At 50.2% G+C, this 56347-nt stretch carries 57 protein-coding genes and 1 pseudogene (1 of these 58 cut by a window edge); 37 read left to right on the plus strand and 21 right to left on the minus strand.

Annotation, left to right across the window (positions count from 1 at the left end; all coding sequences use genetic code 11):
* Window positions 1-1215 (plus strand): autotransporter outer membrane beta-barrel domain-containing protein (locus OGV77_RS13880; RefSeq protein ID WP_286502807.1); only part of this gene is annotated, 1215 nt, incomplete at its 5' end.
* A gap of 75 nt (window positions 1216-1290) precedes the next feature.
* Here the strand turns inward: OGV77_RS13880 and OGV77_RS13885 are convergent.
* Window positions 1291-1563: a hypothetical protein gene (locus tag OGV77_RS13885; protein ID WP_043016674.1), complete on the minus strand. Its 273-nt coding sequence runs from the start codon at window positions 1561-1563 to the stop codon at window positions 1291-1293.
* A gap of 240 nt (window positions 1564-1803) precedes the next feature.
* Between OGV77_RS13885 and pdeG the strand changes: the two genes are divergently transcribed.
* The gene (gene pdeG / locus OGV77_RS13890) at window positions 1804-3327 is read left to right on the plus strand and encodes a cyclic di-3',5'-guanosine monophosphate phosphodiesterase PdeG (protein WP_087050674.1); all 1524 of its coding nucleotides are present in this window, start codon (window positions 1804-1806) and stop codon (window positions 3325-3327) included.
* Window positions 3328-3431: 104 nt separating this feature from the next.
* Here pdeG and OGV77_RS13895 read toward each other — a convergent pair whose 3' ends face one another.
* Window positions 3432-5519: a TonB-dependent receptor gene (locus OGV77_RS13895; RefSeq protein ID WP_047411831.1), complete on the minus strand. Its 2088-nt coding sequence runs from the start codon at window positions 5517-5519 to the stop codon at window positions 3432-3434.
* 430 nt (window positions 5520-5949) lie between these two features.
* Between OGV77_RS13895 and OGV77_RS13900 the strand changes: the two genes are divergently transcribed.
* The 11 genes from OGV77_RS13900 (at window position 5950) to OGV77_RS13950 (ending at window position 14311) form a co-directional block, all read left to right on the plus strand.
* Complete coding sequence (locus tag OGV77_RS13900) at window positions 5950-7536, plus strand: ABC transporter substrate-binding protein (protein ID WP_087050673.1); 1587 nt, start codon at window positions 5950-5952, stop codon at window positions 7534-7536.
* A complete protein-coding gene (locus tag OGV77_RS13905) occupies window positions 7536-8510 on the plus strand; it encodes an ABC transporter permease (protein WP_087050690.1) in 975 nt (324 codons plus the stop codon). The genes OGV77_RS13900 and OGV77_RS13905 overlap by 1 nt, the downstream gene beginning before the upstream one ends.
* Window positions 8500-9312, plus strand: a complete 813-nt coding sequence (locus OGV77_RS13910) for an ABC transporter permease (RefSeq protein ID WP_043016670.1) — start codon at window positions 8500-8502, stop codon at window positions 9310-9312. Before OGV77_RS13905 ends, OGV77_RS13910 begins: the two co-directional genes overlap by 11 nt.
* Window positions 9306-10100 carry an ATP-binding cassette domain-containing protein gene (locus OGV77_RS13915; protein WP_043016669.1) on the plus strand — a complete coding sequence of 265 codons (795 nt, stop codon included), beginning with the start codon at window positions 9306-9308 and terminating at the stop codon, window positions 10098-10100. Before OGV77_RS13910 ends, OGV77_RS13915 begins: the two co-directional genes overlap by 7 nt.
* Window positions 10084-10701, plus strand: coding sequence for an ATP-binding cassette domain-containing protein (locus OGV77_RS13920; protein ID WP_043016668.1), 618 nt, complete (start codon window positions 10084-10086; stop codon window positions 10699-10701). The genes OGV77_RS13915 and OGV77_RS13920 overlap by 17 nt, the downstream gene beginning before the upstream one ends.
* A gap of 1 nt (window position 10702) precedes the next feature.
* Window positions 10703-11221, plus strand: coding sequence for a phospholipase D family nuclease (locus OGV77_RS13925; RefSeq protein ID WP_075146029.1), 519 nt, complete (start codon window positions 10703-10705; stop codon window positions 11219-11221).
* 96 nt (window positions 11222-11317) lie between these two features.
* Window positions 11318-11947, plus strand: a complete 630-nt coding sequence (zinT, locus tag OGV77_RS13930; protein WP_170928010.1) for a metal-binding protein ZinT — start codon at window positions 11318-11320, stop codon at window positions 11945-11947.
* A 140-nt stretch (window positions 11948-12087) separates the two neighbouring features.
* Complete coding sequence (gene leuE / locus OGV77_RS13935) at window positions 12088-12726, plus strand: leucine efflux protein LeuE (protein ID WP_003840862.1); 639 nt, start codon at window positions 12088-12090, stop codon at window positions 12724-12726.
* Window positions 12727-12899: 173 nt separating this feature from the next.
* Window positions 12900-13262 carry a DUF1971 domain-containing protein YeaR gene (yeaR, locus tag OGV77_RS13940; RefSeq protein WP_003030735.1) on the plus strand — a complete coding sequence of 121 codons (363 nt, stop codon included), beginning with the start codon at window positions 12900-12902 and terminating at the stop codon, window positions 13260-13262.
* A gap of 3 nt (window positions 13263-13265) precedes the next feature.
* Window positions 13266-13448: a DUF1869 domain-containing protein gene (locus tag OGV77_RS13945; protein WP_003832433.1), complete on the plus strand. Its 183-nt coding sequence runs from the start codon at window positions 13266-13268 to the stop codon at window positions 13446-13448.
* 218 nt (window positions 13449-13666) lie between these two features.
* Complete coding sequence (locus OGV77_RS13950; RefSeq protein WP_087050671.1) at window positions 13667-14311, plus strand: hypothetical protein; 645 nt, start codon at window positions 13667-13669, stop codon at window positions 14309-14311.
* A 52-nt stretch (window positions 14312-14363) separates the two neighbouring features.
* Here the strand turns inward: OGV77_RS13950 and fdhF are convergent, their stop codons facing one another.
* Entirely contained in the window at window positions 14364-16511 is a 2148-nt protein-coding gene (fdhF, locus tag OGV77_RS13955) for a formate dehydrogenase subunit alpha (RefSeq protein WP_087050670.1), read from the minus strand.
* A 361-nt stretch (window positions 16512-16872) separates the two neighbouring features.
* Between fdhF and OGV77_RS13960 the strand changes: the two genes are divergently transcribed.
* Window positions 16873-17121, plus strand: coding sequence for a GlsB/YeaQ/YmgE family stress response membrane protein (locus tag OGV77_RS13960; RefSeq protein ID WP_043016663.1), 249 nt, complete (start codon window positions 16873-16875; stop codon window positions 17119-17121).
* 49 nt (window positions 17122-17170) lie between these two features.
* On the opposite strand, the gene yoaJ is transcribed toward OGV77_RS13960, so the two are convergent.
* The 3 genes from yoaJ to OGV77_RS13975 are packed head-to-tail and all read right to left on the minus strand — an operon-like array spanning window position 17171 to window position 18419.
* On the minus strand, window positions 17171-17245 hold the full coding sequence (yoaJ, locus tag OGV77_RS13965; RefSeq protein WP_099530266.1) for a protein YoaJ: 75 nt from the start codon (window positions 17243-17245) through the stop codon (window positions 17171-17173).
* A gap of 2 nt (window positions 17246-17247) precedes the next feature.
* Window positions 17248-17346, minus strand: coding sequence for a YoaK family small membrane protein (locus tag OGV77_RS13970; RefSeq protein ID WP_032941789.1), 99 nt, complete (start codon window positions 17344-17346; stop codon window positions 17248-17250).
* Window positions 17347-17393: 47 nt separating this feature from the next.
* Complete coding sequence (locus OGV77_RS13975) at window positions 17394-18419, minus strand: sensor domain-containing diguanylate cyclase (protein WP_087050669.1); 1026 nt, start codon at window positions 18417-18419, stop codon at window positions 17394-17396.
* Between the two features lie 186 nt (window positions 18420-18605).
* On the opposite strand from OGV77_RS13975, the gene OGV77_RS13980 reads away from it, so the two are divergent.
* Complete coding sequence (locus tag OGV77_RS13980) at window positions 18606-18854, plus strand: putative hemolysin (protein ID WP_047411803.1); 249 nt, start codon at window positions 18606-18608, stop codon at window positions 18852-18854.
* A 7-nt stretch (window positions 18855-18861) separates the two neighbouring features.
* On the opposite strand, the gene OGV77_RS13985 is transcribed toward OGV77_RS13980, so the two are convergent.
* Window positions 18862-19209 (minus strand): DUF488 domain-containing protein, encoded by a 348-nt coding sequence (locus OGV77_RS13985; protein ID WP_043016660.1) that lies wholly within the window; start codon window positions 19207-19209, stop codon window positions 18862-18864.
* A 198-nt stretch (window positions 19210-19407) separates the two neighbouring features.
* Here OGV77_RS13985 and OGV77_RS13990 point away from each other — a divergent pair, with 198 nt between their 5' ends.
* On the plus strand, window positions 19408-20115 hold the full coding sequence (locus OGV77_RS13990; protein WP_087050668.1) for a CTP synthase C-terminal region-related (seleno)protein: 708 nt from the start codon (window positions 19408-19410) through the stop codon (window positions 20113-20115).
* A gap of 37 nt (window positions 20116-20152) precedes the next feature.
* On the opposite strand, the gene OGV77_RS13995 is transcribed toward OGV77_RS13990, so the two are convergent.
* Window positions 20153-21340 carry a CynX/NimT family MFS transporter gene (locus tag OGV77_RS13995; RefSeq protein WP_087050667.1) on the minus strand — a complete coding sequence of 396 codons (1188 nt, stop codon included), beginning with the start codon at window positions 21338-21340 and terminating at the stop codon, window positions 20153-20155.
* Window positions 21341-21438: 98 nt separating this feature from the next.
* Between OGV77_RS13995 and OGV77_RS14000 the strand changes: the two are divergent.
* Window positions 21439-22237: pseudogene (locus tag OGV77_RS14000) on the plus strand (AraC family transcriptional regulator).
* Here OGV77_RS14000 and OGV77_RS14005 read toward each other — a convergent pair.
* The 3 genes from OGV77_RS14005 to dgcJ all read right to left on the minus strand — a co-directional run bounded on the left by OGV77_RS14005 (window position 22214) and on the right by dgcJ (window position 24837).
* Entirely contained in the window at window positions 22214-22660 is a 447-nt protein-coding gene (locus OGV77_RS14005) for a DUF441 domain-containing protein (protein WP_043016656.1), read from the minus strand. The pseudogene OGV77_RS14000 and the gene OGV77_RS14005 overlap by 24 nt on opposite strands.
* 138 nt (window positions 22661-22798) lie before the next feature.
* The gene (locus OGV77_RS14010; protein ID WP_043016655.1) at window positions 22799-23302 is read right to left on the minus strand and encodes a YbaK/prolyl-tRNA synthetase associated domain-containing protein; all 504 of its coding nucleotides are present in this window, start codon (window positions 23300-23302) and stop codon (window positions 22799-22801) included.
* Between the two features lie 44 nt (window positions 23303-23346).
* A complete protein-coding gene (dgcJ, locus tag OGV77_RS14015; RefSeq protein ID WP_043016654.1) occupies window positions 23347-24837 on the minus strand; it encodes a diguanylate cyclase DgcJ in 1491 nt (496 codons plus the stop codon).
* A 165-nt stretch (window positions 24838-25002) separates the two neighbouring features.
* Here dgcJ and OGV77_RS14020 point away from each other — a divergent pair, with 165 nt between their 5' ends.
* Genes OGV77_RS14020 through OGV77_RS14030 form a run of 3 tightly spaced genes read left to right on the plus strand, consistent with a single transcriptional unit; the run spans window position 25003 to window position 26871 of the window.
* Window positions 25003-25773, plus strand: coding sequence for a class I SAM-dependent methyltransferase (locus tag OGV77_RS14020; protein ID WP_043016653.1), 771 nt, complete (start codon window positions 25003-25005; stop codon window positions 25771-25773).
* Window positions 25774-25786: 13 nt separating this feature from the next.
* On the plus strand, window positions 25787-26197 hold the full coding sequence (locus OGV77_RS14025) for a hemerythrin domain-containing protein (protein ID WP_043016652.1): 411 nt from the start codon (window positions 25787-25789) through the stop codon (window positions 26195-26197).
* Window positions 26198-26232: 35 nt separating this feature from the next.
* Window positions 26233-26871 (plus strand): CatB-related O-acetyltransferase, encoded by a 639-nt coding sequence (locus tag OGV77_RS14030; protein WP_170928005.1) that lies wholly within the window; start codon window positions 26233-26235, stop codon window positions 26869-26871.
* 75 nt (window positions 26872-26946) lie between these two features.
* On the opposite strand, the gene OGV77_RS14035 is transcribed toward OGV77_RS14030, so the two are convergent.
* Together OGV77_RS14035 and yeaG are read right to left on the minus strand one after the other, a co-directional pair.
* A complete protein-coding gene (locus OGV77_RS14035) occupies window positions 26947-28230 on the minus strand; it encodes a YeaH/YhbH family protein (RefSeq protein WP_043016650.1) in 1284 nt (427 codons plus the stop codon).
* Window positions 28231-28354: 124 nt separating this feature from the next.
* The gene (gene yeaG, locus OGV77_RS14040; protein WP_043016649.1) at window positions 28355-30289 is read right to left on the minus strand and encodes a protein kinase YeaG; all 1935 of its coding nucleotides are present in this window, start codon (window positions 30287-30289) and stop codon (window positions 28355-28357) included.
* A 433-nt stretch (window positions 30290-30722) separates the two neighbouring features.
* On the opposite strand from yeaG, the gene OGV77_RS14045 reads away from it, so the two are divergent.
* The 4 genes from OGV77_RS14045 (at window position 30723) to OGV77_RS14060 (ending at window position 33683) form a co-directional block, all read left to right on the plus strand.
* Window positions 30723-31469 (plus strand): MipA/OmpV family protein, encoded by a 747-nt coding sequence (locus tag OGV77_RS14045; protein ID WP_043016648.1) that lies wholly within the window; start codon window positions 30723-30725, stop codon window positions 31467-31469.
* A 578-nt stretch (window positions 31470-32047) separates the two neighbouring features.
* Entirely contained in the window at window positions 32048-32290 is a 243-nt protein-coding gene (locus OGV77_RS14050) for a hypothetical protein (RefSeq protein WP_043016647.1), read from the plus strand.
* A gap of 10 nt (window positions 32291-32300) precedes the next feature.
* Window positions 32301-32654 (plus strand): hypothetical protein, encoded by a 354-nt coding sequence (locus tag OGV77_RS14055; protein ID WP_043016646.1) that lies wholly within the window; start codon window positions 32301-32303, stop codon window positions 32652-32654.
* A 174-nt stretch (window positions 32655-32828) separates the two neighbouring features.
* Window positions 32829-33683, plus strand: a complete 855-nt coding sequence (locus OGV77_RS14060; RefSeq protein WP_087050665.1) for an aldo/keto reductase — start codon at window positions 32829-32831, stop codon at window positions 33681-33683.
* An 82-nt stretch (window positions 33684-33765) separates the two neighbouring features.
* Here OGV77_RS14060 and OGV77_RS14065 read toward each other — a convergent pair whose 3' ends face one another.
* Window positions 33766-34650, minus strand: coding sequence for a D-hexose-6-phosphate mutarotase (locus OGV77_RS14065; protein WP_043016644.1), 885 nt, complete (start codon window positions 34648-34650; stop codon window positions 33766-33768).
* A gap of 199 nt (window positions 34651-34849) precedes the next feature.
* Window positions 34850-35845 carry a glyceraldehyde-3-phosphate dehydrogenase gene (gene gapA / locus OGV77_RS14070; protein ID WP_003030697.1) on the minus strand — a complete coding sequence of 332 codons (996 nt, stop codon included), beginning with the start codon at window positions 35843-35845 and terminating at the stop codon, window positions 34850-34852.
* A 341-nt stretch (window positions 35846-36186) separates the two neighbouring features.
* Here gapA and msrB point away from each other — a divergent pair, with 341 nt between their 5' ends.
* Together msrB and OGV77_RS14080 are read left to right on the plus strand one after the other, a co-directional pair.
* Window positions 36187-36600, plus strand: a complete 414-nt coding sequence (msrB, locus tag OGV77_RS14075; protein WP_043016643.1) for a peptide-methionine (R)-S-oxide reductase MsrB — start codon at window positions 36187-36189, stop codon at window positions 36598-36600.
* 42 nt (window positions 36601-36642) lie between these two features.
* The gene (locus tag OGV77_RS14080; protein WP_043016642.1) at window positions 36643-36918 is read left to right on the plus strand and encodes a YeaC family protein; all 276 of its coding nucleotides are present in this window, start codon (window positions 36643-36645) and stop codon (window positions 36916-36918) included.
* 44 nt (window positions 36919-36962) lie between these two features.
* On the opposite strand, the gene yajD is transcribed toward OGV77_RS14080, so the two are convergent.
* Window positions 36963-37307 carry an HNH nuclease YajD gene (yajD, locus tag OGV77_RS14085; RefSeq protein ID WP_043017929.1) on the minus strand — a complete coding sequence of 115 codons (345 nt, stop codon included), beginning with the start codon at window positions 37305-37307 and terminating at the stop codon, window positions 36963-36965.
* Between the two features lie 93 nt (window positions 37308-37400).
* Window positions 37401-38654: a chitinase ChiD gene (gene chiD / locus OGV77_RS14090; RefSeq protein ID WP_286502815.1), complete on the minus strand. Its 1254-nt coding sequence runs from the start codon at window positions 38652-38654 to the stop codon at window positions 37401-37403.
* Window positions 38655-38950: 296 nt separating this feature from the next.
* Here chiD and OGV77_RS14095 point away from each other — a divergent pair, with 296 nt between their 5' ends.
* The 8 genes from OGV77_RS14095 to OGV77_RS14130 all read left to right on the plus strand — a co-directional run bounded on the left by OGV77_RS14095 (window position 38951) and on the right by OGV77_RS14130 (window position 47694).
* Window positions 38951-40027: a zinc-binding dehydrogenase gene (locus OGV77_RS14095; protein WP_043016640.1), complete on the plus strand. Its 1077-nt coding sequence runs from the start codon at window positions 38951-38953 to the stop codon at window positions 40025-40027.
* A gap of 26 nt (window positions 40028-40053) precedes the next feature.
* Window positions 40054-41433 carry an MFS transporter gene (locus tag OGV77_RS14100; protein ID WP_043016639.1) on the plus strand — a complete coding sequence of 460 codons (1380 nt, stop codon included), beginning with the start codon at window positions 40054-40056 and terminating at the stop codon, window positions 41431-41433.
* 17 nt (window positions 41434-41450) lie between these two features.
* Complete coding sequence (locus OGV77_RS14105; RefSeq protein WP_043016638.1) at window positions 41451-42494, plus strand: NAD(P)-dependent alcohol dehydrogenase; 1044 nt, start codon at window positions 41451-41453, stop codon at window positions 42492-42494.
* 24 nt (window positions 42495-42518) lie between these two features.
* Window positions 42519-43355, plus strand: a complete 837-nt coding sequence (locus OGV77_RS14110) for a ketose-bisphosphate aldolase (protein WP_043016637.1) — start codon at window positions 42519-42521, stop codon at window positions 43353-43355.
* A gap of 4 nt (window positions 43356-43359) precedes the next feature.
* Complete coding sequence (locus OGV77_RS14115) at window positions 43360-44307, plus strand: sugar kinase (protein WP_043016636.1); 948 nt, start codon at window positions 43360-43362, stop codon at window positions 44305-44307.
* A gap of 9 nt (window positions 44308-44316) precedes the next feature.
* Window positions 44317-45300 (plus strand): NADH-dependent methylglyoxal reductase, encoded by a 984-nt coding sequence (ydjG, locus tag OGV77_RS14120; protein WP_043016635.1) that lies wholly within the window; start codon window positions 44317-44319, stop codon window positions 45298-45300.
* A gap of 136 nt (window positions 45301-45436) precedes the next feature.
* Complete coding sequence (locus OGV77_RS14125; RefSeq protein ID WP_043016634.1) at window positions 45437-46195, plus strand: DeoR/GlpR family DNA-binding transcription regulator; 759 nt, start codon at window positions 45437-45439, stop codon at window positions 46193-46195.
* Window positions 46196-46335: 140 nt separating this feature from the next.
* A complete protein-coding gene (locus tag OGV77_RS14130) occupies window positions 46336-47694 on the plus strand; it encodes an MFS transporter (RefSeq protein ID WP_075146044.1) in 1359 nt (452 codons plus the stop codon).
* A 37-nt stretch (window positions 47695-47731) separates the two neighbouring features.
* Here OGV77_RS14130 and pncA read toward each other — a convergent pair whose 3' ends face one another.
* Genes pncA through sppA form a run of 3 tightly spaced genes read right to left on the minus strand, consistent with a single transcriptional unit; the run spans window position 47732 to window position 51312 of the window.
* Entirely contained in the window at window positions 47732-48370 is a 639-nt protein-coding gene (pncA, locus tag OGV77_RS14135; protein WP_075146045.1) for a bifunctional nicotinamidase/pyrazinamidase, read from the minus strand.
* Between the two features lie 13 nt (window positions 48371-48383).
* Window positions 48384-49400, minus strand: a complete 1017-nt coding sequence (gene ansA, locus OGV77_RS14140) for an asparaginase (RefSeq protein ID WP_043016631.1) — start codon at window positions 49398-49400, stop codon at window positions 48384-48386.
* A 55-nt stretch (window positions 49401-49455) separates the two neighbouring features.
* On the minus strand, window positions 49456-51312 hold the full coding sequence (gene sppA, locus OGV77_RS14145; RefSeq protein ID WP_043016630.1) for a signal peptide peptidase SppA: 1857 nt from the start codon (window positions 51310-51312) through the stop codon (window positions 49456-49458).
* A 175-nt stretch (window positions 51313-51487) separates the two neighbouring features.
* Here sppA and OGV77_RS14150 point away from each other — a divergent pair, with 175 nt between their 5' ends.
* From OGV77_RS14150 to OGV77_RS14160, 3 genes are all read left to right on the plus strand, one after another.
* Window positions 51488-52039, plus strand: coding sequence for an NAD(P)H nitroreductase (locus OGV77_RS14150; RefSeq protein ID WP_047411778.1), 552 nt, complete (start codon window positions 51488-51490; stop codon window positions 52037-52039).
* A gap of 116 nt (window positions 52040-52155) precedes the next feature.
* Window positions 52156-53199, plus strand: coding sequence for a selenide, water dikinase SelD (gene selD / locus OGV77_RS14155; protein WP_087050663.1), 1044 nt, complete (start codon window positions 52156-52158; stop codon window positions 53197-53199).
* A 4-nt stretch (window positions 53200-53203) separates the two neighbouring features.
* On the plus strand, window positions 53204-55150 hold the full coding sequence (locus tag OGV77_RS14160) for a DNA topoisomerase III (protein ID WP_087050662.1): 1947 nt from the start codon (window positions 53204-53206) through the stop codon (window positions 55148-55150).
* Between the two features lie 49 nt (window positions 55151-55199).
* Here the strand turns inward: OGV77_RS14160 and gdhA are convergent, their stop codons facing one another.
* A protein-coding gene (gene gdhA / locus OGV77_RS14165) for an NADP-specific glutamate dehydrogenase (protein WP_003832501.1) crosses the window boundary here: on the minus strand, window positions 55200-56347 show its 3' portion. It continues 196 nt past the right edge of the window; the window shows 1148 of its 1344 coding nt (coding positions 197-1344); its start codon lies beyond the right edge, outside the window — the gene reads right to left on this strand; the stop codon is at window positions 55200-55202.

Here is a 56347-nt window from a genome sequence, read left to right on the forward strand (position 1 = left end):
ACCTCCGTCAGCGTCACCAACGCCGGTGGGAAAGGGGCCGCCACGATTGATGGGATCGAAGTTATTCATGTTGATGGCGCATCGGACGGTGAGTTCACCCAGGCTGGCCGTATTGTGGCAGGGGCATATGACTACAGCCTTGGGCGCGGTCAGGATGAGAACAGTGGCAACTGGTATCTGACCAGCGGCAAAACCAATCCGGATCCCGAACCAAATCCGGATCCCGATAAAGATCTGCGCCCGGAAGGCGGCAGCTACACGGCTAACCTGGCGGCAGCCAACAACATGTTCGTCACCCGTTTGTACGATCGCCTGGGCGAAACGCAGTATACCGATGCCCTGACCGGCGAGCAGAAAGTCACCAGTATGTGGATGCGCCACGTTGGCGGGCACAACAACTGGCGTGACGGCAGCGGCCAGCTGAAAACCCAGAGCAACCGTTATGTATTGCAGCTGGGAGGTGACATTGCGCAATGGAGCCAGAACGGACTTGACCGCTGGCACCTGGGCATGATGGCGGGCTACGGGAACGACCACAGTAACACCCGGTCATCACGCACGGGTTATCGTTCCCGGGGTTCAGTCAATGGCTACAGTACCGGCGTGTATGCCACATGGTATGCCAATGATGCGTCGCATAACGGCGCCTGGCTGGACAGCTGGGCTCAGTACAGCTGGTTTGATAACAATGTTAAAGGCGATGACCTGCAGGGCGAGTCATATAAATCGAAAGGGGTGACCGCCTCGCTGGAAATGGGATATGCCCAGAAAATGGGCGAATTTGCCGGCAGTCATGGCACGCTGAATGAATGGTACATCCAGCCTCAGGCGCAGGCGGTCTGGATGGGCGTGAAGGCGGACGATCATCAGGAAAGCAACGGCACCCGTATCACCAGCAACGGTAACGGCAATGTACAGACCCGGCTGGGCCTGAAAACCTGGATTAAGAGCCATCATCAGATGGATAACGGTAAAGAGCGTGAATTCCAGCCGTTTGCCGAACTGAACTGGCTGCACAATTCACGTGATTTCAGTACGACCATGGACGGCGTGAATGTTCGTCAGGACGGGGCGAAAAATATCGCCGAGGTAAAAGTGGGTGTGGAAGGACAGGTGAGTCCGCGTCTTAATCTGTGGGGCAACATCGGGGTCCAGGCTGGCGACAAAGGCTATAACGACAGCGCTGCGATGGTCGGTGTGAAATGGAACTTCTAAGCTGATTCTGCCGGGCAAGTTCAGCCAGACTGGCGTATGTCAGTCTGGTTATTTTAAACCCAATAATGAGTGCAATTATTCTTTTGATGAAAGTTTGTACGGGAATACATGCAGAGCGTTGGCTGCGATGGGATAAACGCCAAGGCCTTCAGTTCTGGCTTTGATTTCCTCGAATGAGAGTGAAGGGGAGGGTTCTCGTCCGCCCCACAAATTAATACCTTCAGGAACATCGTCCCGGCTGTACTCCTCGGCGATCTCGATAGTGCCGCCGCTATTCAATTCGATGACAACGCTTTTTCCGTCAACAGGAATCAGGTTCCCGTCACTGTCAGTGATAAAGATTTTCATTGGCTCACCTCTTATTCGTATATTTCTATGATAGCAAAATTAGATGATGTACTACGCCGGTTTTGCCATGCTATTTTTAGTGATTTTTTATATACAAATTATACGGTTACGTTTTTATTGGGGAAGAGTGACTGGGCTTATGGCGGTTTCTGTTTCTGTCTACCATGCTCTGTAGAGATAAATTTGAACACGTAAATGTTCATCATCATGAGTTTTCAATTTTCGCCACAGGACACGAGAATGCGCAAAGCATTGTTACCGGTAATTGCTGCAGTGTGCCTTTTATTCATCGGTGTTTTTATTCTCAATATGCAGCTCTGGTATTCCTCCTCGTTGGAAACTCTTGGAGGAGCCAGATATGCCGCGAAAAATATGGATAACATACTCGATGAGGCTTTCCAGGCAACCGGTACAGCCATGCGTATCGCTGAAAAAAAATGCGACCAGGATGCTCAGTACCAACTTGGAACCGAGGCAGCGCTTCGGCCTCATTTGCGAACGCTGATCATTATCCGGCAGGGGAAAGTTTGGTGTACGTCTTTGCCGGGGAATAGGATCTTACTTAAGCGAATTCCTGTAATAACTGATTCAAATTTGCTGCTGACTCCCGCAGGCAATACGGAAAACGAGATACCCGTTCTGCTGTATCAAACTCGTTTTCAAACCAGTCGTATTATTGTCACGATCAGTGGGGTGCATATTCGTGGCGCTCTAAAAGTTCCATTAAAGGGTGCGGCATACTCACTGCTCGTGGGCGATAACGTACTCGGTTTAGTGGGCGATGTGAAAACCGTCACAGCAAGTACTCGTACGTCTGGACAGGTGAATTCCGCAAAGTATCCGTTCAGTATTATTTATAATAAACCACCATTATTTAGTGCAAAAAGGCTGGTTACACAAGGCTCAGGAATTTTGGTTTTTGTCCTGTTAATTTCTGTTGCAGCTGCTTATGCCATTGATAAGTATCTGAACAAGAATGATACCCCCGAAGAAACGTTGCGTAGGGCGATAGCAAAAGGAGAGATCGTGCCTTTTTATCAACCTATCGTAAATGGTCGAGAGGGGACGTTACGTGGCGTTGAAGTGCTGGCCCGATGGAAACATCCGAAGGTCGGGTATATCTCTCCCGCTTCCTTTATTCCCATCGCCGAAAAGTCAGGTCTGATCGTGCCGCTAACACAAAGCCTGATGAGGCAGGTCGCTGCGAATATGAACTCTATTTCCAGCAAATTGCCACCCGGCTTCCATGTCGGTATTAACTACAGCGCATCCCATATCATATCCCCTACATTCGTGCATGAGTGCCTGCAATACAGGGACAGTTTTAACCACGATGATCTCAATCTGGTCATCGAAGTCACTGAGCGCGAACCGCTGGATGTGGACGAGGATCTTGTGCAGAGACTCAATACGCTCCATGAAAATGGCTTTGTGATCGCCTTGGATGATTTTGGTACCGGTTATTCTGGCCTTTCTTATTTGCATGATTTGCATATTGATTACATCAAGATCGATCAGAGCTTTGTGGGAAGGGTAAATGAGCATCCCGATTCAACCCGGATTTTAGATTGTGTACTTGAACTGGCACGTAAACTGTCTTTAAGCATCGTTGCAGAAGGGGTTGAAACAAAGGCGCAGCTTGATTACCTGAATAAAAACAATATCGTTTTCCTGCAAGGATACTATTTCTATAAGCCCGTAACTTTCACTGAGTTCGTCATTATTCTGCTGTCAAAACCTAAAGTGAATGTTTTTGTCGAATAAAACTGGATTAACTCGGTACCAGAAGAATATCTGTTGCCTTATAGATCTTGAGCTCCTGCTGACTGAGATACATGTGATAGCTCGGCCAGCAGGATTTGTAAAAATTAGAACTGATAGTTTAGAGAAACCCAGTAGTTACGACCTGGGTTTACGTATCCGGTTGTAGATTGCGCAGTTTGATAATAATCACCTGCGTAGGTGCTATTACGGCCCACCTGGTACAGTTTGACTTCACTAAAGTCTTTATCCAGCACGTTATTAATCGCTGTATTAAGCGTCAGGTCTTTGGTCAGCTTATAAGACATCCCCATGTCGAGAACGGTCCAGGCTTTTAAATCAGCGCCTTTGTCGTCATATACGGCCTTTTGTACCGCGCTGAGGTTGTCGTAATTTTCGGTAAAGCGTGGAGCTTTACCGCGATAACGTGCGCTCAGCCAGGCGTTCATATCTTCCGTTGCCTGCCAGTTCAGGCGGGCGTTAGCCATATGTTTTGGCGTGTAACTTAATGGCGCGCCTTTATTGTCACCATCTTTTTGCTTGCTCTGGGTGTAGGTATAGTTGAGGGATAAGGTCAGCACATCTGACCACAGCGGGAAGGTGCTGGCAAATTCAACGCCATCGGTCCTTGCCTTGCCGCTGTTGGTATAGCTGTTGGTATTATCATCGATAGAATATGAGACAATTTTGTTTTTATATTCGGTATAGAAGCCAGTAACGTTGGCGTTAAGCCCTGCATCGTTCTCGTAATACAGCCCGGTTTCGTAGCTGAGACTTTCCTCCGGTTTGAGGTCCGGGTTACCGACCGTATTCACCGTTCCTTGCGCAGTTACGCCGCTGATCCCGTTATGCAACTGGCTCAGCGAGGGGGCTTTATAACCTGTCGTTACGCCACCTTTGAGCGTCCATTCGTCGGAAACATCCCAGACCATATACGCTCGTGGGCTGAGATGACCGCCAAAGACATCGTTATGCTCATAGCGTGTTCCTGCGGTTAAGGCCAGCGAATCGAGAATATGCCATTCATCTTCCGCATAGGCTGCCCACGTTTTTTGGTGGAACGTCTCACCGGTATTGGCCAGCACCACACCATCTTTCATTCGTGCATCCCAATATTCCCCACCGAGGGTTAAGAGGTGCGAATCACCCAATGGCGTCAGCAGCACTGAGTCCAGGATGACGTTGGTGTTCTTCAGTTCACGCGCATCACCGGCCCGGCCTGCGTTCTCTGGCGTGAGTGCCGAGGAGACCAGTTGTCGGCCTTTGTTCTCGGTTTCATTCCAGCCGAGGGAGGATTTCCAGGTGCCGAAGGTTAAGGCGGTATCGTGACCGAGGGTAACTTTGTTACGCTCGTAGCGCAGCGTTTTGTCGTAACCCCCCGTCAGGTTTCCTAATTGACCGTCGTCGTTGTCATAGCGCTGTCTGGCAGAATCGAGATCTAACCACAGCGTATTGTTTTCATTCGTTTTCCAGTCGAGGCGCGTACCGATGTTATAGTTTTCCGATTCGGTCGGATAAGGTACGCGGGTGGAGGCGGTATCGCTCAGGGAGGTGACGCTAGAACCCTGACGCTGGGTTGTGCTCCCCCGAACCTGCATATCCAGTACGCCCGCGATTAACGGGCCGCTTGACCAGAAATTGGCGACCGTACTGTTACCCCATTTATTACTCTCTTGCAGGTTAACGCCAGTATTGATGGAGGTGCTCCATTTATCGGTGCTTTTTTTGGTGATGATATTCACTACGCCACCGATTGCGTCGGAGCCATAAAGCGTCGACATCGGGCCGCGGATCACTTCAATATGGTCGATTGCCGCCAGCGGAGGCATAAAGCTGGTATTCATGGCAGAGAAGCCGTTTGGCGTCACGTCGCTGCTGCCGTTTTGACGAATACCGTCAATCAGGATCAAGGTATAGCTGGCGGGCATACCGCGGATGCTGACCTCCAGCCCACCGGTTTTACCGGTACTGCTTTCAACATCGACCCCTTCAACAGAACGCAGAGCTTCGCCTAAGTCATTATATTTATTGGTTTGTAACTCTTGCTGCGAAATAACGGAGACGCTGGCAGCGGCGTTGGTGATTTTCTTTTCGTAACCGGAAGCGGTTACCACCATGACATCTTCAGCGAAGACCAGAGGACTAGAAAATCCTAAACAGGACAGAACAACAGAAGCAACAGGTTTTAAGCGCATAGTCAAACTTCCTTTGTTAAAATTCAAAGGCAGTAAGATAATTGATGGGAATGATAATACAAATAATTATCATTATGTATTTACATAACTTATCACTTCTGGTCTTTTTCTTGAATAAATATACATAAATTGTCATTAATTTGAGCTAAGGGAATAGCGGAAAAGACCAATAATTAGTATTTGCAATCATTAGGTTGTTATTAATTTGCCATTAATTAAATGGCTAACTTTTGCTCTGTTTCTGTAATTCAGTGCGTACTCATAACGGAGTATCAGAAAAAAGTATGATAATTTTAGAGAATCGTCATACTTTTCTGCGCCGCATCATTTTTTTCGTCATTTCTGTCCGCCATAATCCCTTCCCCAGGAGACCGTTAAACGACAAGACATCGTTGAGCGGCATAAAAATAACGTAAATCTGGATAACATAATGATCAAAGGCAAGCTGGCACTGCTTACGTGCGCATTGACTCTCGCATTAACCTCACCACTTCTCGCCGCGCAAAATGCGAGCGAAGGGCAGACGTTAAAACTGGCAATTGGACCGGAGCCAACGGAAGGGTTTGACCCGATGTTGGGCTGGAGTCATGGCAGCTATTTGCTTTTGCACGCACCATTATTAAAACAAAATGCAGATATGAGCTGGGGAAACCTGCTGACGGAAAAAGTAGAGACCAGCGCAGATGGCAAAACCTGGACATTGACGTTAAAACCCGACCTTAAATTCTCTGATGGATCCCCGCTAACCGCGGAAGATGTGGTGTTCACCTATAACAAAGCCGCAAAAAGCGGCGGCAAAATCGACATGGGGAACTTCAACCATGCCAGCCTGAAAGATAACCGCACGGTAGAAATTACGCTGCGCAGCCCGCAGAGCACCTTTGTAAACGTGCTGGGTTCTTTGGGTATTGTCCCGGAAAAACGGTATGACGAAAAAACCTTCGCCAAAAATCCAATAGGCGCGGGTCCTTATCGGCTGGTGAGTTTTCAGCCGGGGCAGCAGTTGATCGTGGAGGCTAACCCCTGGTATGCCGGTAAGAAAAATGATTTCAGTAAGCTGGTGTTTGTCTTCCTTGATGAAGATAACGCTTATGCCGCAGCGCGCAGTGGCCAACTGGGACTCGTGCGTATTGCGCCGTCGATGGCAGTCGCCCCTCAGCAGCAGAATTTGAAGCTTTGGGTTCGCGACAGCGTGGAAAACCGTGGCATTGTGTTCCCGATGGTTCCTGCGGGTAAAAAAGACGCCAATGGTTACCCAATTGGTAACGATATCACTGCCGATGTCGCTATCAGACGCGCCATCAATTACGCCATTGACCGTAAGCAGATTGCCGAACAGGTCATGGAAGGCCATGCGATTCCGGCGTATAGCGCGGTTCAGGGCCTGCCATGGCAGGGGCAGTCCGTCGCGTTCAACGATGGCGACAGCGAAAAAGCACGGACGATTCTGGAAGAGGCCGGCTGGAAGGTGGGGAAAGACGGCGTACGAGTGAAAGACGGCAAAGAAGCTCGCCTGACGCTGTGGTACGCCAGCGGTGACAGCACGCGCCGGGATTTAGCCGAAGCCGTACGTGCAATGCTGGAGCCCGTGGGTATTCAGATCTCGCTGCAATCCGGAAGCTGGGAAACCGTTGAGCGCCATATGCATGCGAATCCGACGCTGTTTGGCTGGGGAAGCCTGGATCCGATGGAGCTTTTCCATCACTACAGTAATCAGGCCGCGGGCGTGGAATACTACAATCCGGGCTATTACAGTAATCCCGTTGTTGAACAGCATCTTAAACAGGCTATTGACGCTCCGGACTGGCAAAAAGCATTGCCTTTCTGGCAACAGGTGGAGTGGGATGGCAAGCAAGGGGCCGGCGTGCAGGGCGATGCCGCCTGGGCCTGGCTGCTGAACATTCAGCACACTTACCTGGCTAATCCGTGTATTGACCTGGGCAAAGGCGCACCGGAAATTCACGGCAGCTGGTCACTGCTCAATAATCTGGACGAATGGACCTGGACCTGCCGTTGATGAAGTCTGTTGTGGGCCATTTTCTACGGCTGATAGTGCTATTAGTGCTGGTTGCGGCTGGCACTTTTTTGCTGCTCAGTTTTTCTCCTGTCGATCCGATTCGCGCCTATATCGGCAACGATCTCCTGCACGTGCCGCCGGAACAATATGCGCGGATCGCTGCTCGCTGGGGATTGGACCAGCCGCTATGGGAGCGTTTTGTTCACTGGTTTATACGCGTATTGCAGGGCGATCTCGGCTATTCAATGTTATTTAATGCGCCGGTTGCCAGCGTGATTAAAGAGCGCTTTGCTACCTCGTTTGCGCTACTTGGCGGCGCGTGGTTACTTTCCGGTGTACTGGGAACGGTGATGGGATTTGTCGCGGGTCGCTACCTGAATCGCTGGCCGGATAAAGCAATTTGTCGCCTCAGCTATTTGCTTTCTTCGCTGCCGACCTTCTGGATTGGCATGCTGTTACTGGCGTTATTTGCTGTGCGCTGGCCGGTATTTCCGGTCTGCTGCGCGTGGGAGCCGGGCAACAGCGGCGATATGGCCACGCTGACTGAGCGTCTGCGCCATCTGGTGCTTCCCGTTTGCGCGCTAAGTTTGCTGGGACTGGGACAAATTACGCTTCACACGCGGGAAAGTATCGCCAGCGTGATGAAAAGTGATTTTGTTCGTTTTGCGCGTTCTCAGGGAGATAAAGGCTGGTCGCTGTTGCGTCATCAGGTTCTGCGCCACGCTATCACGCCAGCGCTGTGCCTGCAGTTTGCTTCGCTGGGAGAACTACTGGGCGGCGCGCTGCTGGCGGAAAAAGTGTTTGCTTACCCGGGACTGGGACAGGCCACTATTGATGCCGGGTTACGCGGCGATCTGCCGTTACTGATGGGGATAGTGTTGTTCAGTACCGTATTGGTGTTCATTGGCAACTCGCTGTCAACCTGGCTTATCCATGCGTTGAATCGCGCTCTGGAGCGACCTGATGCTCTATAACCCAACGCCGACGCTAATTCGTCTTTTGTTCTCTTTTAGCTGCCTGCTTTTTATTGCGGTGTATGGCGCAGCGACGCTGGATAATCCGTTGAGCGTTAATCTGCTTGCCCGTCATCTGCCACCCGATGCGCTTTACTGGTTTGGCACCGATAACCTGGGTCGCGATTTGTGGACACGATGCTTTCAGGGCGCGTTAACCAGTCTGCAAATTGGTATTGGCGCGGCGTTGTGCAGCGGCTTCATCGCATTAATGATGGCGGCGGTTTCGCGCATACATCCGCGTCTGGATGTGCTTATGCGTCTGATTACCGATGCCATGCTGTCGATGCCGCATCTGCTGTTGCTCATTTTGATCTGCTTCACGCTGGGTGGCGGGAAAAACGGGGTGATCATGGCGGTTGCGCTGACCCACTGGCCGCGACTGGCGCTGATCCTGCGTGCCGAAGCGCAGCGCGTGGCTCATAGTGACTATCTGACGCTGACCTGGCGTCTGGGACACGGACATTTTTACTGCTGGCGGCACCACTATCTACCCGCATTATTACCCCAGTGGTTAACGGGAACATTGCTGATGTTTCCCCACGCGGTGTTGCACAGCGCGGCGTTAAGCTTCCTCGGTTTTGGGCTGGCGCCGCATGAACCGTCACTGGGCCTGCTGCTGGCGGATGCGCTGAGATTTATCAGTCATGGCGACTGGTGGTTGGTGCTGTTTCCAGGACTGATGCTGTTCAGTCTGGTGATGTTATTTGATCAGCTCGCAAGGGCGGTGCATCGTTTATGGTTACGAGGTGACGCATGTTGAGTTTAAGACAGGTTTCGCTGGATGTAGCGCGTTATCGCTGGTACGGCGCGAAACAATGGTCTTCGCTGTTGCAGGATATCTCTTTTGACGTAGCGCCTGGTCAGATGGTGGCGCTAGTTGGGGGAAGTGGGGAAGGGAAGAGTCTGCTGCTGCAATGCCTGCTCGATCTCTTACCGGATAATTTGCGCTTCCAGGGGGCTATCACCCTTGAGGGCAAAACGCTGGACAACGATGATATTCGTAAATGTCGCGGCAATACCTTCACTTATGTCCCGCAAGGCGTTCAGGCGCTTAACCCGCTGCTCTCGATTGAAAAGCATCTGCGCAGGGCAAGCCAGCTTTCTGGCCAGCAATGGAATGCCGGAAAAATTGACCGATTGCTCCAGCGTAGCCGACTGGAAAGTCAGGTATTAGATGCTTTCCCGCGCCAGCTTTCAGGGGGGATGGCGAAACGTGTTCTGGCCTGTCACGCATCTCTGAGTCAGGCTCGCTATATTCTGGCGGATGAAATTACCGCCTGGCTTGATGCGCCGCTGGCGAATCAACTGCTTGAACAACTGCGCGAGCTTTGTGAGCACGGGGCAGGCGTTTTGTGGGTAACGCATGACCTCACGCTGGCGGCCCGTCATGCGGATCGTATTGTCGCGCTGCATCAGGGTAGGGTGTCGGATAACGTCAGCCGGGAGCAGCTGTTACGCGGAGAGATTAGCGAGCATCTGCAACGACAATGGCGGGCGCTGCCTGAAAGAAATCAACTTTTTGGAGAGCGCGATGCTGTGCTGTCGTGATGTTACGATTTGTCAGGGGGGAAAAGTGTTATGGCAAAATCTGACCTTCTCTCTGCCCCCTGGAGAACGCATTGGGATTTGCGCGCCCAGCGGAACCGGAAAAACGACGCTGGGACGCGTGCTGGCGGGTTGGCAAAAGCCGACCTCGGGTGACATTGTTGTTGATGAGCAACCGCTGCCAATGCACCAGTATTGCCCGGTGCAACTGGTGCCCCAGCATCCGGAATTAACCTTTAACCCCCGGCGCAGCACCGGCGATGCGGTTCATGATGCCTGGCGACCTGATGCTGAAATGCTTACCCGTCTTCACATCAACTCAGAGTGGTTGGATCGCCGTCCCGGACAGCTTTCCGGCGGTGAACTGGCGCGAATTGCCTTACTTCGCGCGCTGGATCCGCGGACACGTTTTCTTATTGCCGATGAAATTACCGCCCAGCTCGATCCTTCCATCCAACGGGATATCTGGGCGCTGCTGCTTGAAGAATGTCAGCGTCGGCCATTAGGTATGCTAATTATCAGCCATCAGCAGGCGTTGCTTGATCAGATCTGCACGCGAGCGCTACTCTCTTCGGACGATTCATCCTTTCAGGCTAATATCTAACGTGAGCGTAAAATCAATTGGTTTGGCTGCGCTATTATGCGGTGCAGTTGTTGTTGCCGCGCATGCTTCGATTCAGGTGGGCTTTTCGCCGGAAGGTTCGGCCCGGGTTTTAGTGCTGGATTCGATTAACCATGCGCAGCGCAGCATCGATATGATGGCTTATTCATTTCAGTCGGCAGATATTGTTCAGGCCCTGGTAGATGCCGAAAAGAGGGGCGTTGTTGTTCGGGCGGTTATCGATAAAAAACGAAATCAGGGCAAGGTCAGCCAGAAGGCCATCGCTTTCGCTGCCGCGAATGGGGTCGATGTGCAACTGGATGGCCACTACCACATCCAACATGACAAAGTAATGATAATAGATGGCGACACACTGGAAACCGGCTCGTTCAACTTTGCCAAATCTGCAGAATTTGCCAACTCCGAAAATGTGCTGATCGTTCGTGGCGAACCTGCCGTTATAGCGCAGTATCAGGCCCATTTTGACAGTCGTTGGAAAATCGCACACCGGAGCGTTGAATAGTTTTCACAACGGCGTTGATTTAAATGTAACGTTATATTATAACAATTCACTCGCAAATGATTTGAGGGTGAAATTTTGGTTATTCGTTTTAAAAAAATGACAATCGCTCTGGGGATGCTTTTAGTCAGTGGTTCGGTTTTGGCGCATGGTCATCATTCCCATGGTGCGCCAATGAGTGAGGCAGAACAAAAGGCGTCGGAGGGGGTATTTGATGATAACCAGGTGCAGGACAGGGCGCTGACCGACTGGGATGGCATGTGGCAATCCGTCTATCCGTATCTGGTCAGCGGCGAGCTTGATCCGGTATTCAAAAAGAAAGCGGAGAAAGATAAAAGCAAAACGGCAGAACAAATTAAAGCTTATTATCGTACAGGCTATGCAACCAACGTAGACTCCATTGGCATAGAAAATGGCGTGATGGAATTTCACACCGGTAATCAGGTTGCATCGTGCAAATACGACTATGCCGGGTTTAAAATCTTGCACTATAAATCAGGCAAGAAAGGTGTACGGTATTTGTTTGAGTGTAAAGCCGCTGACAGCAAAGCACCTAAATACGTGCAATTCAGCGATCATATTATCGCACCGCGTAAATCCAGCCACTTCCATATCTTTATGGGAAATACCTCGCAGGCAGCCTTGCTTGAAGAGATGGAAAACTGGCCTACCTACTACCCTTATCAGTTAAAGGGCGAAGAGGTTGTGGATGAGATGCTGCACCACTGATCCAGATTAACCTTATCTGTACACACCCGCCACCAGTGGCGGGTTTTTTTAATTAATAACCTTCTCTTTCCATCACCTGTCGCATTCGTTAGCATATTGTATTGCAGCAAGTGCATGTGTTTTTTCAGGAAGAGGTTAACGTGTTCGCAGAGTATGGAGTTCTGAATTACTGGACGTATCTGGTGGGGGCTATTTTTATCGTGCTGGTACCGGGGCCAAATACGATATTTGTGCTGAAGAACAGCGTCGGTCGGGGAGTGAAGGGCGGTTATCTCGCAGCCAGCGGTGTGTTTATCGGTGATGCCGTGTTGATGTTTTTGGCCTATGCCGGCGTTGCCGCATTGATCAAAACAACGCCCGTTTTGTTTAACATCGTTCGTTACCTCGGCGCGTTCTATTTACTGTATCTTGGCGCGAAGATCCTGTATGCAACACTGAAATCGAAAGCAGGCGACGCCGCGCCAGAGGAAGTCCCGTTTGGTGCCATTTTTAAACGCGCACTCATTCTGAGTCTGACCAATCCCAAAGCTATTCTGTTTTATGTTTCGTTCTTCGTGCAGTTTATTGATGTCAATGCGCCGCACTCAGGACTGTCGTTCTTTATTTTGGCTATTACGCTTGAGATAGTGAGCTTTTTCTACCTGAGCTTCCTTATTTTCTCCGGCGCGTTCGTGACGCAGTATATCCGTACGAAGAAAAAATTGGCCAAAGTGGGTAATTCCCTTATCGGTCTGATTTTCGTTGGTTTTGCCGCTCGTCTGGCCACGCTTCAGTCGTGATGCTATCGGCCCGCTGATTGCGGCGGGCCTTCGATATGATGCTCTGCTTTTCATTGATAATCGTATGGTTATAACCAATAAATGGTATTTTAAATGTATATTTTGAGGCGTACCCTGTGTACAGCAGCGGTTCAATAAGACTCGCTGGTTGTCGACTGGAAAAGGGAAGAAAAATGCTTCAAATTCCACAGAATCATATCCATACACGCTCTACTCCATTCTGGAACAAAGAAACGGCGCCTGCCGGAATTTTCGAACGCCACCTTGATAAAGGAACCCGGGCCGGGGTTTATCCTCGACTTTCGGTTATGCAGGGGGCGGTCAAATATCTCGGATATGCAGATGAACACAGTCCGGAGCCAGTAGAGGTGATGGTTATTGAAGCCGGTCAGTTTGGCGTTTTTCCACCGGAAAAATGGCATAACATCGAAGTGATGACCGACGACACTTACTTTAATATCGATTTTTTCGTTGCCCCGGAAGTTCTGATGGAGAGCGCAAATCAACGAAAAGTCGTGCGCACCGGCAAGGAGTAAATCATGGGTAAAGCAACCTATACCGTAACAGTGACCAATAACAGCAACGGTGTTTCTGTTGATTATGAAACAGAGGCGCCTATGACATTACTGGTGCCGGATGTGGCAGCAGAAGTGGTCAAAGATCTGGTCAACACCGTGCGTTCGTACGATACCGAGAATGAGCACGAAGTCTGCGGGTGGTAAGCGTTAGCTACTGCTACTGATTGAATTCATTAGTTTTTAATCTAAAAGCCGCATTGCGTTTCGATGGCGCAGTGCGGCTTTTTTATCCGCGCGAAACACGAATGTGTCCGGAAAAGGATTCCTTAAGAATACCTTAAGAAATTCGCATTGATTGCTAATAGTTGATCATTCACAGGGGTTATGATCGCGAAACAGTAACAATACAGAACATCGCGCTTATGAAACTCAATACCCGACTTACATTATCCACAATCATTCTTGGACTGGTCATTGTCGCAATCCCGTTCGTCGCGAACTGGCATCTACCGCTGCTCAACGGGACTGTCGTCAAATGGATTGAAAATGGCCAGGCGCTTTGGCTGCTGTTTGGCGCGGTATTTACTCTTATCTACATCCGACCTTTATCACGTCCTGTAGGCGAGAAGCAATTTTGGCTTTGGGCGGCAGCGTGGTGGGTGGTCTTGCTGGGCCGAAGTACCAGTTGGGGACGCGATTACTTCCCTGAGCATCCTAAACTTCTGTTCAGAGCTATCTCAGTTGTATTAATTGCCATGCTTATTCTGCCGGTGCTGCTGTCGAAGCACTTACGCCAGGATATTGCCCGCCGTGTGCGTAATGAACCGTTACCGCTCTGGCTGTTGGCGATCACCACCTGTGCATTTTTAATCTCTGATACGGTGGAGCATCATCGTCTGCTGGCCCCCATCTTTCTGCACAATGCACAGTATGGCGATCTGATTGAAGAATTGTATGAGCTACCGTTTATGGCGGGATTGTTCCTGATGAACCTGGGCTTTATGCGACGTGATAAGCAGGAGGAAACTGCTTCCATCCGTTTTAGTGAAGCCCAGCTGGCGAAGTAATGAGATAAGGCCTGAGTCTGGAAAGTTAGACTCAGGCGATGATGGCGCTGACTTACGCAATAGCCTCACACAGGCGTGATTTCATGTCATTATACGTTTGCGCGGCATATTTCTCTGCCCATCCCTGATCGGTAATGTGCTCAATATTCACGGCGCAATATTTAGTTTCCGGCGTTTTCGAAATAGGATCAAGGTTATCCTGGGTTAACTCGTTACACGCGCCAATCCACCATTGATAAGTCATATAGACTGTTCCGGCATTGATGCGCTCGGAGACGTCTGCGCGGCTGATGACCTTACCCCGACGCGAGCTGACCCATACCAGGTCACGATGACGAATACCCAGCTTTTCTGCATCATGGGTATTGATTTGCACATATCCAGGCTCGTCTGCCAGCGCTTGCAACGCTGCACAGTTGCCGGTCATCGAACGGCAGGAGTAGTGCCCGACCTCGCGCACCGTACACAGTACCAGCGGATATTTGTCATCAGGAACTTCTGCGGGCGCTCGCCACTGTGCGGCAAACAGTTTGCCTTTGCCATTGGCGGTATCAAACTGGCTGTGCGCGTAAAGGTATGGTGTTCCAGGACTATCGAGATCCGTGCATGGCCACTGAACATGCCCCATCTCACCCATTTTCTCATAGGTCACGCCGTAGAACAGGGGGCATAGTTCGCGCATCTCATCCCAGATTTGCTGGTTATTTTGATACTGCATTGGATAACCCATTTCGCTGGCCAGCAGGCTGATAATCTCCCAGTCACGCTTTACATCACCGGTGGGGTCAATCGCTTTCTCAAAACGCTGGAAGCCGCGATCGGCACAGGTAAAGACGCCGCCGTGTTCGCCCCATGAGGTGGCAGGCAGTAGAACATCAGCCATTTCCGCCGTTTTAGTCATGAATATATCCTGCACGACGACAAAATCGAGCGCGTTAAATCCTTCGCGGACCAGACCCAAATCGGCCTCGGTTTGCAGCGGATCTTCTCCCATGATGTAGTAGGCTTTGATTTTACCTTCGATAGCCAGATGCGGAACTTCGGTGATACGGGTCCCGACCTTGTCATCCATCTGATTAACATCGATGCCCCAGGCGGTGGCGAATTTCTCCCGAACGGCAAAATCGGTCACGTCCTGATACCCTGGGAACTGGTTAGGCAGTACCCCCATATCGCACGCGCCCTGCACGTTATTTTGCCCGCGCACCGGGCCAACGCCGACGTTAGGACGTCCCAGATTTCCGGTCAGCAACGCCAGACTCGATAAACCGCGAACCACGTCAACGGCCTGACCAAACTGGGTGACGCCCATTCCCCACATTACGGTTGCCGATGGCGCCGCGGCAAATGTACGCATTGCCTGACGAACCTGTTGTGCTGGAACGCCGGTCAAATGTTCAACAGCTTCAGGCGCATAGTCCTTAACGACTTCCCAATATGTTTCCAGGCCTTCCGCATGCTTTTGCACATATTCGCGATCGTAGAGTTGCTCTTCGATCAGAACATGGCCAAAGGCGTTGACCAGCGCCATATTGCAACCGTTTTTTAACTGCAAATGTTGGTCAGCGATACGGGCGGTTTCAATACGACGCGGGTCGCAGACAATGATTTTTGCGCCGTTCTGGCGAGCTTTAATTACCCGGCGAGCCACGATTGGGTGTGAGTCTGCGCAGTTATAACCAAAGATCAGCAGGCATTTTGAGTTTTCAATGTCGCTGATGGAGTTGCTCATTGCGCCATTGCCTAACGTTTCCTGTAACCCGGCAACGGAAGGACCGTGACAGACGCGGGCACAGCAATCGACATTGTTGGTATGTAGCACGCCACGTGCGAATTTTTGCATCACATAGTTGGTTTCATTCCCGGTGCCTCGGGAAGAACCAGTGGTCATGATGGCGCGAGGGCCATAGGTATTTTTGATTTCAGATAAGCGTTTAGCGGTGTAACGAATGGCTTCATCCCAGCTAACGGGAGTGAATTTTCCACCTTTTTCATAACGGATCATCGGGCGAGTCAGACGAGGGGTCAGAAGGCGAGTATCGTTAAGAAAGTCCCAACCATAGTAGCCTTTCAGGCATAACTGATTTTGGTTTGTTACACCCTCTGCGGCTTCAGCGCGGATGATTTTGTTATTTTCAACGACAAGCTTAAGCTTGCACCCGGCCCCACAGTATGGGCAAACACTGGTGATTTTTTTCATCAATAACAGACCTGTTAAATGCTGAAATAGCGCGAATTGTAGACGCAGCCAAGCGATAGGCATCGCGGGCTACGATTTGTCATGGTGACGGGCTGTTAAAGCATAAAGTGTGCCAGAAGTGAAAACCCAGCAATAGCGGGGCTGACAGCCAAAGCGTTAAGTATGATGACTGACGATTCGACATTAATGACGAGATGCGACAAAAATTTAGCACGTTGCTCAGCAGTCATAACATTATGAAACATCGGAAAAAGATGAAAATCAGAAGTGATGATGATCACAAATTTTAATTTTTCAGCGCTATGCTATGCTTTTATACGACGAGTGAATCGTTAATTTAAAAACATAAGTGAGGAAAATTATGGGCATCATTTCATGGGTGGTTTTCGGTCTTATCGCTGGGATTTTGGCAAAATGGATTATGCCGGGTAAAGATGGCGGCGGATTCTTTATGACCATTATCTTAGGGGTGGTTGGTGCGGTAGTGGGTGGCTGGATAAGTACCCTCTTTGGTTTTGGTAAAGTCGATGGCTTCAACTTCGGCAGTTTCGTCGTAGCGGTTATCGGCGCGATTGTGGTGTTGTTTATCTACAGAAAAATCAAAAGCTAAGTAAACATACAGACAACAGAGGCCACTGATAAGTGGCCTTTTTCTTTGATTACCACCAGCCCAGTTCCGTTCCCAGAACGACGATGATAGCCACCCCAATCATAATCAACGTTGTTTTTTTCATCGTTATGCTCCCGGCGCAGCGTAACCGCCAATAAAAAACCAGGATAAGAAAACGACAGCGGAAATGAAAATGATGACGGGGAAAATAATACCGAGTCGCATACGATTATCTGCCAGAGTGATTTAAAGACGAGCCAGCATAGCAGGGCTTAATGTACGACAAAAGGGGTTTTATCCTGACGTTTCTTATCTTTGTACATAGCGCTGTCTGCAAGGTGAAGCGCACAGTTTACATTAGTCTCCAGCGGATCAATTTCCACGATGCCCAGACTGGCGCCAGGATAAAACAGATGAATGTCACCCAGGAGGTAGTCGCCACAAATTTGCTGATGTAGTTGATTCTTTACCTGCAGCAGGCGATCGCGTTGCTCTTTGTCATCTTCCGGTGACAGGCTAACGACTAAAAATTCATCACCGCCCAGTCGACCAAGAATATCATTGTCACCGCATTCACCAAGCAGGCGCTGACCAATCTGGATCAGGAACTGATCGCCAACCTCATGACCAAAGCGGTCATTGATCAATTTGAAATCATCCAAATCAATATAGGCGACGACTACCTTCTGCCTGAGGTGGCGGGCAAGCGAAAAAAGGGTCTCGACATTTTCAAAGATTGCGCGCCGATTTGGTAATCCGGTCAGGGCATCGGTATAGGAGTGGGCAATCAGCGCGGCATTCGCTTCGCGTAACTGAGCCACCAGCGACTCTTTTTGAATCGACTGGGCGATCAGGCCCGCAAACAGATGTAACACCTGCTCGCCACGTTGGCTCAAGGCATGCTGGCGACGGCTGGTGGCGCAGAGCGTTCCGTAAAATGTTCCGTCGGGAAGATGAACCGGAGTGCTCAGGAAGGTGGTTATCTCCAGCGTGCGGGCGGCGGTGCATTCCGGCCAGCGGGCGGGTACGTTATCGCTGTACAGACAGTTTTCGTCTATGGCGCGTTTGCACAGCGTCTCATCCCACGGTACGGACAGCCCCTCAGGGATCTGCATCTGCTTGCTATTGCGCGCGTACAAAATATGCTGCAGGCGGGCATCTAAATCGACCTTGGTTAAATAGGTGGATTCCATCTCTGTCACCACTTCCAGCATCTCCAGAAGTTGGCGAACCAGACTCTCAACTGACTGCTCCGTAGCTAAGGATTGTGAGACTCTGGCAAGGATCATGTCCGACATGAGGTGTAAATGCTCCTGAGTAATGACTGGGCTGACGTTGCCCGCATGATAGAACATCAAGGTGAAAGATGAAACACGCCATCCAGCACAGAATGTAAACATAAAATGGATAGCTGGCAGGAAAATATGGAGATAGATGTAAAGTCGGGGTAACCTGCCAGGATAAGTTTTTTAACAGGAGTAAATATGAAACTGGCGTCTATTGTTTTGCCCGGCTTGTTGGTGCTGGCGGGATGTACCGCTCAGCCTGAAGCCCCCAAACCACCTAAGATTGGCATGGCGAATCCGGCATCGGTGTATTGCGAACAAAAGGGCGGCTCGCTGATTGCGGTGCAGACCCCACAAGGCGTAAGGTCAGACTGCAAACTACCCGGCGGTGAAGTTATTGATGAATGGGCGCTCTGGCGTAGAGATCATCCGGAAACGGGTAAGTGATACGCGGTCAGCATTGACGTAGCCACTCAGCGAGCACCAGTGCGTGGTTTTGCTGAGTATTTTTCGCCGCATACAGTAGCGTTAAGGTTTGCTGTCGGGCAATCTCTGCGAGACGCTTTCCTTCCTGCTGCTGTTGGGCCAGTTCAGTGCGGTATTGCTCGGAAAAGTGCGAAAAATCAATCAATTCTGCGTGGAACGCCTTACGTAAATCAGATGACGGCGTAAGCGCTTTATTCCATTCATCAAAAACAAGGTCGGTTTTTTTTATCCCGCGAGGCCACAACCGGTCGACCAGTACGCGATAGCCATCATCTTTTTCCGCGGGGTCATACACGCGTTTACATTGAATTTTCATCTTTTCATCCGCTCCTTTAAGCCACTGCTTTGATATATTTCATCACCTTTATTACGGTTAAATAAGATCGTAAAACGTGACCATTATAGCATTCTGCCCGCTCTGACACCCAATTTAAGGGATTGTGATATCAACAAAAAATAGGTAGGCTGAGGCTCCTTATAGTGTCCCTCATTGTCTGGACATAAGGAAAGCTTAATGGAAATTTCCCCAATTAAAGATACGCTTCGCATTGCGCTGGTGGGCGATTACAGTCCCGATATTGTAGCGCACCAGGCTATCCCTCTTGCCATCGATGATGCCGCCGCCGTCCTGGAATTGGTGGCTGATTATGACTGGCTAACCACATCTGATATCAGCAGCAGTGAAGATTTGATCGGCTATGATGCCATCTGGGTCGTTCCTGGCAGTCCATATCGCCATGTTGAAGGGGCGTTGATAGCGATACGCCACGCGCGTGAAAACAGCATCCCATTCCTGGGGACCTGTGGCGGTTTTCAACATGCGGTTCTGGAGTATGCCCGCAACGTGCTGGGCTGGAGCGACGCCGCACACGCGGAGACGGACAGCACGGGTCGGATGGTGATTGCGCCGTTGACCTGCTCGCTGGTAGAAAAAACGGATGATATTGAGCTGCGGGCCAATACGCTGATTGCCAAAGCCTACGGACGGGATGTTATCACCGAGGGGTATCACTGCAACTACGGCGTATCGGAGGATTTTGCCGCCGAGCTTGAAAGCGGCGATCTTCGGGTAACCGGTTGGGATGAAGCTGGTGATATCCGCGCCATTGAGCTGGTGACGCATCCATTTTATGTCGGTACGCTCTTTCAGCATGAACGCGGAGCTCTCGCGGGAAAACCCGTGCCGTTAGTTCAGGCGATGCTGCGCGCCGCGCGTGGATGAAAAAACAGGCAGGTTGTTCATGAACCTGCCCGCTGTATTATGCGTTTGCGATTTCCCGATTGCGTCCCGCGCACAGACCAAACACTGCCATCAGCATCGCTAACACGGCGACACCCGCTAATGGAATCAGCCAGCTACCGTTGAGGTCGTGAATTTTACCCATCAGCGGTGGCCCGCAGGCGGCCAGTAAATACCCAACAGATTGTGCCATGCCGGACAGGGCAGCAGCCTGATGTGCTGAGCTTGCGCGCAGGCCAATAAAGGTCAAGCCGAGGATCATCGTCGCGCCTGAGCCAAAGCCAAACAGGATAGTCCATAGCAATGCCTGGTCTGGCATTACCGCGAATCCTGCCGCGCCGAGGGCGCACATTAACGAAACCAGAGCGGCGATGGCGCGCTGATCCTTAAATCTGTTCAGTACGAGAGGGATTAATAACCCTGGCGCGGCGGTTGCCAACTGCAGTAAACCATGTAACGAACCAGCCTGCGCCTCGCTGTAACCGTGGCTGATCAAAATAGCAGGCAGCCAGCCGATGATCACGTAGTAGATAAGTGAATTGATCCCGAGAAACAGCGTCACCTGCCAGGCGAGGCTTGATCGCCAGATGGCGCGGGAATGCAATGCGCGCGAGTTGCTCAGACTGGCATTGGCCTTCTGACGGCATTGAGGTAACCAGATAATCAGCGCCAGCAGCGGAAAAACCATCAGTACCATCAGCGCACCGCGCCAGCCAAACCCGTTCAACGCCAGCGGAACCACAATAGCTGAACCCAGTGCCGCCGCCGCGCCCATGGTCAATGAGTATGCTCCAGTGAGTTTTGCCACATGCTGAGCAAAATCACGCTTGATCAGCCCAGGTAAAAGCACATTTCCCAGTGCGATTCCGCAACCAATGATGGCGGTGCCACTAAACAGGAACCCAGGTGAGGGTAGCGAACGTATCGCAATACCTGCGCAAATCAGTAGCATAGCGGCAAACAGGCTGCGTTCGATGCCCCAACGGCGCGCAATGGCGGCGGCCAGAGGCGATACCAGAGCAAACGCCAGCAGCGGCAGGGTGGTCAGAAGTCCCGTCTGGGCGGTGCTCAGACCATAATCGGCGCGAATTGCATCCAGCAATGGGGCGGCACCGGTAAAGGTGACGCGCAATGTGGTGGCAATCATCAGGATCCCCGCAATCAGCAAAGCTGCGTTTTTGCCGCGGGAGGAAGGCGTATTTGTCATTTTTTTCTCATATCGTCAGGCGAGGCGATACTTTAGCGTTTTTACTCTATGGATGAATCAAGCTAAAATGACAGTTTGTCGCTAAAAACGGACATTTTATGTTAGGACTGAGGCTGGATGGGTATGAGCCCGACCTTCATCACGATGCGGCGGTGGCGTTTTGTATTCAGGCCCGGGAAGATGAACTCTTCAGTCCGCTACATCAACACCGTAAGGGTCAGTTGATTCTGGCGTTGCATGGCGCGATCACCTGTGAGGTTGAAAATGCCATGTGGATGGTGCCTCCACAATATGCCGTGTGGATCCCCGGTGAGATTCCACACAGCAACCACGTTACCGTTGGCGCGCAATTGTGCTTTTTGTTTATTGAGCCGCAGGCCGTCGTGATGCCCGAACGCTGCTGCACGCTGAAAATCGCCCCGTTATGTCGGGAGCTTATTCTGGCGCTGGCGTCCAAAACGGATACTCAACGACTGGAGCCGGCAACCCAGCGACTGACGCAGGTATTATTTGATGAACTTCCGCAGCAGCCGCAGGAGCAAATGCAGTTACCGGTTTCCGAACACCCGAAAATCCGCAAAATGGTCGCGACGATGGCGCGGGAACCGGCGCAGTGGCAGACCTTGGGGCAGTGGGCCAGCGTATTTGCGATGAGTGAGCGGAACCTTGCCCGTCTGGTCGTTAAGGAAACGGGGTTGAGTTTTCGCCGTTGGCGTCACCAGCTTCAACTGATTCTGGCGCTGCAGGCGCTGATAGATGGTCATAACGTGCAACAGGTTGCGCAAATGCTCGGTTACGATTCAACCACGGCATTTATCACCATGTTCAAAAAAGGCCTGGGGCAGACGCCAGGCCGTTATCTGGCTGGGCTGGCTACTGCTTCCCAACAATCAATGACACCAGACCTGCTGCAATGAGCGGCCCCACCGGCACACCGCGAAATAGCGCCACGCCCAGTACCGTGCCCACCAGTAAACCGGCAACGAGCTGAGGTTGGCTGCCCATAAGCGTGATACCGCGCCCGCCAAGCCAGGAGACAAATACCCCGACGGCAATAGCGACCAGTGATTTCCAGTTAACAAAGGAGTGGATGAGCGTGGAGGGCGGTAGCGTTCCGCTGGCGATCGGCGCCATAACGCCAATGGTCAGAATGATAATCCCGACGGTCAGGCCTTGTTTTTCTATCCATGGGAAGAAAGTATTCAGAGGGGTAACACGGACAATGATCAGCACCAGAATTGAAACAGCGACAGTGGTGTTGTGGCTGACAAAGCCCAGAGCTGCCAGTCCGAGCAGGATCAGCAGAGTGACATCAAACATCGTAGTTTCCTTGCCAAAAGAAAAAATAAGCCTGCTTACTGTACGCGTAAATGCGTGACGGAACAGGCTTTTTTTAATGATTATTATTTTTTTTGGGCTAACGCACGACGCGACGTATTTTACTGCTAACTCGGGCTGTTATTGCTCGCGGCGGAACGGGATTAATTCCGGTTGCGCGATGCGCAGATAATCTGCGGTATCCATAATCACGGATTTTTCGAGCACCCCGGCATTGAACGCAATTTCATTAAAACGCGCAAATAATAGCGGATCGGCAACCAGCTTGAGATTTGGATGGAAGCTAAACGGTGGGATAGCGCCAAATACGCAGCCTGTCAGCTCATCGACTTCCGCAGGGCTGGCAAGTGATGCTCTTAACCCGCCGATATGACTGGCGAGCAGGCTCAGGTCAGCCTGCTGGTCAGCAGACAGAATCGCCAGTACATGCTGATTTACACCATTGCCTTTCACCTTACAGACCAGCGCTTTTGCTCCCTGACCCAGCGCGGTACCACGAATTTCAGAAACTGCTTCACATTTACCTACGGCTTCATGGCTTATTACGCGATACGTTGCGCCTTGTTCTGCCAACAGCGAAATTAAACGCTGATGTGTGGCGTTACCTTTGTTCACTTCCGTCATGACTTACTCCTGGTACAACAATGAAAATCCTGTCAGAAAAAAGATCACGCACCGGTGCGCTTTTTCTGTTTGTTCAGGTAGAGCTGTGCATCGGATGCTTTATAGGCATCATCGATGGTGTCGTTTGGCTGCATATTATAAATCCCTGCGGAAAAGCTGATTGATATATCTTGCGCAATAATTTGTAAGTTATAGCGGATCCTCTCCAGCAGGCGAGGCGTTAATTCGCCGGGGTGATCGATGAGGATAATACAAAACTCATCCCCACCGAGGCGGATGGCATAGTCGCTTTTGCGAATCGAGGTTTGAATAGCTTTGGCCAGAATGGTGATAATGCGATCGCCTTCCTTATGACCCAGCGTATCATTAATGACTTTTAGTTTATCGCAATCAATGGCGATAAAGGTCACGAGGGTGCCTGAGTTTACTAACTGCTGTAAACGCTGTTCGAGCGTCGGCGTGAGAATTTTACGGTTATAGAGCCCGGTCATCGCGTCACTGATGTTTTCCCGCGTGACGTTGTGGTACAGCCGAAAGTGTGTTCTGACCATATTCAGCAGCAGGATCGTCGCCAGCAGATAGAAGGCGAATATTTTCCAGGAGGAGACAATAAAGTACATAAAATCAAGCGATAAAGTGATGCGTATCCCGCCGGGTATCTCCTTCTGGTAGTGAACGTAGCGAAACAGGTTGGTCTCGCTTTGGTGAACGAGTATCTCTTTACCAGAGTTGATGTCCGAGAGCGTTACGTTAAGATAGCGCCAGACGAGAGGGCGGTCGCTGGTATAAAAAATATTCTTTAAATTCTCTTTGTTGATATCCACCATCACCACGCCTTTTAACTTACTGGCATAGTAGACCGGTGTTAAAAAGCTCATCACCTTTTTCTCGGTCAGATTATCTTCATAAATGCTGGAGATCACCGTGCGCCCCGTGAAGATACCGTCAATATCATTCTGGTCGATTCCCAGGGTACCTTTTTGCAAAAACGACCAGTTGTGTATCGCAAATTTTCGCGAGTCGATCAGATCATAGAAATAGACATAATTATTCTTGAGATCGACGTAATATCGAAATTTATACTCCAGCGTACCTAATCCCTGGCCGTAATCTTTTTGCTCACGATTAACGTTTACCGCCTGGTCAAAAGAAGGCAGTAGAAATATATCTTCAAGTTTCTCGCTACATTTTGTGGAGGTAGTTTGCAACGTACCGTGTAATGGCTGGTAGCTATGCTTCGTGAGGTTGAGCCCATGAGTGCCGTTAACGCTGTCGAAAGCGTTGCAAAGTGCTTTTTGTTGCTCGACAGAAGCAGGTTCCTGGGGGGATGAAAAAGTGCGCATCAGATGGGCTGCAATGCTTTGATTAGTATACTTATCATAGAGAAACGACGAGTCTGCTTTCTCATTGATATAGCGCATATACGCATTCATTGCTTTATCGCTGGCAATGAGCTCATAAACCAAAAAAGAAGACGTCAAAACAATTACGCTGACGGAGATAAAGAGCCTGAGCGCTTTATGATGCAATTTCATAATGATTTACAGCCCTGTAAGTCTGATACTTCAGTCTATCACACGGCATACATCCGCTCTAACGCTACTGGAAAGGACATTTTGTAATAAAAATCATTCGCGTGCTTCACCTTTAACTCTTAATGTTGTATTTATAATGCAACTTATAGAAAAGGAGACAGACAGATGAGCGCGACTGAAAAAGCGGGGCATACTTTCTTAGCCAGCCTGGGCAAAACACGTCTGCGTCCGGGAGGCGTTGAAGCAACAGAGTGGTTGTTCAGCCAGTCACAGTTAACGTCCAACAGCCAGGTACTTGAAGTGGCATGCAACATGGCCACGACGGCGATAGAGTTAGTTCAACGCTATGGTTGTACGGTATACGCCATTGATATGGATAAAACCGCACTGGAAAACGCCAGAAACAACGTGGCGGCAAAAGGTCTGGAAAATCACATTCACGTCATGGCTGCTAACGCCAACATCCTTCCTTTTGCGGATAACAGTTTCGACGTTGTGATTAACGAAGCCATGCTGACAATGTATGCCGATAAAGCGAAGGCGAAGTTAGTTGCCGAGTATTTTCGCGTATTGAAGCCCGGCGGTCGTCTGCTCACTCACGACATTATGTTTACCGCACAAAAACTGGGCGCGGGCGAGCAGGGCCAGCTTGTAGAGGTGGTGAAGTCGAATGTTAGCCCGATGACCAGACAAGCCTGGCGCGAGTTATTTCTCAACTGTGGGTTTGAACAGGTCCTGCAGCAGAATGGCGATATGTCGCTGATGTCGCCGCGAGGATTAATTCGTGATGAAGGGCTGACAGGAGCGATTAAAATTGTGTTTAACGGATTACGCACGAGTGACAATCGTCGCCGGTTCCTGAAAATGTTTCGCTTCTTCCGTTCGCAACGTCACCAGCTCAACTACATTGCCTGCTGCTCCGTAAAGGGAAAATGAAAAGGATAACCGGATGAATATTGATAAAATGAAAAATCAGCATGTTGAAATCCTGGAAAAAATATCATTTCTGCGTAAGTTGAGCCATGCAGGGGTATCATCCAATGCTCAGGAAATTGCTACTGCGATCGTTAGCATGAGTGCAATTATTAAAACGCATTTGTCTGCTGAAGATCAGTTCCTTTATCCGCATATTGAACATGATGGAAGCAGCACGCTCAGACAGGTTAGCTCAAAATTTCAACGCGAAATGACGGATATCGTCAGTGAATATGAAGTTTTTTCCCGGCGCTGGAATATTGCCAGTAAATTAGTAGGTAATGATGCGGCATTCAGATGTGATGCCAACAATGTTTTACGCAAAGTGTATGAGCGTATGCAAAAAGAAAATAAAGACTTCTATCCGCTGGTGGAAAGAATGTAGGGTGTTTTAAAACTCAATGATAAAAGGATGGTGAAGTGTCAGAAAAACACTGGTCGAGAATGGAGTATCTTCATCAGACGGTGACCAACCCTAATATTATTATTAAGGGTACACATAGTTATTACAGTGATTGCTGGGATCACGGATTCGAACGTTCGGTTGTGAGGTATTTACTCGGCGATGAGATCAGCAAAGACTGGGAACCGCTTGGACATTTGGATAAGTTGATTATCGGGAATTTCGTCTGCATAGGCGCGGAAAGCGTTATTCTGATGGGTGGAAATAGTACGCATCGGCTTGACTGGATCAGCCTTTATCCTTTTATGGCGTCAATCAAAGATGCTTACGAGTTTCGTGGCGACACGGTGTTGCATGATGGTTGTTGGTTAGGTATGCGGGCCATGATCATGCCAGGCGTTACTATTGGGGAAGGCGCTGTTGTTGCAGCAGGTGCGGTGGTGACTAAAGATGTGCCACCGTATGCTGTAGTCGGAGGTAATCCGGCTAAAATAATAAAATATCGCCTGCCGATGGGTGAAATTGAACGATTACTGGCCCTTAATTTGTACCAGCTACCAGAGGAATCACTCGTGAAAATGCAACCTCTGTTGTCTTCTGGCGATATTTCCGCGCTCGAAGTGGAAGTGGCTTGCCTGAGACAAAATGCGCTATGACATAAAGTCTGGTCAAGATACGTGGTCATAAAAATCAGCCAGAGGAGGTAATCTCTGGCTGATTTGTTTATGTGGTCAGCTATTACTGGTCGTACTTTGCTTATGAAACAGTTCGCGGAATACCGGATAAATATCATCCTGATCGCGGATATGCTGCATCGCAAAATTTTCAAACGTTGACTGTAGATGTTCGTATTCACGCCACAAGGTCTGGTGCGCGCGGCGGGTGATTTCGATATAGCTATAATATCGCACCACCGGTAGCAGTTTTTTCGCCAGAATCTCGTGACACAACGGTGAATCATCCGCCCAGTTATCACCGTCCGAGGCCTGTGCGGCATAAATATTCCACTGGGCCGGGTCGTAACGGTCTTTTACTACTTCATCCATTAACTTCAACGCGCTGGAGACAATGGTGCCACCGGTTTCCTGAGAGTAGAAGAACTCGTGCTCATCCACCTCTTTCGCCTGGGTATGGTGGCGAATATAAACCACTTCCACGTTTTTGTAGGTCCTGCTCAGGAACAAATACAGCAGGATGTAAAAACGCTTGGCCATGTCTTTGGTCGACTGATCCATTGAGCCAGAAACGTCCATCAGACAAAACATCACTGCCTGACTGGAAGGATCGGGCCGTTTTTCATAATTCTTGTAGCGTAAATCAAAGGTGTCGATAAACGGCACGCGTTCGATTTTTGCCCGTAATTCGGCAATTTCTTTGCGTAACCGTTCTTCTTCCAGCAACTGCGCTGGTTCACTTTTCGCGATGGTTTCCAAATCTGCTTCGAGCGCATGCAGTTCGCGACGCTTACCCGCCGTCATCGCCGTGCGGCGCGCCAGTGAGTTTTGCAGGGAGCGCACCACGCTGATGTTGGCAGGCACACCGTTTGAGGTAAACCCTGCCCGGTGCGTTTTGTACTCCGTTAACTGACGCTGTTGATTCTGCTTCAGGTTAGGAAGTGCTAAATCTTCGAACAACAGATCGAGATACTCATCTTTAGAGATCTGGAAGACGAATTCATCCTGACCTTCGCCATCTTGACTGGCCTGGCCTTGCCCGCTTCCTGAACCGCCGCCGCCACCCTGTGGGCGCTCAATACGGTCATTCTGCACAAAATGGTCGTTACCCGGATGCACACGATGGCGCAGGCCGCCACGCCCCTGGTGGAACATCGGTTCGCTAATATCATCGGTCGGAATAGAGACAGATTCGCCGCTATCCACATCAGTCACCGAACGCTTGTTAATGGCCTCGGAGATCGACTGTTTAATTTGCGATTTATAACGGCGTAAGAAGCGCTGACGGTTTACCGTGCTCTTGTTTTTGCCGTTAAGACGTCGGTCTATGAACCAGGTCATATGCCCCCCGTACTGCCAACTGTTCGCCATGTCTGTAAGTGCCGGATGGCGCTGGCGCTATCCGGCCTACGGAACATTGTTTTGCAAGCCCGGTAAGCGCATGCGCCACCGGGCATTTATGCTATTAGGACGATTTACGTACGCGCAAATACCATTCGCACAGTAAACGCACCTGTTTACGCGTGTAGCCTTTTTCCATCATACGATCGACAAAATCGTCGTGCTTTTTCTGCTCGTCAGTCGAGGTTTTGGCATTGAACGAAATGACCGGCAGCAGCTCTTCGGTATTGGAGAACATTTTCTTCTCAATAACCGTGCGCAGTTTTTCGTAACTGGTCCAGTTTGGGTTACGACCGCTGTTATTCGCTCTGGCACGCAGAACAAAGTTAACGATCTCGTTACGGAAATCTTTCGGGTTACTGATACCCGCCGGCTTCTCAATTTTCTCCAGTTCTGAGTTCAGCGACTCACGGTCAAACAGCTGACCGGTATCCGGGTCGCGATACTCCTGATCCTGAATCCAGAAATCCGCATAAGTGACATAGCGGTCGAAAATATTTTGTCCATATTCGGAATAGGATTCGAGATAGGCTGTCTGGATCTCTTTGCCAATGAATTCAGCATATTTCGGGATCAGATAACCTTTCAGGAACTCAAGATATCGTTCAGCCAGCTCCTGTGGGAACTGTTCGCGCTCGATTTGCTGTTCCAGGACGTAGAACAGATGCACCGGGTTCGCCGCAACTTCTGCATGATCAAAGTTAAAGACGCGAGAAAGGATCTTAAACGCAAAACGCGTGGAGAGACCGTTCATTCCCTCATCTACCCCAGCGTAATCCCGATACTCCTGGTAGGACTTCGCTTTTGGATCGGTATCTTTCAGGCTTTCACCATCGTAAACGCGCATCTTCGAGTAAATGCTCGAGTTCTCAGGTTCTTTCAGACGAGAAAGAATGGTGAAGCGAGAGAGCGTTTCCAGCGTACCCGGCGCGCAAGGCGCATGGGTCAGCTCACTATGATTGAGCAGTTTTTCGTAAATCTTGATCTCTTCGGAGATCCGTAGGCAATAAGGCACTTTGACGATGTAAACACGGTCAAGGAATGCCTCATTGTTTTTGTTATTACGGAACGTCACCCATTCGGATTCGTTCGAGTGGGCAAGAATAATCCCGTTAAACGGCAGGGCGGAGATACCTTCTGTCCCGTTGTAGTTCCCTTCCTGGGTTGCGGTTAGCAGAGGATGCAGCACTTTAATCGGTGCTTTAAACATCTCAACGAACTCCATAATCCCCTGGTTTGAGCGGCACAGTGCGCCCGAATAACCATAGGCATCAGGATCGTTCTGGGCGTGGTGTTCGAGTTTACGAATATCCACTTTCCCCACCAGCGCAGAGATATCCTGGTTGTTTTCATCACCAGGCTCCGTTTTGGCGATTGCGATCTGCTCCAGAATAGACGGCCAGACTTTGACGACGCGGAATTTTGTAATGTCCCCGCCAAAATCATGCAGACGTTTCGCAGCCCACGGCGACATGATCGTACCGAGATAGCGACGCGGGATCCCATACTCTTTTTCCAGAATCTGCGCGTCTTCCTGTGGATTAAACAGGCATAACGGATGATCGTTTACCGGACTACGTTCGCCATTGGCGCTCAGGACATAAATCGGTACTCGCTGCATCAGCGACTTCAGCCGCTCAGCAAGAGATGATTTCCCCCCTCCCACAGGCCCCAGCAGATACAGGATCTGCTTCTTCTCTTCCAGACCTTGAGCCGCATGCTTCAAATAAGAAACAATCTGCTCAATGGCGTCTTCCATGCCGTAAAACTCTTCAAAGGCGGGATATCGTGCAATCACCCGATTCGAAAAGAGTCGAGAAAGTCGAGGTTCGTGGGCAGTGTCGACCATGACAGGCTCACCAATAGCCATTAATAGCCGCTCTGCCGCGTTGGCATAAGCACTGCGATCTTGCCGACAAGTGGTAAGAAACTCCTGCAGCGTGAACTCTTCGTCCTTGGCAGCTTCATAACGCTGGCGATAGTGATCGAATATATTCATGGTATGCCGTCCTTTCGTTTTTTAGCACATGTTAAGAGCCGTTCATATGAATAGTAGAGGCCCCTGAAGAGGTAAACTGAACGACGTCGCCGCTGAAGAAATAAGCAACTCTCATGCCATTGTGGTGGTCAGGAGATCAACGCATTCGGTGATACACCTTCTAAAATTAAGCGTAGATGGCATTTGCAAAACTTGCCTGTGTGCGCAAATGAATTTCAATGGCATATCAATAACTCATCAGCAAAAAAAGCACATCTTATGTAAAGAAATGAGGCAGGATTCATACAGTGTTAACCCTTCTGCAAGCAAATTGTCATCACTCGCTGAGAAATTAGGGGGTTACATTCCGGGGCGAATACGTAAAATAGTTGGGCTGAAGCGTATTGGCGGTTACACTTTGACCGCTACACATTTGAATAAGGAATTATGGACTGTGACCAAACTCAAACTTCTGGCATTGGGCATCCTTGCAGCAACCGCAGTTAGCACCGCACAGGCGGAAAGTCAGTGGACTGTTGGTGCAGGTGCCGGCGTGATTAACAGCCCGTACAAACAGTATGACCGTGATGTTTATCCCGTTCCGGTTGTCACCTATGAAGGCGATAACGTCTGGTTCCACGGTCTGGGTGGCGGCTACTATCTGTGGAATGATACGGCAGATAAGCTCTCCATCATGGCGTACTATGATCCGACGCACTTCAAGCCGGGTGATAGCGATAGCCATGCTTTGCGCCAACTCGACAAGCGTAAAAGCAGCTTGATGGCTGGCCTCTCGTATGTACATAACACCCAGTATGGTTTCCTGCGTACTGCACTGGCGGGTGATACTCTGGATAACAGCAATGGTTTTATCTGGGATCTGGCCTGGCTCTACCGTTACACCAACGGTGCGCTGACTCTGACGCCGGGTATCGGTGTGCAGTACAGCAGCGAAAACTACAACGACTATTATTATGGCGTGTCTAATAACGAGTCTCGCCGCAGTGGTCTGAAAAGCTACAACGCTGACGATGGTTGGGATCCGTTCCTGGAGTTAACCGCGAGCTATAACTTCCTTGGCAACTGGAACGTATACGGCACTGGCCGTTATGTGCGTTTGAGTGATGAAGTGAAGGACAGCCCAATGGTTGACAAGTCCTGGTCTGGCATCTTCTCAGTGGGTGTGACCTACAAGTTCTGATACCACTGCGTGTCAAACACTAGCCCGCAGAGATGCGGGCTTTTTTGTGCGTAACAGAGATGAATGTTGATCTAAAACATGAGATTTGATTTTTTGTGCCATTATGACATTACACCTGGTCGCAACGAATATTTAACGTAGTTTCTCTGTCGCAATTACCAAAATTAAACCTCTTGCATGATTAACCTTAAATATCTTCGTTTGGTAAGGGAGGCGTATCTGCACAATTTTACGAATCATTGTCCTGTGTAAGTGATTTTGGTTTGTGCAATATCTTGATAGGATTCTCTTTTATAATCGTAGCATGCATTTATTATTTCTTATCGTGCGCTATAAAACAGTTGATAACTATTTTATTCTTTTTGATTAACATTGAAAGTTAACTTTCATTTGAAAAAAAGAAAAGCATTCAATTCATTTTTACTTTACATCTTTTAGGTATTTATCTGAAAAAATTAAAATTGACATTAAATTATCTATTGCAGATATTAATCCAACTTAAAGTTAAGACAGTAACTCTGCGTGGCTGAGGTATTACATGCCATGTGGCTTTCTTGAGAATCAACCGGGTATAAATAATGAAAAAGTTAATCTTGATAGCGATGATGAGCTGCGTTCTGGCGGGATGTTCCACTGAGGCTTCACGCATGAATGCTTGCGAAAGCAAGGGCGTGAGCCGCGATGCCTGCTATATCGCAGAGCAAAACCGTCAGGCGACAATCAATGCCGCAGCTGAAAAACAGGCTATGGAAAACGCGCAAAACGTATATAGCTCAAATGATACTAATACCAGTCATCACCACAAACACGACAAATATTAAGATTTAACTTATGAAAAAATTAATAATTATCGCTGTGCTGGCAGCGACATCTGCAGCGGTGCCCGCCTATGCCATCAGTGAAGCATATCGACAGCAGCTGCAGCATGAACATAAAACGATGGTCAGCGATGCGAATGCTCCGGTACACGTCACTAAAATCACACCAGTGCATGTGAATAAACTGGGCGTAGACTTTAAACGCGGCGCTGATGGTATTGCTTATATTAATGGCAAAGCTGCGGCAAATGATGAGAGCAGTGCAGAAGCTCAGACTTATAGCGCGGGCCTGATTTCCGTCATCGTTTATAAAAATGGAAAGATCAATGCGATGAAAGAGGGTAAATATTTAGGCCGCTTGAAATAACCACCGCGCAGTTAAGAATTTTTCTATTTAGCCCGGGAACATTATTTCTTCCCGGGTTTTTTATGCCATTGCATAGCGGTCAATCCCAATCACGGATGGTGCAATTTGTGCACCTTAACAGGACACATGCCGGTTGTTTTGCTTTACTGTGGTGCATTAACACAGGAGGGTGCGATGACAGCGAAACAGGTGATGTTTACAAAGCAGGAATCGCTTCCTGCTATTGGGCAGGGAACATGGTACATGGGCGAGGACCGAAGCCGACGCCGGGATGAAGTTTCTGCGCTCCAGGCTGGTCTGGATCTCGGCCTGCGATTGATTGATACCGCCGAAATGTATGCTGACGGCGCAGCGGAAGAGGTTGTGGGTGAAGCAATAGCGGGGCGGCGTGATAACGCCTTTTTAGTCTCGAAAGTTTATCCCTGGAATGCCGGTGGACAGAAGGCCATTACCGCCTGTGAAGCGAGCTTGCGTCGACTGAAAACTGATTATCTGGATCTCTATTTGCTGCACTGGTCGGGAAATTTTTCATTTGCTGAGACCATCGACGCTATGGAAGCGCTTATCGCGCAGGGGAAAATCCGTCGCTGGGGCGTCTCAAATCTCGATTATGATGATATGCAGGCGTTATGGCAGGTACCTGGTGGACGGGAATGCGCAACTAACCAGGTGCTTTATCATTTAGCATCGCGCGGTATTGAATATGATTTGCTGCCGTGGTGCCAGCAGCAGCAGATGCCAGTTATGGCTTACAGCCCACTGGCTCAGGCAGGTCGACTGCGCGGTGACTTGCTTTCTAACTCTGTGGTTAACGACATTGCGCGCACGCACAATGTTAGCGCTGCTCAGGTTTTGCTGGCGTGGGTGATTCGTCTTCCGGGCGTAATGGCGATTCCGAAAGCGGCAAGCGTAGCGCATGTGGAACAGAATGCCGCTGCCCTGGAGATAGCGCTCTCTGTTGATGAGCTGAAGCAGTTAGATAAGGCATATCCGGCACCAAAAGGCAAAACGGCGCTGGATATGGCCTGATTTGTCGAATAGCCTTCGGCTGCGAGCGGTTTGTAGGCCGGATAAGGCGTGAGCCGCATCCGGCATGGTGCGCAGAGCTGTGTTAGCGTTTAGCTACCCGGATAGTTTGCGCCAGGCGAGACGGTTTTTCTTCAGTGGTTTTCTGCGGAGCTGTCGCATAAGCCGTCTCTACGCAAACAAACGTTTTGTAGCCGTCATCAGGCATGTCGCCCATGCTGACGGACAGTGCCGGGCCCGGGTTCCAGCCCACGACGTTCAGATGATGGTGGTGGACGACGTCGATATTGCGATTCAACGCAGCATCATGAATCACGCTGCACGCTTCCGGGTTCAGATAGACACGATCGGTCCTGTCCGGGAAGGTCTGGATACCATCAGCCAGCACATCTTCTTTAGCATCATTCACTTTATCGATCAGTCGATCGCCAAGACCACTGACTTTCACTGCCGCAATGTCACCCACGTTGAAATAGGTATGCAGCGCAGAGGTGGTTTCAAACTCACCGTGAGCTTCCAGTTCCATCTCACAGGTAGCGCCCACTTTGAAACGGGCCAACAGGCAGAATTCATGCGGCCATAGCTGACGCGTTTCAGCGTTGCTTTGCAGTTCAAACGTCAGCACCACGCTATTGTCGTCTTCGTTGTGTGCTTTTAGCGTCCATGGCAGGTTACGGGCAAAGCCATGAGAAGGCAGACCCTGCTGAGCCGCCGGACCAAACCACGGCCAGCATATTGGTACGCCGCCACGCAGCGCTACGCCGGTTTTAAACGGAGTGTTGTTACTTAACCACAGAACTTCCTCTTCGCCGTTTGGTTTCCAGGAAAGAAGGTGTGCGCCCTGCAGTGCGAAAGAAGCTTTAACCTGTGGGTGATCGACAACAAGAACCTCAAGCTCATCAAGCTGACGGCGGGAGAGGACAGGGGAAATTTGTTCGATAACCGGAAGTGCAAAAATTTTATTAATCATTACGCAATCCTTTTTAACCCTAAATAATTCGAGTTGCAGGACGGCGGCAAGTGAACGAACCCCCGATGAGCTTACTGTAGTAAGTGATTCGGGTGAGAGAGCGTAGCCAACACACCTGCAATTTGAAGTATGACGGGTATCTTCGGGCAAAAAAAAGAGCGACCTGAGTCGCTCTTACAGATTACTGTTTCATCTCAACTTATTTGGAGATGTGAGCAATCAGGTCCAGAACTTTGTTGGAGTAACCAGTTTCGTTGTCGTACCAGGATACCAGTTTCACGAAGTTGTCGTTCAGTGCGATACCAGCTTTAGCATCGAACACGGAAGTGCAAACTTCACCGTTGAAATCGGTAGATACTACGTCGTCTTCGGTGTAACCCAGAACGCCTTTCATCGGGCCTTCGGAAGCAGCTTTGATTGCTTTCTTAATTTCTTCGTAAGAAGCAGCTTTTTCCAGACGAACGGTCAGGTCAACAACAGATACGTTCGGGGTAGGAACGCGGAACGCCATACCAGTCAGTTTGCCATTCAGTTCTGGCAGTACTTTACCTACAGCTTTAGCAGCACCGGTAGAGGACGGGATGATGTTCTGGGATGCGCCGCGGCCGCCGCGCCAGTCTTTGTGAGACGGGCCATCAACGGTTTTCTGAGTAGCGGTGGTTGCGTGAACAGTAGTCATCAGACCTTCGATGATGCCGAAGTTGTCGTTGATAACTTTAGCCAGCGGAGCCAGGCAGTTAGTGGTGCAGGAAGCGTTAGAAACGATGTCCTGACCTTCGTATTTGTCAAAGTTAGCGCCTTTAACAAACATCGGAGTGTTATCTTTGGACGGACCAGTCAGAACCACTTTTTTCGCGCCAGCAGTGATGTGCTTACGAGCGGTTTCGTCTGTCAGGAACAGGCCAGTAGCTTCAGCTACTACGTCAACACCAACTTCGTCCCATTTCAGGTTAGCCGGATCACGTTCAGCGGTAACACGGATTTTTTTACCGTTTACGATCAGATGACCGTCTTTCACTTCAACGGTACCGTTGAAACGGCCGTGAGTGGAGTCATATTTCAGCATGTAAGCCATGTAGTCAGCGTCTAACAGGTCGTTGATTGCAACGATCTCGATGTCAGAGCGTTCTTGAGCAGCACGGAAAACAATGCGACCGATACGGCCAAAACCGTTGATACCTACTTTGATAGTCATATATTCCACCAGCTATTTGTTAGTGAATAAAAGGTTGCCTGTAAAATTACAAAAACCTTACGCAGCGTCAAGCGGAATCGTGTCAATCATTGCGACAAATCAAACTGCTGCCTAAGCTTTGCGCAACTGACTCGCCTCACTCTTCCTTTGGGCTTGAAACCACATGGGGTCGGCGGCCCGAATTTTAAAGGGCAATCAAGATAAAAATGTGATTCTGATCACGAATTGCAGGCTGCCATTTCGCAAGGATCAAGTTTAGAACAAAAGTTCGTACTCCGGTGTTAATGTTTTGTTAGAATCTGTCTCGCGATGTGAGTTTAGATAAAGCGAGATGTGAGCAAATGGCTAATCAACCTTCTCCAGAAGAACTGAAAAATAATTTAACCGAAATGCAGTTCTACGTGACGCAGAATCACGGGACAGAACCGCCATTTACCGGGCGTTTGCTGCATAACAAACGTGACGGCATCTACCACTGTCTGATCTGCGACAAACCGCTATTTCGTTCCGAGACAAAATATGACTCTGGCTGCGGCTGGCCCAGCTTTTACGAGCCTGTCAGTGAAGAGGCTATCCGTTACATAAAAGATACGTCACACGGTATGCAGCGCATTGAAATCCGCTGCGGTAACTGCGATGCGCACCTGGGACACGTCTTCCCGGATGGCCCGAAACCTACCGGTGAACGTTACTGCGTTAACTCAGCGTCTTTGAACTTCACCGATGGTGAAAACGGTGAGCAAACCAAGGGCTGAAGAAACGATTCAGCAAATTATTCTGCGGAGAGTGGATTTAACATGAATCTTGATGAGATGATCAACAGCATGACGCCGGAAGTTTATCAGCGCTTATCTACTGCCGTTGAACTCGGAAAATGGCCGGATGGCGTGGCGCTAACGGCAGAACAAAAAGAGAACTGCTTGCAATTGGTCATGTTATGGCAGGCGCGAAACAATATTGACGCGCAGCATATGACAATTGATACCAACGGTGAGATGGTGATGAAGAGTAAGCAGCAGCTGAAAGTGGAATTTGGTATTTCACCCGAACCGATAGCGACGTTTAAATCTTGATTACCCAGGCCCGGCATATATAGGTGTCGGGCCCGCAGCTGATGTTATTTCTTGTTCATCATCGCCTTCAGATCGGCGAACGGGTTATATTTCGCTTCGCCGACGTCTTTCTGCGCATCTTCGCCCGCCACTACGGTAGAACCATACTGATCCACTTCTGTGTATTTCGAGTGCTCATGATCGTGGCAGTACAGGCACAACATTTCCCAGTTGCTACCATCTTCCGGATTATTGGAGTGATCGTGATCGATATGGTGTACCGTCAACTCGCGCAAATTTGAATACGCGAATTCACGGGAACAACGTCCGCAGACCCAGGGAAAGAGTTTAAGCGCCTTTTCCCGGTAACCGACTTCCAGACGGGCGTAATTTTTAGGGATAAAAGCCATAAAGCTCATGCCTCCAGTAGAAAATGAAGAGCTGCGCCAAAAGCGGGCGCAGCAGAATGCGCTAATCATAACCTATTGTGTCAGGCGTTGGGATCAGTGTTTGATGCCTAACGAATCGGCTAACTGCTTCGCCAACTGATTTTGGTCATCCGCACCGTATTCCCAGAACATGGCGCCACCCAGCCCCTTACTCTTGATGTAGTCAGCCTTAATCGCTACCGAGCGCGGATTTTCATAGGAGAGAGCAAAGAGTGCTTTTCCATCCGCAGACTTTACCGATAACCACGGCACTTTCGCTTCATCATCCCAATGTTGGCTAAAGCGCTTTTGCGGATCGTTGATCAACTTCGCCACGATATCGTTGTACTTCACATAGGTATCTTTGCTCAGATCGACGCCCAGTGATTTGAACAACTCAATTTGCGCGGGTTCGAAATAGGGCTGGGTAACGGGGTTTTTCTGCGCGTCGGGTTTGCTCCAGTCAATGCCTGGCTCAACGGCACGTTTTGGTACTCGTCCATAAAAACCAATGCCAAGGTTCATCTGACTCGCTTTTAGACCAGCGGCAAGATAGTTGTTAACGACAAAATCGGCGCTGTACTTATCCGCCGTGGCGACCGTCGGCCAATGCGTCGAATCGTACAGGTTCGAGTTGAAATACTGGGTGCCGTAAGCCATGTCATAAGTCATCAGGTTGATGTAGTCGAGCGATGGCGCAATGGCTTTCACATCCACCCAGCTTTTCGGACTTTCCGCATTCGCGCCCACGGCGATGGTCAGTAGTTTTTTATGCCCTAATGCGGCACGCAGCTCAGTTAACAGTGCGGTAAAGTTAGCGCGGTCGCTCGGCTGACTTTCGACCAGTCCCCAGGCGCCATTGACCGGATATTCCCAGTCGAGATCGATGCCATCAAGACCATATTTCGCAATTATCTCCTGCGCAGACTGAATATACACCGCACGTGTTTCTTTCGTTGCCGCCGCGCCAGAGAATCCACGTGCGCCCCAACCACCGACGGAAAGCAGAACTTTCAGGTTCGGGTTTTGTTTACGCAGTTGTGGAATTTTCAGCAAATCATCCTGCACTTTCTGTGAAAGCCAAATCTGATGCAACTTGCTGGCGTCTTTTAAGGCGTCATTGGTCTCGTCTTTTTCATTGTTGTAGACAAGGCCAAATGAATAGTTGAGGTGGGTTATCTGACGAACATCCAGTTTATTGATGTCGCCACCGGGGCCGGCAGTGACGTCGCCGCCACCATTAAAGTAGCCAACTGACATTAGTGAACTGGCGGAAACAACGCTGGCGCAGAGCAGGGGTAATGCTGCCAACAAAGGCAATAGTTTCATCGGTGTTCCTCTTTGACATTTAAACAAGCAAACACGCCACGGAAATGGCGTGGCGAAAAAAACAGCACTCGTAGGTTAACAGTTTCATAACAGAAAAAATGCGAAGAGGTTCACGCCATTTTTAGCGAAGCGGCTGCCGTGTTCCATTGAGTTTCAGTTCATCTTTGCACTGATTTGTGATCTGAGTTGTGAAATGCAGATCTGTATCTGTGTTTTAAAGATTTAATGTTGACCTCAAAAATTATATGGATAAGTATGATGACCACTGATGCAAAACGAACACAAAGGAAAATTCAATGAAAGCACTGGCAAGATTTGGCAAGGCCTTTGGTGGCTACAAGATGATTGATGTTCCGGAGCCAGTATGCGGTCCGGATGACGTTGTGATTGAAATCAAGGCGGCTGCTATCTGTGGCGCGGACATGAAACACTACAATGTCGACAGTGGATCCGACCTTTTTAATTCGATTCGTGGTCATGAATTCGCTGGGCAAATTGTACAGGTTGGCGACAAGGTTAAGGACTGGAAGGTAGGGCAGCGAGTGGTGTCAGATAACAGCGGGCACGTTTGCGGCGTATGTCCTGCATGCGAACAAGGCGATTTTCTTTGTTGTACAGAAAAGGTGAATTTAGGTCTGGATAACAATACCTGGGGCGGTGGGTTCTCGAAATATTGTCTGGTCCCTGGGGAAATCCTCAAGATTCACCGTCACGCGCTGTGGGAAATCCCTGCTGGGGTCGATTATGAAGAAGCGGCTGTGCTGGATCCTATCTGCAATGCCTACAAATCTATCGCTCAGCAATCCAAATTTCTTCCGGGCCAGGACGTTGTGGTTTTCGGTACCGGCCCGTTAGGACTCTTTTCCGTACAAATGGCGCGCATTATGGGGGCTGTTAATATCGTGATGGTCGGGCTGGAAGACGATGTCGCGGTGCGTTTCCCCATTGCCAAAGAAATGGGGGCGACAGCGGTCGTCAACGGTTCGACCGAAGATGTGGTTGCACGTTGTCAGGAAATCTGCGGGAAAGACAATCTGGGACTGGTTATCGAATGTTCCGGTGCCAACATTGCCCTTAAACAATCAATTGAAATGCTGCGTCCCAACGGTGAAGTCGTCCGCGTGGGCATGGGCTTCAAGCCTCTCGAATTTTCCATTAACGACATCACTGCGTGGAATAAAAGCATCATTGGCCATATGGCTTACGATTCCACCTCCTGGCGCAATGCCATCCGTCTGCTGGCCAGCGGCGCGATCAAAGTCAAACCGATGATCACTCACCGTATTGGTCTGTCGCAATGGCGCGAAGGTTTTGACGCCATGGTCGATAAAACCGCGATTAAGGTCATCATGACCTATGACTTTGATGAATAACCCATTTATTAAAGGAAGGTTCCCGGATGGAACAGATAGCAAAACCGCACTGCGGCGCGAGGTTAGACAGGCTGCCTGACTGCCGCTGGCACATGTCGATGTTTGCAATGGTTGCCTTCGGATTACTGGTTTGTTGGAGTAATGCCGTTGGCGGATTAATTCTCGCGCAGTTAAAAGAACTCGGCTGGACCGATAATTCCACCACCGCCACGTTTTCTGCCATTACGACGGCAGGAATGTTTCTCGGCGCGCTCGGGGGGGGAATTATCGGTGACAAAACCGGGCGTAAAAACGCATTTATCTTGTATGAAGCGATTCATATTATTTCTATGATAGTTGGTGCGTTTTCACCCAACATGACCTTCCTGATCGCCTGTCGTTTTGTAATGGGAGTTGGATTAGGTGCATTGCTGGTGACCTTATTTGCCGGGTTTACCGAATATATGCCAGGCCGAAATCGTGGTACCTGGTCCAGTCGGGTATCGTTTATCGGTAACTGGTCTTATCCACTTTGTTCGCTGATTGCTATGGGGCTGACACCACTTATCAGCGCGGAATGGAACTGGCGTGTCCAGTTGTTGATTCCAGCTGTGCTGTCGCTTATAGCAACTGTTATTGCATGGCGCAGTTTCCCGGAGTCGCCTCGCTGGCTGGAATCTCGCGGACGCTACCAGGAAGCCGAACAGGTAATGCGGATAATTGAGGAGGGCGTTATTCGCCAGACCGGCAAGCCGCTGCCACCAGTCGTAATAGATGATGATGGCAAACAACCGCGTTCTGTTCCGTATTCCGCCTTATTAACAGGGGTGTTACTTAAACGGGTTATTTTGGGTTCCTTTGTTCTGATTGCCATGAACGTCGTGCAGTACACCTTAATTAACTGGCTACCGACAATATTTATGACTCAAGGTATTAATCTGAAAGACTCCATTGTTTTAAATACCATGAGTATGTTTGGCGCGCCGTTTGGAATTTTTATCGCCATGTTGGTAATGGATAAAATTCCGAGAAAAATCATGGGAGTTGGCTTATTAGTATTAATCGCTGTGTTGGGTTATATCTATTCACTGCAAACCAGCATGCTGTTAATAACATTAATTGGTTTCTTCCTGATTACATTTGTTTATATGTACGTCTGTTATGCCTCAGCGGTTTATGTTCCGGAAATATGGCCGACCGAGGCGAAACTTCGCGGGTCTGGGCTTGCCAACGCGGTAGGGCGTATCAGCGGTATCGCGGCACCTTATGCTGTCGCGGTATTGCTTAGCAGCTACGGTGTGACGGGAGTATTTGTACTACTTGGCGCTGTCTCAATTATTGTCGCGGTTGCTATTGCCACTATCGGAATCGAAACAAAAGGCGTCTCTGTCGAAAGTCTCGGTATTGATGCAATTACCAGCAAATAATATTGATGGGAAATAAGATGAAAAATTCAAAAGCAATCTTAAAAACACCGGGAACGATGAAAATTATCGACGCCGAAATTCCGGTGCCAAAAGAGCATGAAGTGCTGATTAAAGTGGAATACGTTGGAATTTGTGGATCAGATGTTCATGGTTTTGAATCGGGTCCTTTTATTCCGCCGAAAGATCCCAATCAGGAAATTGGTCTGGGGCATGAATGCGCTGGTACGGTGGTGGCGGTAGGAAACCGAGTGACAAAATTTAAACCCGGAGACCGGGTGAACATTGAGCCGGGCGTGCCGTGTGGTCACTGTCGCTACTGTCTTGAAGGGAAATACAACATCTGTCCGGACGTCGATTTCATGGCCACTCAGCCCAATTATCGCGGCGCGCTAACCCACTATCTGTGTCATCCGGAGAGCTTCACTTACAAGCTGCCCGATAACATGGACACGCTGGAAGGCGCGCTGGTGGAGCCTGCGGCGGTCGGTATGCATGCTGCAATGCTGGCGGACGTTAAGCCGGGCAAGAAAATCATCATTCTGGGGGCTGGCTGTATTGGTTTAATGACCCTGCAAGCTTGTAAATGTTTGGGCGCAACCGACATTGCGGTGGTTGATGTGCTGGAAAAACGCCTGGTGATGGCCGAGCAACTTGGGGCGTCGACCGTTATCAACGGTGCAAAAGAGGACACCATCGCCTGTTGCCAACAATTCTCTGGCGACATGGGGGCGGACATTGTTTTCGAAACCGCCGGCTCAGCCATCACCGTTAAACAGACTCCCTATCTGGTGATGCGCGGCGGGAAAATTATGATCGTGGGTACAGTACCTGGTGATTCAGCGATTAATTTCCTCAAAATTAACCGTGAAGTGTCGATTCAGACGGTTTTTCGTTATGCCAACCGCTACCCGGTAACGATTGAAGCCATCTCCTCTGGTCGTTTCGATGTGAAGTCGATGGTGACGCATATTTACGATTATGCAGATGTTCAGCGCGCGTTTGATGAATCCGTTAATAACAAGCGTGAAATTATCAAAGGCGTTATTAAAGTAAATCATTAATTTATTCAAAAGGGAGAAATAACCATGTTGGCAGATATTAAATATTGGGAAAATGATGCCCAAAATAAACATTATGCAATTGCCCACTTTAACGTGTGGAATGCAGAAATGCTAATGGGGGTGATGGATGCGGCGGAAGAATCTAAATCGCCGGTGATTATTTCCTTCGGCACTGGTTTTGTAGGTAATACCTCATTTGAAGATTTCTCGCACATGATGGTTTCAATGGCGAAAAAAGCCTCGGTTCCGGTTATTACGCACTGGGATCACGGACGCAGCATGGAGATTATCCATAACGCCTGGACCCATGGTATGAATTCGCTAATGCGTGATGCCTCTGCCTTTGATTTTGAAGAGAATATTCGTCTGACGAAAGAGGCTGTGGATTTTTTCCATCCGCTGGGCGTGCCGGTCGAAGCTGAACTGGGCCATGTGGGGAATGAAACGGTTTATGAAGAGGCGTTGGCGGGCTATCACTATACCGACCCAAGCCAGGCGGCGGAATTTGTCGAGCGTACCGGCTGTGATTCTCTGGCGGTGGCGATTGGCAACCAGCACGGGGTTTATACCTCTGAACCGAAACTTAATTTCGAGGTTGTTGAGCGCGTACGCCGGGCGGTTTCTGTTCCGCTGGTGCTACACGGTGCGTCAGGTATCAGCGATGCGGATATCAAAAAAGCCATTTCATTAGGCATCTCTAAAATCAACATTCATACTGAACTATGCCAGGCCGCCATGGCGGCTGTACAAGCGAATCAGAATCAGCCGTTTCTCCACGTTGAACGTGAAGTTCGTAAAGCAGTAAAAGAGCGAGCATTAGAAAAAATTAAATTGTTTGGCTCTGACGGTAAAGCGGAATGACAATATGGATAATATCGAGGTTATTTGTATAGGGGCGGCAATTGTTGATATTCCTTTGCAGCCAGTGAGCAAAAATATCTTTGATGTAGACTCTTATCCTTTAGAAAGAATAGCCATGACCACGGGCGGCGACGCTATTAATGAGGCGACCATTATTTCTCGCCTTGGCCATCGTACAGCGTTAATTAGTCGGGTGGGGGATGATGCGGCAGGTCATTTTATTATCGAACATTGTCGTCGGGAGAGTATCGATATTCAGAGTCTGAAACAGGATGCCGATGTTGATACCTCTATCAATGTGGGCTTAGTCACTGCTGATGGTGAGCGTACTTTTGTGACTAACCGCAACGGCAGCCTGTGGCAGTTGAATATAAACGATGTAGATTTTGACCGTTTCTCTCAGGCAAAACTGCTATCGCTGGCAAGTATTTTTAATAGCCCATTATTGGATGGCGATGCGCTGACGGCAATTTTCACTCAGGCGAAAGCGCATCAGTTAATTATTTGTGCCGATATGATCAAGCCGCGGCTTAATGAAACACTGGAAGATATTCGCCAGGCGTTAAGCTACGTCGATTATCTGTTTCCCAATTTCGAGGAGGCAAAACTGCTCACCGGGAAAGAGACGCTGGATGATATTGCCGACAGTTTCCTGGACTGTGGCGTGAAAACAGTTGTGATTAAGACCGGCAAAAGAGGCTGCTTTATCAAACGTGCCGATCTGAAAATGGAGGTCCCGGCAGTTTCGGGAATTACCGCTATCGACACCATCGGTGCGGGAGACAATTTTGCCTCGGGATTTATCTCTGCACTGCTTGAAGGCAAGCCGCTGCGCGAGTGCGCGCTGTTTGCTAACGCAACGGCAGCGATATCGGTACTGAGCGTGGGCGCCACGACGGGCGTGAAGAACAGAAAGTTGGTTGAACAACTTCTTGACGAATACGAAGGGTAATAGCGGCAGATGAAAATGATTCCTTTAGGCAGTACGGATATTATGCTTTCCCGCATGGGATTAGGCACATGGGCCATTGGCGGCGGCCCAGCATGGAATGGCGATCTCGATCTGCAGATTTGTATCGATACCATTGTTGAGGCGCATCGCTGCGGTATCAATTTGATAGATACCGCGCCAGGCTACAACTTTGGCAACAGTGAAGTGATTGTCGGGCAGGCGCTGAAAAAGCTGCCGCGCAGTGAGGTAGTGGTTGAAACCAAATGCGGCATCGTCTGGGAGCGAACAGGTAGCCTGTTTAACAAAGTGGGCGATCGCCAGCTGTATAAAAACCTCACGCCTGAATCTATTCGCGAAGAGGTTGATGCCAGCCTGCAAAGATTGGGTATCGACAGCATTGATATCTATATGACCCATTGGCAGTCGGTCGAACCCTGTTTTACGCCGATAGCGGAAACCGTTGATACGCTGAACGCCCTGAAGAAAGAAGGCAAAATTCGGTCTATAGGTGCCGCAAACGTGGATGCCGGGCATGTCAGGGAGTACCTCAAACATGGCGAGTTGGATATCGTGCAGGCCAAATACAGCATTCTTGATCGTGCACTGGAAACTGAACTGCTGCCGTTATGCCAGCAGAATGGCATTGTTGTGCAGGTTTATTCACCGCTCGAGCAGGGACTCCTGACCGGGACTATTGATCGGGATTATGTCCCTGGCGGTGCGCGGGCCAACAAAGTCTGGTTCCAACGGGACAATATGCTGAGGGTGATTGACATGCTTGAGCAATGGCGGCCGCTGTGCGAGAAATACCATTGTACAATCCCCGCGCTGGCTCTGGCGTGGATATTAAAGCAAAGTGATTTAATCACCTTACTGAGCGGCGCAACTGCGCCTGAGCAGGTTCGTGAGAATGTTGAGGCGTTAACTATTCCTCTGTCAGATGATGATTCATTATTGATGAGACAAATGGCAGAAGCGTTGGATAGCAAATAAGCCTGATGGGACTGACCTCTGTTTCTGTGTAAAATAGCATTAAAATCTGTGATTCAGACATGTTCTTTTGAAAATAAACATAGCCTGTGAGATACTAGGGTCTTATTATTACTTTGCAGGAAACAGAGGTGTCATCGTGGCGGCAAAAGACAGGATTCAGGCCATTAAGCAAATGGTGGCTAACGATAAGAAAGTGGCGGTATCGAATTTAAGTTCAATCTTTCAGGTAACTGAGGAAACGATTCGCCGCGATCTTGAAAAACTGGAAGATGAAGGTTTTTTGACTCGAACATATGGCGGTGCAGTGCTCAATACCACCGCGTTGTCCGACAATATTCATTTTTATAAGCGAGCAAAATCTTTCTTTGAAGAGAAGCAGATCATTGCCCGTAATGCATTGCCGTTTATTAAAAATAAGACCACGATGGCTGCCGACTCCAGCAGTACTGCGATGGAATTATTAAAGCTGTTGAAGGAAAGAAACGATCTGACACTGCTTACCAACTCGGCTGAAGCTTTTCATGAATTGGCGCAGTCAGAAATTAACGTGGTTTCTACCGGCGGTGAATTGAACAAGAATACACTGTCGCTGCAGGGAAGGATCACCAAGGAGATTATCAGCCGCTATCATGTTGATATTATGGTGATGAGCTGCAAAGGACTGGATATGCAGAGCGGGGCGCTTGATTCTAACGAAGCGGAAGCGGAAATCAAAAAAACCATGATCCGTCAGGCGACTGAAGTGGCGCTGTTGGTTGATCACTCAAAATTTGATCGCAAAGCTTTCGTCCAGCTCGTTGACTTTAGCCATATTAATTATCTTATAACCAATAAGGCACCGGGTGCAGAGTGGATTGCATTTTGCCAAGAGAATAATATTCAACTCGTTTATTAATTGTAGCGTGAGTTGCGTCGATATTATTTTAGTTTGCACCTGGAAAATGCCATAAGAATCTAATGATGATGGATGGCGCGGCAAAATTGTTTCTGCCGCGATCGCCATACTTTCTATTTAGCTGAGTTTGAGGCATCCAGATGGAAAAATGTGACCCTATCGGCGCAAGATTAGATCGCTTACCTTTATCTCGATTTCATTTTCGTATTTTCGGCATTATTAGTTTTAGTTTATTAATAACCGGTTTTCTCAGCTACTCCGGGAATGTGGTATTGGCAAAATTAGTCAGTACCGGCTGGTCAAATAATTATCTCAATGCCGCGTTTACCTCAGCGTTGATGTTCGGCTACTTTATCGGTTCACTCGGCGGTGGCTTTATTGGTGATTACTTCGGACGACGCAAAGCGTTCCGTATCAATTTGCTAATCGTCGGGGCCTCAGCCTGTGCGGCAACGTTTGTGCCCAACATGTATTGGCTTATCTTTTTCCGCTGTCTGATGGGGGTTGGAATGGGGGCGCTAATTATGGTGGGCTATGCCTCATTTACGGAATTTATTCCGCCTGAGGTGCGCGGAAAATGGTCTGCCCGCCTGTCGTTTGTCGGCAACTGGGCGCCAATGCTATCGGCGGCAATTGGCGTCGTGATTATTGCCTTTATAAGCTGGCGGGTGATGTTTTTGCTTGGTGGTATGGCAATGCTGTTGGCCTGGTATCTGTCGGGAAAATACTATATTGAATCCCCGCGTTGGCTGGCTGGTAAAGGTCAAAGAAGTGAAGCTGAAAAACATCTTTTACAGGTGGAATCGCAAATTGAGAAAGAAAAAAACATCACTTTATCCTCCTGCCAGAATGGTTGCCTGACGGCGGACTTAAGCACGGAAAGTGGGTCATTTTGGCTCCTGTTCAAGGGGCCGATGTTGCGCTGTACGTTGGTGGCGATCACTGTGCTTATCGCGATGAATATTTCGCTCTATACCATTACGGTATGGATCCCGACGATATTTGTTAATTCAGGAATCGATGTAACGAAATCCATCTTTATGACCGCGATTATTATGATTGGCGCGCCAGTTGGAATATTTATTGCTGCGCTAATTATCGATCGTTTTCCACGGCGGTTATTTGGTTCATCCTTGTTGATTATTATCGCGTTGCTCGGGTATTTCTATTCGATTCAAACCGAAGAGTGGGCCATTCTGAGCTATGGGCTGGTGATGATCTTTTTTCTGTATATGTATGTTTGCTTTGCTTCTGCGGTGTATGTCCCTGAACTGTGGCCCACGCATCTTAGATTGCGGGGGTCGGGTTTTGTTAATGCAGTCGGAAGGATTGTCGCGGTGTTTACGCCTTATGGCGTTGCTATTTTGTTGACCCGTTACGGGTCGATTACGGTCTTTATCGTGCTAGGCGTAATGTTGGTGCTATGCGCGCTGATTCTTTTTTGTTTTGGCATCGAAACACGCAAAGTATCGCTGGAAGAGATTTCAGCGCTGGCCTGAGAAAATGCGCCGACAGGAGTGACCCTGTCGGCATCGCTTACGGCTGGGTTTCCAGCCAGTCATCAAGCGTATACAGCGTTGCGCCCGCCGCCGCCATTTCCATAAAAGCCTCTGCACTGTCCTGGGGGTGAATATTGACGCCACGACAGCCGTCGGTAATCACGCTGACGGTGTAACCAAGATCGAGCGCATCCAGTACGGTGAACTTAACGCAATAGTCGGTAGCCAGCCCCATGATAATAAGCTCGGCAATGCGGTGTTCGAGCAGCCAAGCGTTCAGCGCGGTTGCCTGACGACGGCCGTTATCAAAAAAAGCACTGTAACTGTCGACCAGTGGATTCTCTCCCTTGGTGAAGGTTTGAGAAATCGCACGTTGGTTCAACAGCGGATGCAAAGCTGCCCCTTCGCTGTTTTGCACGCAATGATCGGGCCAGAACGTCTGCGCCAGGCCATCGAGTTGCCCCTGACTGTAGGGTTCGACCTGATGCTGACTGGCAAAGCTACCGTGATTCGCCGGGTGCCAGTCCAGACTGGCAACGACAGTGTCGCCGCGTACTGTGCACCAGTCAATCAGACGGTTGGCAATATCGATTGTGCTGTCGCCTTGCGGAACGGCGAGAGCGCCGCCGGCACAAAAGTCATTTTGTAAATCGACCAACAGTAAGGCTCGGGCCATGGGCATAGACTCCTTATTCGTCCGGGGTAAGCTCGCCGCGCAGATTTTGCGTCATTGCTTCACGAATGGTCTGCGTGTCCAGTCCTTGGCTCAGTAGATAGTGCAATTTGGTGAGCGTAGCCTCGACGGTCATATCCGCGCCGCCAATCACGCCAGCATGCGCCAGGGCATTCCCCGTCGCATAGCCACCCATATTTACCTTGCCGGACATACACTGGGTCAGATTCACCACCACAATGCCACGCGAACTCGCATCTTCAAGCTCTTTCAGAAATTCTTTGTTTTGTGGGGCATTGCCCACGCCGTAGGAGCGCAATATTAACGCTTTTACCGGTTGGCGCAGGAAGTTGCGCACCACATCAGCAGAGATGCCGGGATAAATGGTGACCACGCCAATTGGTTGTGGAGTAATAGGATGAACAATCAGTTCTCCTGTGCCGTGTGGGGCTGGTGGTGTACCCAGTCGACGGATATGGATCCCGGCTTCCAGCAGCGGTGCAAGGTTAGGGGAGGCAAAGGCGTCAAAACCATCGGCGTGCGCTTTAGTGGTACGGTTGCCGCGAAACAGTCGGTTGTTGAAAAACAGGGTCACTTCATTGATCGGGTAATTTGCCGCCACGTACAGCGCATTCAGCAGATTGATTTGCCCGTCTGAACGTAGCTCTGCCAGCGGGATTTGTGACCCTGTCACAATTACCGGTTTACCCAAATTCTCCAGCATGAAAGAGAGCGCTGAAGCCGTAAACGCCATGGTGTCAGTACCGTGCAGGATGACAAAACCGTCGTAATCGTCGTAGTGCGCTTTAATGTCTTCCGCAATATGCTGCCAGTCTTCAGGCGTCATGTCGGAGGAATCCATCAGCGGGACATATTCGTGGATGGTGAAGTCTGGCATCTCTGGGCGGTGGAATTCAGGCATCAACGCCAGCTGACGCTGGAGATGACCGGAAACAGGAATATAACCCTGTTCGGAGCGCTGCATACCAATGGTACCGCCGGTATAGGCAACGTAAATCGATTTCTTTTGCATGACTTATCTTCTGTCTCAAAGAAAACCCCTCTTCATCCTGAAGAGGGGTCAATAGTTAGCGAACGTTGGCGCAGGTCAGGCAAAACGCATATCGGTTTTGCGGATCGTTAAACGCGGCCAGCTTATCGCTTTCCGCTTTTACCGCGCTCGCCGCAGAAGCAAGCGGTGGCGGGAGCATGGCCTGAATGGCTTCGGGCAGCATGGCGCGAACGGAGCCTGACATGCTGTCCATCACCATATCGACGAATGTTGGTTCGTCCTGATAATACTCAATATGCCACTGTTTCAGTTTGGCAAGCTCAGCCGCTTTCGCGACGGCGTCGTCAAAATCACCGAGGCTGTCTACCAGTCCGTTGGCTTTCGCATCCTGACCGGTCCAGACGTGGCCCTGCGCGATTTTGTCAATCTGCTCAGGCGTTGTCTTACGCGCATCCGCAACCAGCGTGATAAAGCGCTTATAGCCGTTCTCAATGCTCAGTTGCATCATTTGCTGGACTTCAGACGGTAACGCTTTGGTGATGGAGATATCCGCCAGCGGGGATGTCGCCACGCCGTCGGTATGTACGCCAATAGAATCCAGACTGTTTTCGACGGTGTTGATCACACCAAAGATCCCGATTGACCCGGTCAAGGTGCTGGGGTTTGCCACAATGTAGCTGGCTGGCGTGGAGATCCAGTATCCACCAGAAGCCGCCATGCCGCCCATGGACACAACAACCGGTTTACCCGCCGCTTTTGCCGCAGCCAGTTCAGCACGAATGACTTCGGAGGCGCTGACGCTGCCGCCAGGGCTGTTCACACGCAGCACAATCGCTTTAACTTTCGGGTCGAGACGCGCTTCGCGGATCTGTGCGGCAGTGGTGTCGCCACCCACATTTCCCGGGGTTTCTTCACCGTCCATAATCGCGCCATTCGCGAAGATAACGCCAATGCTGTCTCCGGTATCCGCTGGCGTTTTCAGCGAATAATCGTAATAGCTTACTGCGCGATAGTTTTTATCCGCTTTGCTCCAGCCAAACTGTTTGGTCAGCATTTTTTCGACTTCAGCGCTGGAAGCGAGTGCATCCACCAGTTTGTTGTCGAGTGCGTATTTCGCGGTATCACCATCGACTTTCGTTAATCCGTCCAGCATCGCCTGCGCGCCAGGGAACACCTGCTGAGCAGGGATCTGGCGGTTGGCGGCGACCGTGTCGAGATAGTTCTGCCACAGCTCGCCGATCCAGCGGCTGTCCGCTTCACGCGCGGCAGGAGACATATCATCGCGGATAAACGGCTCTACGGCAGACTTATAGGTTCCGACACGGAACACGTGCGTGGAGACCTTCAGTTTGTCGAGCAGAGACTTGTAGTACAGACCGTTGGTGGCAAAGCCGTGCAGATCAACGGAACCCTGAGGAGAGAGGTAAATTTTGTTGGCAAAACTGGCGAGGTAATACTGTCCCTGGCTGAAGTTATCGCCCACGGCAAAGACCGGTTTCCCGCTGTCACGGAATTCCCGCAGCGCTTTGCCGATATACTGCATGGAGGGCTGGTCAGCCCCGGCAAAATTTTTCAGATCCATCACGATGCCGGTGATGTTGCGATCATCTTTTGCCTGACGAATGGTATTCACGATATCAAACAGGGAGTTTTCCTGCAGACGATCGGAACTGGCGCCAAACAGCTGACGGCCAATCACGCTTAAACGACTGGTGCTTGAGGGTTTATCAACAATCACCCCCGAAATATCCAGCAGCAGCGCGCCTCGCTCAGCGTGTTCGCTGGTATTGCTGCTGCTGACCTGCATCCAGATGCCCACGCCAACCAGCACCAAAAAGATGAAGAACAGGTTAAGCACAAATTCACGGACGAAATTGAGTAATCGCCATGTCCATTTAAAAAATCCGGCAATAAATCGCCACAGGGTTCGCATGTATTCTCCCTACCGATTAACAACACGCCATCCCGAAATCCCGGAGAAAGGCGATAAGATGAGGCTATCGTAATGACCCGACAGGCACTTGTCAGCAGGAATCACCGCCTGTGCTGTAACAAAATCCGCTCACGTGTTAATTTTGTGAACAAATCTCATTGTTGGAGTTAAGCAAATGGATGCACTCGAATTACTTATGACCCGTCGTAGCGCCTCTCGTCTCGTCGATCCGGCCCCGGCTGGAGAGCAACTGCAAAATATTCTACGGGCGGGAATGCGCGCGCCGGACCACAAAACGCTGCAACCGTGGCAGTTCTTTGTTATTGAGGGCGAGGGACGCGAACGCTTTAGTGATGTACTGGAAAAAGGCGCGATTGCCGCAGGCAGCGATGAGAAAGCCCAGGAAAAAGCGCGCAGCGCACCGTTTCGCGCGCCGCTGATTATTACCGTGGTGGCGAAATGTGAAGAAAACGACAAAGTTCCGTTATGGGAACAGGAAATGTCTGCCGGTTGTGCGGTGATGGCCATGCAGATGGCTGCAATTGCGCAGGGCTTTGGTGGTATATGGCGCAGCGGCGCATTAACCGAAAGTGCGGTCGTTCGTGACGCGTTTGACTGTCGCCCGCAGGATAAAATCGTTGGTTTTCTCTATCTGGGCACACCACAGCTCAAAGCGTCCACGACGGTTAACCTTGCCGATCCGAGCGCATTCGTCCGTTATTTCTGATATCAACGGCAAAACTGTCTGGATTATGAGCAAAGACACCCGAATTCAGACAGTCACTCTTACCACATCATGGAATGAGCGCTACCATATCCGGATTGCAATGACAGGAGATGTCCATGAGCGAGCAAGCTATTCGTTTAACGCAATACAGCCACGGAGCCGGTTGCGGTTGTAAAATTTCCCCAAAAGTGCTGGAAACCATTCTGCACAGCGAGCAGGCGAAGTTTGTTGATCCGAACTTACTGGTGGGTAATGAAACCCGAGACGACGCGGCCGTATACGATCTGGGGAACGGCACCAGCGTTATCAGCACCACCGATTTCTTTATGCCGATTGTCGATAATCCGTTTGATTTTGGCCGCATCGCTGCGACTAACGCCATCAGCGATATTTTCGCAATGGGCGGCAAACCGATTATGGCAATTGCTATTCTGGGCTGGCCGCTGGATAAGCTGGCGCCGGAAATCGCTCGCGAAGTTACCGAAGGCGGACGCTTTGCCTGCCGTCAGGCGGGTATTGCGCTGGCGGGCGGCCACTCTATCGATGCCCCAGAACCTATCTTTGGCCTTGCGGTAACCGGCATTGTGCCGACCGAACGCGTGAAGAAAAACAGCACCGCCGAGGCCGGATGTAAGTTGTTCCTGACCAAGCCGCTGGGTATTGGCGTCCTGACTACCGCAGAGAAAAAATCGCTGCTGAAAGACGAACACAAAGGACTGGCGACGGAAGTGATGTGCCGGATGAACATTGCAGGGGCGGCATTCGCCGATATCGACGGCGTGAAAGCCATGACCGACGTTACCGGTTTTGGTCTGCTGGGACATCTGAGCGAGATGTGTCAGGGCGCGGGCGTTCAGGCGCGGATCGTCTACCAGGATATTCCTAAGCTTCCTGGCGTTGAAGAATACATCGCGCAGGGCGCGGTGCCGGGCGGAACCCAGCGTAACTTTGCCAGCTACGGACACCTGATGGGTGAAATGCCGCAGTCGGTACGCGATCTGCTCTGCGATCCGCAAACTTCTGGTGGTCTGCTGCTGGCGGTAACGCCGGAAGCTGAAGCCGAAGTGAAAGCGACGGCAGCGCAGTTTGGCATCGACCTCACCGCGATTGGTGAGTTAGTGGAAGCTCGTGGCGGTCGCGCCATGGTTGAGATCCGTTAACTCGATGCGGTTGTTTATTGCCGAAAAACCGAGTCTGGCGCGCGCTATCGCCGATGTGCTGCCGAAGCCGCATCGCAAAGGTGACGGTTTTATTGAATGCGGAAACGGACAAGTGGTGACCTGGTGCATTGGTCACCTGCTTGAGCAGGCGCAGCCAGATGCCTACGACAGTCGCTATGCTCGCTGGAGTCTGGTCGATCTGCCGATTGTCCCGGAAAAGTGGCAACTGCAGCCGCGTCCCTCGGTGACCAAACAGCTCAATGTCATTAAGCGCTTTTTACATGAGGCCAGCGAAGTCATTCACGCAGGTGACCCCGACCGTGAAGGACAACTGCTGGTGGATGAGGTACTTGATTACCTGCAACTGGCCCCTGAAAAGCGCCAGCAGGTGCAACGCTGCCTGATTAACGACCTCAACCCGCAGGCCGTCGAGCGGGCTATTGAGCGCCTGCGCGCCAACAGTGAGTTCATTCCGCTGTGCGTGTCGGCACTGGCGCGGGCGCGGGCGGACTGGCTGTACGGTATCAATATGACGCGTGCTTACACCATTCTTGGGCGTAACGCGGGCTATCAGGGCGTACTTTCGGTCGGGCGCGTACAAACGCCGGTGCTCGGCCTGGTTGTGCGTCGCGATGAAGAGATTGAAAACTTCGTCGCCAAAGATTTCTTCGAGGTAAAAGCACATATCGTGACGCCTGCCGATGAGCGATTTACTGCTATCTGGCAGCCGAGCGAAGCGTGTGAGCCGTATCAGGATGAAGAAGGGCGCTTGCTGAATCGTACCCTGGCTGAACACGTGGTAAACCGCATTAACGGCCAGCCGGCGATAGTCACCAGTTATAACGATAAACGGGAATCAGAATCTGCGCCGCTGCCGTTTTCGCTTTCGGCGTTGCAGATTGAAGCGGCGAAACGCTTTGGCTTAAGTGCGCAAAACGTTCTGGATATCTGCCAGAAGCTGTATGAAACCCATAAGCTGATTACCTATCCGCGTTCGGATAGCCGTTATCTGCCGGAAGAACACTTTGCCGGACGTCACGCGGTGTTGAACGCGATTAGCGTTCATGCCCCCGATTTGCTCCCGCAACCAGCGATCAATCCTGATACGCGAAACCGCTGCTGGGACGATAAAAAAGTGGATGCGCACCACGCCATCATTCCTACCGCACGCAGTTCGTCCATCAACCTGAACGATAACGAAGCGAAAATTTACAACCTGATTGCCCGTCAGTATCTGATGCAGTTCTGTGCGGACGCGGTCTTCAGGAAGTGCGTTATTGAGTTGGATATCGCCAAAGGAAAGTTTGTCGCCAAAGCGCGTTTTCTGGCGGAGGCCGGATGGCGCACGCTGCTTGGCAACAAAGAGCTCGATGAAGATAACGACGGGACGCCGCTGCCGGTGGTGGCAAAAGACGATGAGCTGCTGTGCGAAAAAGGCGAAGTGGTTGAACGTCAGACCCAGCCCCCGCGGCACTTTACTGATGCCACGCTGCTGTCAGCGATGACCGGGATTGCGCGCTTTGTGCAGGATAAAGATCTGAAAAAGATCCTGCGTGCCACGGATGGATTAGGAACGGAAGCGACGCGCGCCGGGATTATCGAGCTGCTGTTTAAACGCGGATTCCTGGTAAAAAAAGGGCGTTATATCCATTCTACCGACGCGGGAAAAGCGCTGTTTCACTCGCTGCCTGAAATGGCGACGCGTCCGGACATGACCGCGCACTGGGAATCTATCCTGACCCAAATCAGTGAAAAGCAGTGTCGTTATCAGGACTTCATGCAGCCGTTGGTGGGAACGCTGTATCAGCTTATCGATCAGGCGCGCAGCACGCCGGTACGACGCTTCCGTGGCATTGCCGCTCCGGGCGGTAGTGGTGGCGATAAGAAAAAGAGCGCGCCGCGTAAACGTACGGCGAAAAAAAGCCCGCCATCTGAAGAGGCGGGCGTGTAGTTTGCAGGCCGGATAAGGCACGTGTGCCGCATCCGGCGTACGGGATGAATTAAATCACACCCTGGCCCAACATCGCGTCGGCAACTTTCACGAATCCCGCGATGTTGGCGCCACGTACGTAGTTGGTTTGCTTGCTTTCGCCGCCATACTCGACGCAGGCATGGTGAATATCCAGCATGATGTGATGCAGACGCGCATCCACTTTCTCCGCCTTCCAGCCCAGACGAGCGGCGTTTTGCGCCATTTCCAGACCAGATGTCGCTACGCCACCGGCGTTGGCTGCTTTACCCGGTGCGAACAGGACGCCCGCTTCGAGGAACAGGTCGGTGGCTTCGATGGTGGTCGGCATGTTGGCCCCTTCGGCGACAGCTTTCACACCGTTGGCGATCAGCACGCGCGCCGCATCGACATCCAGTTCGTTCTGAGTGGCGCACGGCAGGGCGATATCAACCGGAACCGACCACGGCTGTTTGCCTTCCAGATAGGTCAGGCCAAACTCACGAGCGTAATCCGCCACGCGACCGTCACGGCTGTCTTTGATCGCGCACAGACGCGCCAGTTTTTCTTTGGTAAAGCCGCTTTCGTCAACCACGGTACCGCTGGAATCGGAGGCGGTAACGACGCGGGCGCCAAACTCCATAGCTTTTTCAATGGCGAATTGCGCCACGTTACCGGAACCAGAGACCGCTACGCGCATGCCTTCAAAGCCCAGACCATGGCGTTTCAGCATTGCTTCGGTAAAGTACACCAGGCCGTAGCCGGTGGCTTCCGGGCGAATCAGGCTGCCGCCAAAAGAGAGACCTTTACCGGTAAAGACGCAGGCGCTGTTGTTGGACAGTTTTTTCATCATCCCGGCCATAAAGCCGACTTCACGACCGCCCACCCCGATATCGCCCGCCGGAACGTCGGTATCGGGGCCTAAATGGCGGAACAGTTCGGTCATCAGCGCCTGGCAGAAGCGCATGATTTCGCCTTCGCTTTTTCCTTTCGGATCGAAATCGCTCCCGCCTTTACCACCGCCCATTGGTAACGTGGTGAGGGCGTTCTTAAACGTCTGCTCGAAGCCAAGGAATTTCAGGATCGACAGATTCACGGAAGGGTGAAAACGCATACCGCCTTTGTACGGGCCAATGGCGGAGCTGAACTGCACACGCCACGCGCGGTTAACCTGTACCTGATTGCGATCGTCCAGCCAGA

The organism is Citrobacter sp. Ce129 (assembly GCF_030334545.1).
GTDB lineage: Bacteria > Pseudomonadota > Gammaproteobacteria > Enterobacterales > Enterobacteriaceae > Citrobacter > Citrobacter europaeus.

What these genes read in the sequence shown, in the direction of transcription:
- OGV77_RS13885 (WP_043016674.1), bottom strand. Translation starts at nt 1,563, where the DNA reads ATGAAAATCTTTATCACTGACAGTGACGGGAACCTGATTCCTGTTGAC.
- pdeG (WP_087050674.1), top strand. Translation starts at nt 1,804, where the DNA reads ATGCGCAAAGCATTGTTACCGGTAATTGCTGCAGTGTGCCTTTTATTC.
- OGV77_RS13895 (WP_047411831.1), bottom strand. Translation starts at nt 5,519, where the DNA reads ATGCGCTTAAAACCTGTTGCTTCTGTTGTTCTGTCCTGTTTAGGATTT.
- OGV77_RS13900 (WP_087050673.1), top strand. Translation starts at nt 5,950, where the DNA reads ATGATCAAAGGCAAGCTGGCACTGCTTACGTGCGCATTGACTCTCGCA.
- OGV77_RS13905 (WP_087050690.1), top strand. Translation starts at nt 7,536, where the DNA reads ATGAAGTCTGTTGTGGGCCATTTTCTACGGCTGATAGTGCTATTAGTG.
- OGV77_RS13910 (WP_043016670.1), top strand. Translation starts at nt 8,500, where the DNA reads ATGCTCTATAACCCAACGCCGACGCTAATTCGTCTTTTGTTCTCTTTT.
- OGV77_RS13915 (WP_043016669.1), top strand. Translation starts at nt 9,306, where the DNA reads ATGTTGAGTTTAAGACAGGTTTCGCTGGATGTAGCGCGTTATCGCTGG.
- OGV77_RS13920 (WP_043016668.1), top strand. Translation starts at nt 10,084, where the DNA reads ATGCTGTGCTGTCGTGATGTTACGATTTGTCAGGGGGGAAAAGTGTTA.
- zinT (WP_170928010.1), top strand. Translation starts at nt 11,318, where the DNA reads ATGACAATCGCTCTGGGGATGCTTTTAGTCAGTGGTTCGGTTTTGGCG.
- yeaR (WP_003030735.1), top strand. Translation starts at nt 12,900, where the DNA reads ATGCTTCAAATTCCACAGAATCATATCCATACACGCTCTACTCCATTC.
- OGV77_RS13945 (WP_003832433.1), top strand. Translation starts at nt 13,266, where the DNA reads ATGGGTAAAGCAACCTATACCGTAACAGTGACCAATAACAGCAACGGT.
- OGV77_RS13950 (WP_087050671.1), top strand. Translation starts at nt 13,667, where the DNA reads ATGAAACTCAATACCCGACTTACATTATCCACAATCATTCTTGGACTG.
- fdhF (WP_087050670.1), bottom strand. Translation starts at nt 16,511, where the DNA reads ATGAAAAAAATCACCAGTGTTTGCCCATACTGTGGGGCCGGGTGCAAG.
- OGV77_RS13960 (WP_043016663.1), top strand. Translation starts at nt 16,873, where the DNA reads ATGGGCATCATTTCATGGGTGGTTTTCGGTCTTATCGCTGGGATTTTG.
- OGV77_RS13970 (WP_032941789.1), bottom strand. Translation starts at nt 17,346, where the DNA reads ATGCGACTCGGTATTATTTTCCCCGTCATCATTTTCATTTCCGCTGTC.
- OGV77_RS13975 (WP_087050669.1), bottom strand. Translation starts at nt 18,419, where the DNA reads ATGTCGGACATGATCCTTGCCAGAGTCTCACAATCCTTAGCTACGGAG.
- OGV77_RS13980 (WP_047411803.1), top strand. Translation starts at nt 18,606, where the DNA reads ATGAAACTGGCGTCTATTGTTTTGCCCGGCTTGTTGGTGCTGGCGGGA.
- OGV77_RS13985 (WP_043016660.1), bottom strand. Translation starts at nt 19,209, where the DNA reads ATGAAAATTCAATGTAAACGCGTGTATGACCCCGCGGAAAAAGATGAT.
- OGV77_RS13990 (WP_087050668.1), top strand. Translation starts at nt 19,408, where the DNA reads ATGGAAATTTCCCCAATTAAAGATACGCTTCGCATTGCGCTGGTGGGC.
- OGV77_RS13995 (WP_087050667.1), bottom strand. Translation starts at nt 21,340, where the DNA reads ATGACAAATACGCCTTCCTCCCGCGGCAAAAACGCAGCTTTGCTGATT.
- OGV77_RS14005 (WP_043016656.1), bottom strand. Translation starts at nt 22,660, where the DNA reads ATGTTTGATGTCACTCTGCTGATCCTGCTCGGACTGGCAGCTCTGGGC.
- OGV77_RS14010 (WP_043016655.1), bottom strand. Translation starts at nt 23,302, where the DNA reads ATGACGGAAGTGAACAAAGGTAACGCCACACATCAGCGTTTAATTTCG.
- dgcJ (WP_043016654.1), bottom strand. Translation starts at nt 24,837, where the DNA reads ATGAAATTGCATCATAAAGCGCTCAGGCTCTTTATCTCCGTCAGCGTA.
- OGV77_RS14020 (WP_043016653.1), top strand. Translation starts at nt 25,003, where the DNA reads ATGAGCGCGACTGAAAAAGCGGGGCATACTTTCTTAGCCAGCCTGGGC.
- OGV77_RS14025 (WP_043016652.1), top strand. Translation starts at nt 25,787, where the DNA reads ATGAATATTGATAAAATGAAAAATCAGCATGTTGAAATCCTGGAAAAA.
- OGV77_RS14035 (WP_043016650.1), bottom strand. Translation starts at nt 28,230, where the DNA reads ATGACCTGGTTCATAGACCGACGTCTTAACGGCAAAAACAAGAGCACG.
- yeaG (WP_043016649.1), bottom strand. Translation starts at nt 30,289, where the DNA reads ATGAATATATTCGATCACTATCGCCAGCGTTATGAAGCTGCCAAGGAC.
- OGV77_RS14050 (WP_043016647.1), top strand. Translation starts at nt 32,048, where the DNA reads ATGAAAAAGTTAATCTTGATAGCGATGATGAGCTGCGTTCTGGCGGGA.
- OGV77_RS14055 (WP_043016646.1), top strand. Translation starts at nt 32,301, where the DNA reads ATGAAAAAATTAATAATTATCGCTGTGCTGGCAGCGACATCTGCAGCG.
- OGV77_RS14060 (WP_087050665.1), top strand. Translation starts at nt 32,829, where the DNA reads ATGACAGCGAAACAGGTGATGTTTACAAAGCAGGAATCGCTTCCTGCT.
- OGV77_RS14065 (WP_043016644.1), bottom strand. Translation starts at nt 34,650, where the DNA reads ATGATTAATAAAATTTTTGCACTTCCGGTTATCGAACAAATTTCCCCT.
- gapA (WP_003030697.1), bottom strand. Translation starts at nt 35,845, where the DNA reads ATGACTATCAAAGTAGGTATCAACGGTTTTGGCCGTATCGGTCGCATT.
- msrB (WP_043016643.1), top strand. Translation starts at nt 36,187, where the DNA reads ATGGCTAATCAACCTTCTCCAGAAGAACTGAAAAATAATTTAACCGAA.
- OGV77_RS14080 (WP_043016642.1), top strand. Translation starts at nt 36,643, where the DNA reads ATGAATCTTGATGAGATGATCAACAGCATGACGCCGGAAGTTTATCAG.
- yajD (WP_043017929.1), bottom strand. Translation starts at nt 37,307, where the DNA reads ATGGCTTTTATCCCTAAAAATTACGCCCGTCTGGAAGTCGGTTACCGG.
- chiD (WP_286502815.1), bottom strand. Translation starts at nt 38,654, where the DNA reads ATGAAACTATTGCCTTTGTTGGCAGCATTACCCCTGCTCTGCGCCAGC.
- OGV77_RS14095 (WP_043016640.1), top strand. Translation starts at nt 38,951, where the DNA reads ATGAAAGCACTGGCAAGATTTGGCAAGGCCTTTGGTGGCTACAAGATG.
- OGV77_RS14100 (WP_043016639.1), top strand. Translation starts at nt 40,054, where the DNA reads ATGGAACAGATAGCAAAACCGCACTGCGGCGCGAGGTTAGACAGGCTG.
- OGV77_RS14105 (WP_043016638.1), top strand. Translation starts at nt 41,451, where the DNA reads ATGAAAAATTCAAAAGCAATCTTAAAAACACCGGGAACGATGAAAATT.
- OGV77_RS14110 (WP_043016637.1), top strand. Translation starts at nt 42,519, where the DNA reads ATGTTGGCAGATATTAAATATTGGGAAAATGATGCCCAAAATAAACAT.
- OGV77_RS14115 (WP_043016636.1), top strand. Translation starts at nt 43,360, where the DNA reads ATGGATAATATCGAGGTTATTTGTATAGGGGCGGCAATTGTTGATATT.
- ydjG (WP_043016635.1), top strand. Translation starts at nt 44,317, where the DNA reads ATGAAAATGATTCCTTTAGGCAGTACGGATATTATGCTTTCCCGCATG.
- OGV77_RS14130 (WP_075146044.1), top strand. Translation starts at nt 46,336, where the DNA reads ATGGAAAAATGTGACCCTATCGGCGCAAGATTAGATCGCTTACCTTTA.
- pncA (WP_075146045.1), bottom strand. Translation starts at nt 48,370, where the DNA reads ATGGCCCGAGCCTTACTGTTGGTCGATTTACAAAATGACTTTTGTGCC.
- ansA (WP_043016631.1), bottom strand. Translation starts at nt 49,400, where the DNA reads ATGCAAAAGAAATCGATTTACGTTGCCTATACCGGCGGTACCATTGGT.
- sppA (WP_043016630.1), bottom strand. Translation starts at nt 51,312, where the DNA reads ATGCGAACCCTGTGGCGATTTATTGCCGGATTTTTTAAATGGACATGG.
- OGV77_RS14150 (WP_047411778.1), top strand. Translation starts at nt 51,488, where the DNA reads ATGGATGCACTCGAATTACTTATGACCCGTCGTAGCGCCTCTCGTCTC.
- selD (WP_087050663.1), top strand. Translation starts at nt 52,156, where the DNA reads ATGAGCGAGCAAGCTATTCGTTTAACGCAATACAGCCACGGAGCCGGT.
- OGV77_RS14160 (WP_087050662.1), top strand. Translation starts at nt 53,204, where the DNA reads ATGCGGTTGTTTATTGCCGAAAAACCGAGTCTGGCGCGCGCTATCGCC.